The following is a 56,863-nucleotide window of genomic DNA, read 5'->3' on the forward strand; positions in this document are numbered from 1 at the left end:
ATGAATCACTTCGAGATCCGCTTCTCGGGAAAAAGTAGCAAGAATTTCTTGCCAAATATGAGACTTGGCCAAAGCATTGAACCGTTTATAAACAGTTTGCCAGGGGCCAAATTCCTCTGGGAGATCACGCCATGGGGCACCGGTACGGAGAACCCACACGATGCCGTTGAACATAAGTCGGGCATCTTTGGGTGGTCTACCTCGCCGTTCTTGGCGAGGTGGGCAAAGAAAAGGCTGGAAGCGCTGCCATAGATCGTCTGAAATGTTGTGGCGACTCATCTGGATACAATGCTATAACCAATCTCAATGTCTAGGATTTTATTTAGAAACACGCCCTAGGACAATCATAAAACGATGATGAAGGAGTTTCTTTATGCAGCCTGAAGGGTTCAGCGAACTCGGAGAGCGAATTCCGTTTTACAAGCTCCAAGGGTGCGGCAATGATTTTGTCATTATCGACAATCGCGAATTAGCCGTTGCACCGGATATTATGCCGACATGGGCGAAGCGTATTTGCCGAAAGGCGTTCGGTGTCGGAGCGGATGGACTCATTTTTCTCGATCATGCTCCTCAAGGGAGTGGTGTCGACTATATGTGGCACTTTTTCAATTCGGATGGTTCCCGCGCCGAAATGTGCGGTAACGGTTCCCGTTGTGCCACTCGTCTCGCATATCTTCTTGGTATTGCCCCGGCCGAGCATTCGTTTCTCAGTGATGCCGGCCCCATCAAGGCTGTTGTCTATCCCGGTACGAACCAGGTGAAAGTGCAGCTGACCCCGCCGCAAAAACAGCAGCTCAATATCGATATCGTTGTTGACGGCAAACCGATGACCGTCCATTTTGTCGATACCGGAGTGCCGCATACTGTTGTTGTAGAAAACAATCTGCAGGAACTCGACATCAAGCCTTCGGGAAGTGCCATCCGGTTCCATGAACGTTTTGCTCCGGCTGGAACAAACGTGAATTTTATTCGCGTTGAAGACAGTACGCATGTTTCATTGCGCACCTACGAACGAGGTGTTGAAGATGAAACCTATGCGTGTGGTACTGGTGCATGCGCAAGCGTTATCGTGGCTCATGCCCTGGGACTGACAGACAATGCCGCTATTGTTACGACGTCGGGTGGAGAAAAGCTCGAAGTTTCCTTATGGGATGGCAATGTCTTTCTCAAAGGTTCGGCTGAACTTGTCTTCTCCGGTCATCTCTATCTGCAAAGTCTTGGTATGTAGAACGAAATTCAAAAAGGAGGCGTCCATGGGTCCTTTTACCGGCGTCAACCATCTGGCCATGGTAACCCCGAATATGGACACCACCATTCGATTTTGGCGTGATCTGCTCGGCTGCCCTCTGGTAGCCGGGCTTGGTCATCCAGGGTATCGTCACTACTTTTTTTCCTTGTCTCCGCATGACATGATTGCCTTTTTCGAATGGCCTGATGTCGAACCTATCCCCGAACGCGATCATGGTGCTCCCATTACAGGGCCCATAGCATTTGATCATGTTTCCCTGAGCGTCGCCCAGCGCGACGATCTGTACGATATCAAAGCAAAACTTGAAGCTGCCGGTTTTTGGGCTTCCGAAGTTATTGATCATGGCTTCATTTTGTCTCTGTACGCGTTCGATCCCCACAATATTCCCATTGAGTTCAGTTATCCCGTTCCTGGTCAAGACCCTCGTTCATGTCCTGGAACCGCCGATACCAACCCAAGTGCACTTGCTCAAGAGGGAGCCAATCCTATTCCGCATGTCTGGCCAAAGCCTGAACCCTTTCCCGAGGAGGACAAACTTGTTTTTCCGGGAGAAGGTCTCGAATTGGCAGCCTGTCGAGGAGAGGACAAATAATAAAGAAAAAAGTCGGCTTTGGGGATAGACCCCATGATTGTGTTCTCGCAGTTATATCAACACGCGTACGAGGAGACATATGGAAATCGCATCGGTTGCAACAGTATTTTTTTCGCCAACTGGCTCAACACAGCGGCTTCTTTCGGCCATAGCTGAAGGAATGGGAGCGGATCATATTCAGGCTATCGACTTGACTCCCTTTGCCATGGAACGTGACGAGCCGTTACATCTCGATACGGATGTGTGCGTGATTGGGGTGCCTGTGTATGGCGGCCGTGTCCCCGCGCCTGCCGTGCGTCGGCTTGCCCGTCTTAGGGCAGCGGGACTCCCCGCGGTTTTGGTTGTCACGTATGGAAACCGCGCTTTTGAAGACGCTCTTGTCGAGCTGGAAGATCTTGTTGCCGAGCTGGATATGCCCGTTGTGGCAGCCGCCGCTTTTATCGGCGAACATTCCTACTCCACAAAAGCGACCCCGGTCGCCGAGGGACGACCTGGCATTGATGACTTTGTGGCTGCAAGAGACTTTGGAGCACTCATTAGTGATGCATTGCGTTCTGTCGATAACGCGGCCGAACTTGATCCAGTCGCTATTCCCGGGAATCGTCCGTATAAAGACATTACGGTCTTGGATCCGATTTGTCCGGAACTTGATACCACGCTGTGCTCGTTGTGCGGTGACTGTGTCGTAATGTGTCCAACCGGAGCCATTACCATTGGGGAGAGTGTTGAGACCAATGCGGAAAAGTGCATCGCGTGCTGTGCTTGTGTGAAGAAGTGTCCGACTCAGGCCCGCAAGATGACCGCTCCCCGAGTGGAAAAAGTTCGCGCATGGCTCGTGAAGAATTTTAGTGAACCGAAAAAACCACAAATTTTCTTCTGATACACGATTATTTTTCTCCGAGAGCGGCGGGGTGCCATATGGTGTGTACGTTCCCCTCGGTCCCGCTTCTTTCTGGAGAATATCTACTCCTCTTTTTGAGGTGGGGAAGAACGCGATGCGTGAGTTGTGTTTTTAGAAGAAGCTTTGCAATGCAGCCCAGCCAATAAGACTTGTCACGATCACTTGCCCCACAACGCCCAGCCAGTACGCAATAGGATCACTGTTGCGGTGATAGACGTGGGTACGCATACGAACTTTGCCCGTGATCAAAGCATCGTATGCACCATATCCAAAAAGAAACAGTGATATCCCGAGAAAAACCATTTGTGTGATGAAGTGAGGGAATGTGACTCCTACGAAGAGGAGGACGGCCCATATTATCCATATTCGATACCACTGGCGAAAGAAGAAGCTGTCATTGTGAGATGGATGCTCAAGTCGTTCTTCATGTGTCTCACGGGACTGCATGCGTGTCTCCTTTTGTGGCGAACGGCGAACGGAATGAAAGACTCATCCGCCGCTTTCATTTGTAAGTGTGTCGCGTCAAAAGAAGATCATGTGTTGGTGACAAGCCGTCGACCAAGATTATAGGCGTGTTGACAGTCTTGAGGGAAAACGTCTTCATGGCGTTTGGCTTTGGCGTCTTTGTCGAACATGCCATATTCGTATGTATCATAATTCGTGTGTTGCAGCGTGTCTGTCGACAGCAACATCTCGCATGATCCAAAAACATGCGCGAGATACGTACGGGTTTTCTCGAATTGCGGACCGTAACCCAACTCGGCGAACCGGCTTTCCGGAATGTTCATGGTATAGATCATGCCCGTGGGAATGGATCGGGGGAAATAGGTTTTACCCCGATCATCAAAGTTCATGAAAGGATACATCAATCGTTCCAGAAATGCGCGAGTGGACGCCGTTTCCGTTCCAAAATACACCGGAGAGCCGATGACAAGCGCATCAATATTGTGAATACGGTCGAGGAGTGGTGTCAGCTCATCTTGAACAGCACACACGCCGTTTTGCTTGCGATTTCTTCGTTTGCAGGAAAAACAACTGATACACCCGGAGAAGTTGAGGTCGTAGAGCTGGATACACTCGGCCTGCGCTCCAGCGGATTGAGCGCCGGCAACGACGTGCTCCAGGAGCGTGGCCGTATTCCATTTTTTCTTGCGAGGGCTCCCGTTGAAGGCGAGAAGCTGCATGACTTATCTCCTTTGTCGTGGTGATCATACGTTCGGTCGTATGTTGTTTTGTGAAGGGCCCGATAACCGGTGGTACTGCTGCACTGTATACCATGATCGGACATGAAGAAAAACCAGGGGGGCCGCGGTAAGAAGAACGCGGTGCATATTCTACGAAATTCTTCGTGTGAGCTGTGTAGACAAGATCATTTCGGAAAATATTGCGAAAATTTACGTTGTGTATGGAGCGTTTTTTGCAAAAGATTGGTCGATTTTGGCGATATCGGGGAGCAAGGCCGGCCTCGATATTCGACACGTGGCCAGGAACTCCGCTATGCGAACCATTCGAATAAAGATCATTGTCTTCTTGCTGGCATTCCTCAGTTTTATGGCGTTCAATTCTGCGATGTACTGGTGGAATATTGTAAGTTTTCGGGATAGACTTGTTGTTTTGGATGAATTTCATGATGTTCTTTCAGATATTCTTGAGATTCGTCGTTATGAAAAGAATTTCATTTTTTATCCTGAACCTGACAGTATTAAAGAAGCTTTGAATTATCTTGAGCAAACAGAAAATACGATACAAATACTTTATGATACAATGGTTGATATTGAAGGGCAAAAGTCCGTTAACCGCTTTATGGGAGAGATGAAAGAGTATAAGTCACACTTGAGTACTTTAGCGCATGGTGAGGAAACGGATCTTACGCGTACAAGAAATCTTGGAGCATCACTTGTCTCGTTCGCGCAGCAACTTCTTGTTGAAAAAAAAGTTCGCATTGATAAAGCTCTTTCTCACATTCTCTATATGCCCATTGGGGTCATGATATGTCTCTCACTCCTCATTGTGGGCGTATTTAGTTGGCAAGCGAAACAGGTTATGGATCGGCTCGCATATGTTCAGCGGGCAGCCGAAGGGGTGGCGAAGGGAGAATATGACGCCATTCAGCAAATTAAAAAGGACGATAATATCTCAGAGCTTATGCGGTCGGCATTTACAAAGATGGCCGACGAGATCGAGTCGCGTCAGGAGGAGCTTATCGAGTCACGTAAGCTGGTGTCGATTGGGACATTGACCTCAGGTATTGCACATGAACTCAATAACCCCTTGAATAATGTCTCATTGACAGCCGACACACTTCTTGAAGAATATAATAATTTGACCGAGGCCGAAGCAAAAGAGATGCTGTTGGATATTATCAATGAAACCAGCCGAGCCAGTGAGGTGGTACGGAATCTTCTTGATTTTTCCCGAGAAGAACACCATCCCATGCGTCCTTTGATTGCTTCGGAATTGATTGAAAAGACATTGAAGCTTGTTCGTAATCAGCTCATGCTCGATGGGGTTCAAATCGTCGTTGACTTTGCGAAGAATCTTCCGTTGATTAATGGTGATTTGCATTACTTAGAGCAGGTTTTTATCAATCTTTTTATGAACGCAACGCAAGCCATGCCCGAAGGCGGAACCATTACGATAACGGGCAGGGCGGATAGTCGAGGATATGTACATATTGACGTCGCCGATACCGGAACAGGCATGAGTACGGAATCGTTGGAGCGTATTTTCGATCCGTTTTATACGACCAAACCGGTGGGCAGAGGCACAGGCCTTGGGTTGTCCATTGTGTACGGCATTATTAAAAAGCACGGCGGATATATCGAAGTGCACAGTGAAGTGGGCAAAGGAACGACCTTTTCTGTCTATTTGCTGACCACAGGCCAGGAGTGCGACAATGACCGAATTTCGAGCAGCCGTCATTGACGACGAAGCCCAGACCGCTAAACATGTCGTCAGAATATTAGAGAAAAGTGGGTTTGAGACGGAAGTGTTTGCGGCAGGACATCCCTTTCTTGCCCGTATGGTTGAAAAACCATTTGACTTCGTGTTGATCGACCTGAAGCTGCCAGACATGGATGGCATGGAAATTCTGGATTTTATTATGAAGGGGTTTGAAGATGTCGAGGCCGTCATCGTGACCGGCCACGGCACCATCCCTTCTGCGGTCAAGGCCACAAGCAAAGGTGCGGCGAACTATCTGGTGAAACCTTTTCGTCTTCAAGACGTTCGTTCGGTGGCGAATGAGGCTCGGGGAAAGCTTGAGCTCAAAGAAAAGAATCGTCACCTCCAGGCAGCGCTGGAGGAAGCGCCTCCGTTGAAAGACTTCATCGGAAACAGCCAGTCCATGCTTGATGTGTTTGCCATGATTCGTAAAATCGCCCAGGTAAATTGCAACGTTTTGTTGCAGGCAGATACTGGAACAGGCAAAGAGCGGGCCGCTCGAGCTATTCACGAACTGAGTCCCAGGCGCAATAAAACATTTGTTTCGTTCAACTGCGGTGGGTTTGCCGAGGAACTCATCTCTAGTGAATTGTTCGGCCATGAAAAAGGAGCATTTACCGGTGCGTCGGCGACAAAGATAGGCTTGCTTGAGTCTGCTGACGGCGGAACGGTGTTTCTCGATGAAATAGGAGAAATGCCGCTCAACATGCAGGTGAAGCTCCTGCATGTCCTTCAGGAACGTCAGATATTGCGCGTTGGCGGAACCCGACCCATTACCCTGGATATCCGTGTTATTGCAGCGACGAACCGTGATTTGCAACAAGCCATGGCAGATGGAGAGTTTCGAGAAGATCTCTATTATCGACTCAACGTCGTGAAATTGTATTTACCCCGTTTGGCAGAGCGGAGAGAAGATATTCCACTGCTTGCGATGCATTTTCTGAAGTGTTTCAATACGCGTTTCGGCAAGTTCGTCTACGATATTTCTCCGCAGGCCATGGAAGTGCTCAAGCATTATAATTATCCGGGAAATGTCCGGGAGCTTGAGAATATTATTCAGCGGGCCGTGGCATTAGCTGAAGGAGATACGCTCGGCCTCAAGGAATTGCCACCCGATTTGTTGAATCTTGCGTTTAGTCCGTTTGGTGGGGCAGGGATGCTTCCTCTGGAAGAAGTGGAGCGCCGTCACATACAACGCGTGCTTGAAGCCACAGACTTCAATAAACATTTAGCCTGCCATATTTTGGGAGTGCCACGAACGACGCTTTGGCGTCGCATTAAGAAGTACGATCTTGAACCCGAAGACTGATTTTCACAATGCATTATCTTTCCTTACGGTTTTTTGTCGTTTGCCCATTCTTTTCCTCATTTGATTTCTGGTTTTCTTGCTGAACGCATTTTATAGGGACAATTTTTATAGGAAAATTGTCCCTTTTTATGTGCTTTTATTCACATGTTCATCTTGAAACAGAGCACTCTTCATTTGGCTTTGTAGGCACTGATTAACCTCTTTGCTCATGTTTCAATATGAACACCATGTTTGAAAGATGAAGAACGTGTTGTGACGTTGTATCTTCCTCTTCGAACAGTCTTCTTCGTGTATTTACTCAATATAAAAGAATTATAGGGATTATTTCTTATTTAAAATTGATCCATGGACCAATGTGATGCTCCGTGGAAGCAAAGGGAGTTTTCGTTTCATATTGAAACTCATTTTTGGACAAAAAACTGAAGGGAGTATTCTGTATTTGAATGAAATTCATGAAAAACAATAAGTTATATTTGTAACAAGCGCTTTCCCCTTGGCATTGGCTTTGCTTTGCGAGCTGCAAAGGAAAGTTCTGGATGAATAACGTACTTATCGCCATCGATACTTCAGAGTCCAGTTTGTGGCTGGCCTACTATGCTATGGGCTTGGCGCGTCGCACCAAAGCCAATGTGTCGTTACTTATGGTTATGGATGAAACAGCGCCGTTTTGTTGTCCGGACAGTGACGAATGGATCGGATTGCCGGAAAAAAGATTGGAATCTCTCCTTGCCGAAGACCATTCGGAAAGGGCGCATGTCAACTATTACGTGGCGCGTGGAGTATTCGACGCGGAAGTCATTCGATTTATCCAGGAAAACGCCATTACCACGCTCTTTATCGGTCAACCACCGGGCGGTGATCCGAGAAGAACGAGGTGGTTCATGGATCTGCTGGAGCGCATTAGCACGCAAACTCGTTGTCATATTGAGGTTGTGCAAAAAGTCTCGATCCAGGGCGAATCGCGATAGCTCCTCCGAGCTTCGATGGATTGCGGGGGGAGCAGATGGGTTCGGTTCCATTGCCCCGCATGCGTGCAACTTGCATCATCGGCGATCAGTGTCGGTAATGTGGTGGAAAAGGAACCAGGCGCGATCTCCAACCAGAAAAGGAGTATTTCGATGTGGCATATGTATCTTCCCATTGCCGGGAATAGCGTGAATGTCGTCCTCATCTTAGCCCTGGGCGGATTTGTGGGCTTGCTTTCAGGGATTTTCGGCGTGGGCGGAGGATTTCTCATGACTCCGCTGCTGATCATGTTCGGCATTCCGCCAACTGTGGCTGCTGCTTCCGACTCAAACCAGATCGTTGGAGCTTCCACGTCGGGGTGTTTGGCTCACTATCGTTTGGGTAACGTTGATTTCAAAATGGGATTGCTCTTGCTGGTGGGCGGTATCGTTGGTGGTGGCGTGGGGGTTCAAGCAATTAAGGTACTCCGCGCAATGGGCAATGCCGACTTTTTGATCAATGTAACATATGTGCTCATGCTTGGTTTTGTCGGGGCATATATGTTTATTGAAAGCATTCAGGGCATGCGTAAAAAGCCAGTCTCGGAAGAGAAATCGAAACCGGTCAAGAAATCGCGGTATGCCGCTATGCTTGAAGCCCTTCCTTTTCAAACAAATTTTGAGAAATCCGGGGTCCGACTCTCGCTGCTGATGCCTCTGGTCCTCGGTATTTTTGTTGGTATCCTGGCTGCGATCATGGGAGTCGGTGGGGGATTCATCATGGTTCCGGTTATGGTGTATTTGCTGCGTATGCCCATGCACGTTGTTGTTGGCACGAGCTTATTTCAGATTCTGTTTACCTGTATCAATGTCACAATTCTGCAATCCTACACGAACCACACGGTTGATTTTGTCCTTGCGTTGCTGCTCTTGCTGGGCTCGACCATTGGTGCGCAGTTTGGCACACGTATTAGTAAACACCTCAAAGGTGAACAATTGAAAGTGCTTTTGGCCACTCTTGTTTTGGCGGTCATGGTCAAGATGCTGCTGAGCCTCTTGTTGACGCCAGACGTTTTACTTGCCTACGCCGGAGGACATTAATCATGAAGGGAAAGAATCTGATATACAGCGCTGTATTTTTCACCCTTATCTTGTGGAGTGCGAGCGCCTTTTCTGCTGATGTGACCGACTTTATTGTACGTCCCAACCAAATCACCATCGGGACTGGCTACAATGGTACAACAGTGACGATTTCAGGAACAATTCCTGAGGACAGTATCGCTGTTATTCGTCTGCTGGGAGAACGCGAAGACAAAACATTCAAAAAAAAAGGCAAAGCCTTTGGCGTTTTGTGGATGAATATGTCGTCCATTACGTTGCACAACGTTCCTGGTGTTTTTTTGCTTGCCCTTGATGCTGATACATATGCTGACGGCGGCGAAGCATGGAAAGCGCTTGGTTTGGGGTTTCAATCATTTCAAGGAAAAACCGACTCGCTCATTTACGACGAGTTTGTCAAACTCAAGGAGCGAGAAGGACTCTATGAAATTCAGGAGGGCGGCATCACCTACGGTCAGGCCAAGGACGGTCTGAAAACGTTCAGCGCAGAGTTGAGCGTACCGTCGGCGTTGCGGAAAGGAATTTATGACGCACAGGTTTTTGCGGTTCGCAATGGAGCTGTGGTCGCGAAGGCCGATCATGAAGTCCACGCCGTTCTGGATGGTTTCCCGGCATTGCTTTCGACCATGGCATACGACCATAGTCTGTTCTACGGAATTGCCGCGACCATTGTCGCTATTCTGGCCGGTTTACTCATGACGGTGGTGTTTAAAGACAAAGGTGGAGCGCACTAGCTCGGGAGGTCATGTTATGACGCGGAAGGGCAGTTTTTTCGGCAAATGGTTATCACCCTGGGGTTCACAGGATAAACGGTCCTATTCCGAACTGTTCAGCAACTTCCGCGTCATTCTCAAGTTGAATAATCGCATTCTCACAGCGATATCGTCCATGAATAATAAATTGGGCGGGAGCTATGTTTTCGACCAACAATATTTACGGTCGTCATGTGAAGAACTCGTTGGCCTTGTCCGTCACCTCATCGATTCTCTGGATGCGCTGGCACCGGGAAAATACGATCAATTGCGCAATACCTATCGAGCCATTTGCGCGGAGATAGACGAAGAACTCTCCGGCCGTCCGGTATTTCCGAATACCGACATGATTTTGGCCTTTTCGGATATTGGCACCGACGATCTCGAAGCAGTTGGCGGAAAATGTGCTCACCTTGCCGAAATAGGCAATGCGATGGATGTCAAGATTCCATCGGGAATTGCTGTCACCACGGCAGCATTTCAAGCTTTTCTGGTCCATAACAACCTTGTCGACTTCATTATCGAGACGGAAGAAGACTGGTTAAAAGGCAAAGTCAGTGTTGACGATGCGTCATCTCGGATTCAGGAGCGCATCCGTGCCGGGAGATTACCATCGCGTTTACGAAAAGCTTTATGCAAAGCCGTGGAAAACCTTGTGCAATCAACGGGTGAGACCAAAGTTGGTCTGGCGGTACGCAGTAGCGCCTGGGGTGAAGATGGCGAACATTCATTTGCTGGGCAATATGTCAGTCTGCTGAATCAACGGCCAGAGCGTGTGCGTGATGCCTACCGCGAAGTTTTGGCCGGGGCCTATTCTTCCTCGGCGATGAGTTATCGCCAGGACACGGGGTATCAGGAGAGCGAAGTTGCCATGGCGGCCTCGGTGCAGACCATGATCGATGCCAAGGTCAGCGGCGTGGTCTACAGTCTTTCTCCACAGGAACCATCACGGAAAGCCGTGCTTATTGCAGCAACCTGGGGCTTGGGGGCACCGGTTGTTTCTGGGGAAGCTGCTGCCGACCGATTTACCGTCTCTCGGAAACCGCCGTATGAACATCTTTCACTCAATATTGTGCGCAAGGAATATGCGTTGCGATTGGCTGAAGGCGGTGGAGTTCGTTCGGAAGTCGTGCCGGAAGAGATTCAGACCAAGGCATGTCTGGATACAAAGGAAATTACGGCGTTGACGCGTCTCGCACTCCAGGTGGAGCGTCATTTCAGGAAACCACAGGATATCGAGTTTGCCTTTGATCATCAGGGGCGATTGTTTCTGCTGCAAGCAAGACCGTTGCGGGTCCAGATTGAGTCGAGTTGTACCGAAGAACTCTGTGATAGCCTTCGTCAGTATCCAGTTATCCTCTCCGGCACAGGCGATGTGGCACAGCTCGGTATTGCTGCCGGTCCGGTCTATCACGCCCGAGAGGGCGGACGATTCGAAGATTTTCCTATTGGAGCGATTCTCGTCGCTCGACATTCGTCGCCGTCGTTTGCCCCGTTGTTGCGTCGGGCTGCCGGGGTCATCACCGATATTGGATCGACTGTCGGTCATATGGCCACGATTGCCCGTGAATTTCGTGTTCCGGCGCTACTCAATGCAGGAGATGCCAGCGAGACCTTGGTCGAAGGAGAGGTGGTCACGTTGGATGCAGAGCAAAAGACCGTCTATCGAGGTAGGGTGGAAGAGCTTTGTCTGCATGAGTTAACGAGTGATCCCATTGAGGACAGTTACGAATATCGTTTACTGCGACGATTGCTCAAGCGCATAGAACCACTCAATCTGATTGATCCGACGGATCGTAATTTTACTCCGGAAGGCTGCCGCAGCCTGCACGATATTACCCGCTTTGTGCATGAAAAGGCCGTGGAGACGCTCATCCACATCAACCATGTGCGTCGTTTCGATGCAACAAGTACAAGCGGACGTCTTGAGATGACAGTCCCCCTTGATCTCATCGTGTTGGATATCGGGGGAGGGCTTGCTCTGGACCCTCATGACCGAGAGCATCGGCTTTCCGGAAGAAGTTCGCGTATCAAGCTGGAACAGGTTTTGTCCGCTCCTATGAATGCATTTATCGAAGGGGTGAGTGCTCCTGGAATCTGGCAATCATCACCCGTTCCTGTTGATTTCTCGAGTTTTATGTCCAGCTTGACGCGAACTTTTTCCACCGAGTTATCGAGTCCCAAAGATGTCGGTCAGAATCTCGCGGTCATTTCAAACCATTATGTTCATCTCAGTCTTCGGCTTGGATATCATTTTACGATGATCGACGCCTATGCCAGCGAGAATCCAGCCGATAATTATGCGTATTTTCGGTTTACCGGTGGGGTTACCGGCGAAGATCGTCGTGAACGACGGGCACGGTTTTTAGCCGACATTCTTGAGCAAAACGATTTTTCGACCACCCTTCAGGGCGATCTCGTGGTGGCCAGGATCAAAAAGCTCGACGCGCCCGGGATTTTGCGGCGTATGCGTATCCTTGGCCTTTTGGTAGCCTACACCAGACAACTGGACGTCTCCATGCGTGATGATGGCCATATTTCCAGTCATATCGACGCGTTTCAAGCCATCACCGCGGCGATTGTCTGACAACATTTAATGAAGGGGTGGATCATGACAGCCCAAAGCAAGACCAGCATTCTCATTTTGGACGATGAACCTATCGTCAGCAAGCGTCTTCAGCCCGCTTTGGAAAAGAAGGGATACGAAGTGGAGAGCTTTTATCGCAGTGCCGACGCATTACTGCGGATACGAGAACGCGATTTCAACATTGTTATCACCGACCTCAAAATGGAAGGTGTCGATGGCATGCAATTTTTGAGTGAGGTCAAAGAACGCTCTCCGGCAACTGAGGTTATTGTCATCACCGGTTTCGCGACCATGGAAACAGCGAAGGAATCGTTACGCAAGGGGGTGTTCGATTTCTTGGCAAAGCCCTTCAAACTTGGCGAGATTCAAGACGTCATTGCGAAAGCTGAAGCGTCTTTTCGTCAGGCTTCGGGCGCGTGATGAGTGACGCATACTGAATATGCAAACGAGGTGTTTCCTATGCTTAAGGCTTTAATTCCTGTAGAGTTGAATTTGGCATCAAATATAGCCCTGCGGTATGCCTGCCAAAAGGCTGCTTTGTTGGATATGGGGTTGCAGCCCATTCATGTGGAGGAACCGGATGGCAAATCCCATTCGGCGCAATCCGGATGGATCCGACGGACGTGGGAAGCTGGCCTGGAAGAGGCTGGACGTGAAGAAGTAGAGCGTATTCTCCATAGCGAACAATTAGATGATTGTGTTGTGATGCCCCAACCCATTGTTGCTGTTGGCGATAGAGAAGACGAAATTTTGGAAGAATTACGTCGTGGTCGTTATGATCTCTATATAGAAGGGGCCGTCTCGAATTTTAATCTCGGGACATTTCGCCAACTCTTACGGTCCAAGCTCTACAAACATATGCCGTGCCCGGTGCTGTTGGTCAAAAATTTGATTGCATCCGATCGTGTCGTGTTGCTTCTTGGCCAAACGACTGACCCAGTACAAGCCGCCAAGGCATTGGCCAGTTTCATCAAGCCGGAGACCGTGTTTGATCTGTGTGTTCATGTCACAGACGATTATACCGGGGATCCCGATGCATTACTGACCGCAGCCCGGCAAGAGCTCTCCGCACAGGGAAGGATGCCCGACAACGCACAGGTTATGCGCGGGCAACCTGAAGCCGTTGCGGAGAAATTTCGCGAATATGGATTGCTCGTTTCGACCTTGAACAGATCATCCAGTCGAAAATCAGCGTTGACCGACATCTTTGGTCGAGTTTCGTGTCCGCTGTTATTATGCTGGTAAACCTCATCGTTGGAGCTCAACATGAATATCCTCGTTGCCGTTGATGAACATCCATACAGCTCGTATGCCATAGGTGAAGTGAGCCGTTTAGCGGGCAATACGTGGCCGGATGTGACGTTACTCGGTGTCGCTCCCGAGATATCTCCCGATGAAAACAATCCCATGCTTCGCATGCTGCGCAATTATCGGCGAGATTTGCTGGCTGGCATGGGATCGACCGCCGAGATTTATGGCACAGTGAGCGACACTGGTGAATTTCGTCTGGTGGAGAAAAATGTTCTTGAAGAATCCGCAAGCGGACGCAAGACATTTCGACTCCGTTTGCGATCGGACGATCCGGCCAAATCGATTTTAACTGAAGCCAAACACGCATCGAGCGATCTGATCATTCTCGGGTGCAGCCAGGGAGAAAGTGATTGGAGCAATGATACTACCGTCTCCGGGAAAGTGGCCGAGGGCGCGGAGTGTTCAGTTTTTGTCGTTAAGGAAACAAAATTTCCTGCCAAAGTCACATGTTGTTTAGACCATGCGCATGTAAGCCAAGCGTCTTTGGAAATGATCAATCAAATCGTGACGTTGTACGGGGTAGACCTGGAGATAGTCGGTGTTCAGAAGCATGGATCATTGAAGAAAGATCAGGAACAGGTCATGGGGAACGTGTTGGATTACTATCTTGAACGCAATGTGCGGGCACTCCTTCGGCTCGTCGATGATGATGCGTTGGAATCGTTTTTTTCCATGGGAGCACGCACCGATCTCATGGCCTTGTGGGTTGGTCCAACCTCGCCGTTTCAGCGTTTTTTTCCGCGACACCGTGTGAGCGAGTTGGTCAATTCGTCTCTGTCGTCGATACTCTTGTTGCGATAATTTGTGCCCTACGCCATGTCGAGATAAGGGCGTTATCTATTTCACATTGTAGAGATGTGAAAATGCAAAGGGATTGGTGAAAACGCCAATCCCTTTGCATTTTTGAGGATTTGTTTCGATTAGAGTTGGCGTTGGACGAAAATGACGGCCATACCGATCAGCATGGCAAGAATGACATTACGTGTTTTGAGTGCCACGGCAGCTGTCAATGCGGCGGCCACAATCCCCCAGATACCTTCATGTGCGACAGAGGGAAGGACCAGGGAAAAAAGCAGGGCGCCGGGGAGGGCGTCCATACCACGGCGGAGCCTCCCGGTGCGAGGCAAACGAGTGGCAAGCAAAAGGCCGCCAAGGCGCAGGCCATATGTAACGAATGCGGCGCAGGCAATGGCCCAAAAGGCGTTGGGGTTACTGAGTTCAAGCATGAGGCTGCTCGTCGGTTGATGCGGTGTGAGCGGTCTCGTCCCGGTCGGGAATACACATCGCAGTTATTGCTCCTCCAAGGCCGCCGATAACGATATACCATTTGCCGGGGAGAACATGTTCTGCCAGAACGGCGAGAAGGCCAGCAACAAGCCAGGGCAACACGTCCTGTTTTCCCCGCCATAAACTCACGGCAAGCGCGGTGAATACCGCACAAAAGGCAAAGTCCAAGGCATACCGTTCCGGATGCGCTATGGCTGCGCCACCCAATACGCCGGCGAGTGTTCCGGCGCTCCAACAGAGATAAATACACACCCCGCCGCCAAAGAGAAACCACGTTGTCGTAGTTGGTCGTTTATGGCATTCCACCATGGTGGATGCCCAGTTTTCATCGGCGACGAGGTGCATCATTGCGATTTTTCGTCCGAGACTCGTCGTGGCAAACATAGAAGCGAGAGACGCTCCGATAAGCAGATACCGAAGGTTAATGACGAGGACGGCCAAGGTCATTTCGAGCACAGGGAGATGAGTCCCCCACATATCGACCATGACAAATTGTGCTGACCCCGCAAAAACGGCGGTGTTCATGAAGGCGATGTCGACCCACCCCAAGCCTTTTTGTGCGGCAAGGATGCCGAGAACACTTCCATAGGCGCCAGCGCTCAGGCCAAAGGGTAGATTGGCTCTGATGCCGCGCAGAAAATCAGGATGCATGGATTTCTCCGATTTGAGACATATATTCATCAGTCGCGAAAGGAGGAAACCATGCGCGTTCATCGTATGTTTGTCTAGTATTCAACAGGGAGGTAAGACTATTTGGAGATCCTCTCCCCCTCACACAGATTTATAAACAAGGTCTTCTGATCTCTTCCGTGAATTGAAGACGAAGAATTATGTTTCCAATGAATTGAAAAGAGTCTTCAATTGTTGTGTGTCGTGACGCAAAGAAAACGCTTTGGCTTTGAATGTACGGAGTTCGTCACTGAAGAGTTTGGAGAGTCGCATATATCCCGATTTTTCCAAACGAGCGGAAAGTTGTACTTCGAGTTTTGCGGCCATGTTCTGGTGTTCTTCCTGATGACTATTGTCCAGATATGATTGAATAATGAGTTTTCGAATATCGATATAGAGCTGTTTTTCCAAAGATGCTGTCGGATCAATGCGCAATGTGGCTTTCTTTGGAGGAGATGCTTTTCGTTCTTTTTTTTCGAGTTCCCATTGTCGTATCTTTGCCTCTGCCATGATATCGAAAACACTCATGATCGACTCCTTGAACGCGTGCTACGTACAGATATGGTTTGGAATGAAAAGGTATGAACTTATCGATTTATCCACTGCAGAAGGGCATTGATACCGGCGATATGATATGTCGTGCTGGCTTCAAAAGCCTGCACTATTGTTGATTCATCTTCAAAACGTTCCAGGATGGATACGATGCCGTGTGTTGTATCCGTGAGTATCTTTTCTACCATAAAGGAAAAAAGCGGAGAGTTTCGTATTTTGGGAAATTGTTCATAGGCTTGTTGTAATGTTTGTGTTGTCATGGTTTCAATGTATTCACGAGAGAAATCCTCATACGGAGAGCCTTCTGAGCGTGAAAGCAGAATGATAACTTTCAAACGATTGTGAATCCAAAAACGAAGTAATGCCGAAGCTGCATCTGATGAAAGAGATTGATCGACGACGAGACCGTTTGGTTGCGTGAATGCGGAAATTCTTTTTTGTGTAACATTATGGAATTCTTTGAGAAAAGTTGGCGGTATGACGGAAAGAAAGAGGGCTTCTTTGTTCGGATAGTAGGTGTAAATGGTGCCTGTCGCAACGCTTGCTTCCCGAGCAATGGCACTCATTGTCGTTTTTTTGAAACCTGTCTTTGCAAAAACGGCTTCTGCTGCCTGGAAAATAGTGTTGCGGACGCTTTCTTTCAGGACTTGAACCATGTGCATTCTCCTTTTGATCAAAAATGAATTTAATATTCATTTTTAAGAGAAAAAACACAGGTGATCGGAGGCTGTCAACGGAAGAGCACACAAAAAAGATTGGCAAAGCGTCAGAAAACGTTGAGGTGAAAATACTATGCGCGGATGGATTGAATTTGAAACAGCCCGTTTGGTTTTGCGGCAATGGAAAGAGACAGACAAGAAAACATTTGCCGTACTGAATGCCGATCCTCGCGTCATGGAATTCTTTCCGGCTCCACTGACGAGAAAAGAAAGTGATGCCGTCGCAGATAAATGCCAGTTGTTTATTGAAGAGCACGGCTGGGGGTTCTGGGCCGTCGAAGAGAAGAGAACGCATGATTTTTTAGGATTTGTCGGATTGTATATTCCGCGCGCCGATCTCCCGTTTTCACCATGCGTTGAAATCGGCTGGCGGCTAGCATTTCCATATTGGGGCAAGGGGGTTGCCAGCGAAGCTGCCAAAGGGGCTCTTGCGATTGGGTTTTGCGTGCTCAACCTGAAGGAAATCGTTTCATTCACTGCATTCCACAATGTGCGATCGCAAGCTGTTATGCGTCGTATTGGTATGCATCGAGTGCCTGGCTCTTTTGCGCATCCCGGTGTTGCTGTTTCAAGTCCGTTGCGTGAGCATCTTCTTTATCGGTTGGCCGATCGTTCGTGGCGCCAGCAGGAAAACGAAATTCAATTGCCGGTGCACACCTTCGTTTCATTTGTATAGTTTCATGTTCTTGTGTTGATAATTAGAGTGAGAATGAGGTGTTTTATACTCTCTGTATTATTCTCCAAGTGTCACTTTGGCATGTTATGTTTTTTGCTTATGCATAAAATACATAATATTACAGGATGTTGTTTCTATTTTGATTTTATACCTCTGCCGTGCGTTTCGCTATCATGGGTATGACCATCTTGACGCCTTGAATCCATTAAGAATATCTTCTCCCCAAATATGCCTGTACAAGCGTCTGGTGGTTCCTATTTTACATTTTCAAAAAGGGGTTAGATTCTTGAATCAATTTTCGATACACTCAAAAGTTCTCATGCTATTTATTCTTTCAGTTGTTGCAACTTCAGCAATATTTGGAATTGGAGTTTATGCATCTTTTCATTTGATGGATATAGGAGTGGGAGAAGCGCAGCAGGTATTACTTCAAGGGGAGAAAAACAAAATAAAAGTTGCAACGGACTCCTTGGCTGTCGCATTATCCAAAGCTCTTCACGACATCCCATCAGAAGATGCGAAGGTGGCATTCCTCAGGCAATCAATTCATGATATTTTCTTTGAAAACGACAAGTCAGGGTACTATTTTATATATCAAGGAACGACTAATGTTGCCCATCCTGTAAAAGCAACGTTGCAGGGGAAAGATTTATATAATCTCAAAGGGAAAGACGGAGTCTATTCCGTTCGAGAACTTGCCGATGCTGCGGCCTCTGGTGGAGGATTTGTGTCTTTTTCTTGGGATAAACCTGGGAAGGATGCTCCTGTTCCGAAGCTTGGATACGCCACCATGATTTCAGGCTCTCCATATTGGATTGGAACTGGAGTGTATATCGATAATGTCTCCGAAAAAGCTGATGCTATTGCAACACTTATGCGTGAGCAGAGCAATATGTCCATCATTGAACAAGCTGTTTTATTTGTGGTACTTTTTATTTTTCTATTGCTCCCAACAAGTTTTTTTATTGCACGCAGTATTGTGCGTCCGATCCAAGAAACAACTGAAGCTGCCAAAACCATTGCCGCTGGAAATCTGGATGTACACCTTGATCAAACCGGTGGTGTTGAAGCGAGAAACCTTAAAGATGCATTAGCGACGATGGCGGCCTCGTTGCGAAAAATGATCGATTCGTTAAGTTCTAAGGAGCGCGAAGCCTTGAGTAAGGCTCAAGAGGCCGAAGATGCCAGTCGTGAAGCCCATGAAGCCGTGGCGTTGGCCGAAGCCCGAGCCAATGAAATGGAACGGGCGGCGGATAAGCTCGCTCATGTTGTCGAAATTGTTACTTCGGCTGCTGAGGAATTATCCGTGCAGATCGATCAATCATATCGAGGAGCGGAAGAACAAGCCAACCGCGTTGACGAAACGGCACAGGCGATGGATCGCATGAACAGCATGGTTCTTGAAGTTGCTCGGAATGCAGCCGATGCTGCAAATGCTTCGGATCAGGCGAGAAGCAAGGCTGAAGTCGGCTCTGAAATTGTCGCCCGAGCTGTAAAGAGCATTGATGAAATTTGCCAACAGTCGCATACTATCAAAAACGATATGGGAACGCTGGGCAAACAGGCCGAAGGCATCGGACAAATTTTGGATGTTATTTCCGATATCGCCGATCAAACCAATTTGCTGGCACTCAATGCTGCCATTGAAGCTGCACGGGCTGGCGAAGCCGGACGAGGATTTGCCGTTGTTGCCGACGAAGTGCGTAAACTCGCCGAAAAAACCATGACGGCCACGAGTGAAGTTGGGAAAGCAATCCGTGGTATTCAGGACGGGACGCAAAAGAACATCACACAGGTCGAACAATCGGTGCATACCATTGAACAAGCCACGGAACTAGCTAATAACTCGGGAAATTCGTTGCGGGAAATCGTTGATCTGGTCAGCGCGGCGACATCACAAGTGCAATCTATTGCTTCGGCGGCAAACGATCAATCGACATCAAGTGAATCCATCAGCAACAGTATTACCGATATCAACCAAATTTCCACAGAGACGTCGGGCGCGATGCGCGAATCGCATAGTGCGATTCTCGAATTGTCACGCCAGGTCCAAGAATTGCAAAAACTTATTGAAGATATGAAATGCGGTAGCGCTTACGCCGCATTGTCAGCATAGAATCGATCGCGTATCGCTACACACAGGCGTGTGGGTATCGTGTCTGCCCTCGCGCCTGTGCCCACCAAGGCACGAATTATCCAGTCTGTCGAGTCCTGAAGTCTGTGCTGACAAAACGCGCGCAACGGTATAAAATATTGCGAATCTCCCTCTCGACGGGATCACGTTTGAAATAATATTTCGTCGGATGGGAAATCCCTCAGGGGAATGGAGTACATCACTATGGGTATTGTTTTTGGAACAACTGTTGCGGCGGGATTGATTGGGCGATTTGTCTACAAGAAGACCAAACAAAAAAAAGCGGCACAGCAAACCTTGACTGAAGAAAAAATTGAACAGCAAGAAAATAAGGATGAAAAATCCTCCGTTTCTAAGGATCAACCCGTATGACACCGACGCTTGTCGTGCATATTGCTGCGTGCTCACTTGGGTATCTGCTCTTTGGCTTCGCCTTTTGTGTCGGCTGTGTGTATCGATATCGCGACCACATTATCAAACATAAAAAACTGAAGTTGACCGACCGATTTCCGTTCAGCTTGCAACAGTTGGATCGGATTTTATTCACAAGCATTTGTCTTGGGCTGGGATTTCTGACGATTGGTATTCCGACAGGGGTGATGGTGTTGAAAGCACAAAATGGTGTGTTGAACCTCGCGTCCGGTCGTCTCTTGCTTCCGGTTTCCATATGGTTGTTTTATATGCTTGTGCTCTACCTGCGTTATATTAAAGGCGTTCGGGGGAAAAATCCGGCACGTCTTGCCGCAATCGGTTTTACGTGTGCTTTGCTTTCGTTTTTGCTCGAATTGTTTTTGCTCTAACACAAACCGCGCTTTGACATACCTGACACCCTCGTTTGGAGAGGAGAGAGCACCGCCAAGTGCTCTCCTCGTGGTTGGTCACGCAGAGAAGCTCGTTTCCCCATCCTTGAGACATTATGCATATTTCCCGTCGAGTGATTTCTTTCGATTTGCAAGCACCCCGTTTTGCGGTATGTGGAGCATCTTCTTGTTGTGTTAATAATAGCATAGTTTACGTCGGGTTCATTTTTGCCTTCCTTCGTCAAACGAATCGGCGAGAAATGGTCTGACGTATGGAGATGGCTTTGTATTCAACCTTTTTCAACACATGGAGAACGCACCGATGACCTACAAAGAAATGCAAGATGTACTGATGAAAGAGCTGCGGTTGTACCACTATCCGATAGCGGTCAAGTTTTTCTATGACAACGACGAACTTGAAGCATTCCAAAATGCTGCACCGGAAATTCACACCCCGGTGAAACCGATGACGTTTTGTCAGTGGGAGATTGCAGCCCGCATGAAAGGGCAAATCGTGTATTCCGACTTGAAAGGTCTGGGGTGCGGCAATGCACAATACAGCTTTGGTTGGAAAGAATTGGATGAGGGAGAGATCAAAGGACACGCCAAATATACACGCGACCTTGATCAGGCAGAGCGGTTTGTGAAGTCGAAAGCGAGACTTGATGAAGGCCTGCTGGGGATTGCTGTGGCACCACTTGGTGCCATTGATGGCCTGTACGAACCGGATACGGTGCATTTCTACTGTGACAATATGCAGGCCTATCACTTGGCTGTCGATTACATGGCTGCCACGGATACGCATCCGTTGCGTCCGAGCATTACCATGAATTCTTCGGCTTGTGGTGGTAATGTCTATACCTTCCGTGAACAAGAATTCAATATGCTCCCAGCGTGCTCCGGAAGTTATAATGCGGGGAAGACCGAACGTGGCGAGATCAACGTCATTATTCCGGGCAAAAAGTTTCGTGCGACCTTCGATCGGCTGATGGAGCGCATCAATGCCTCCAGTAGTGCCATAACACGTCCCGGCGATGGATTCCCCGGAGCCGATATCTGTAAGAATTGTCCGCTTATTGTCTTCAAGAAAAAATAAATGAAGTGATGTCATTTCGCCGCTGGTTGCCCACGTGCAGCCAGCGGCTCAGCGTCCACAGAAGAGGAAACCTACCGGTTCAACGTAATTTCCTGCTTGAGAAAGTCGATGAAGTGATGGAAATAGGCGGGAAATTGTCGGGCTTTCAGCGTTGCGACAAAATGATCACGTTTCAATCCAGTGGAACCTATCCGTACTTTTTTCAGACCTCCGGTTTTCAAATACGGCTCCAAGGCCCAGTGCGCCATGACAAAGACTCCCATCTCCGCGCGGACCATTTCGATGGCTGCTTCGGTTAAAGGAAGAATCGTCGTGCGTGCCGGTGTTACATTGGCAGGCGCGAGAACGAACTGGTAAACGGAAACCGTTTCTAAAGGTAGTGAATGAATGATGAGGTTTTCGGCTGCAAAATCCTGGGCGGTCACATAGGGTTTGTCCGCCCATGGATGGTTTTTAGCAACAACCGCATACATTTCGTCACGAAATAACGGCGTATAGCGTATCGGCATATTCCGGATCGGATCGCTGGTGATAGCAATATCCAAGTCGCCGGAAAGCAGCTTTTCGAGCGGCTGGTGCGTCGCCTCCATAACGATGCGGAGCGTAACGTTCGGGTAGAGCGTTTGAAACTGACGCATAAGGGCGGGCAGCCAGTGATAGCTCGTATAGCACTCTGTGCTGATACGAATTTCACCTTCTTCACCATGGATGAGCTTGCGAATGCGGCGTTCGGTATCTTCGATTTTATCGAGGATGTCATCGGCGAGCTGAAGAAGTTGTTCCCCGGCTTCTGTGAGGACAAGCTTTTTATTCACCCGCAAAAAAATTTTGGTACCGAGTTGGTACTCGGCTTCCTGTAATTGTCGGCTCAGCGCGGATTGCGTCAAATGAAGTCGCGTCGTGGCCTTAGTGAGGCTTCCTTCCTCGGTGATCGCTTGAATAAGGCGCAAATGCCGTATTTCCATGACGGTATTGTTTCCTGGTGGGCATGACTGCTTGCGAGGGCATCATGAAAAGAATGCATCATGTTCATTCCATCTTTTCGTTATTCTTCTTTGCCTGCTGGCGGTACGGTTTTGTCGCATGCACAACACAACCGCGACGTAAGGAGAACCGTCATTATGGAAGAACAAATTCGATTTTATGAGGCAAAACTCGCGTATGAGATGGATTCTGCCGATCTCGTTGAAATATTGAAAGGAAAAGACTCCGTTGTTGTGATCGATACGCGGCAGGGCGAGGCGTATCATACGGAACATATTCCCGGATCGATCAGCTTTCCTCACCGAACCATGGATGCAATATCGACTCAAAATCTGGATCGAAACTGCGTGTACGTCACCTATTGTGATGGTATCGGATGCAATGCGTCGACCAAAGGAGCTCTCAAGCTAGCTCGCCTCGGTTTCAGGGTCAAGGAACTGATCGGCGGCTTGGATTGGTGGAAACGAGACGGATATACGACCGACGGAACACATTCCACGAAAGAGGGAGAGGACAGGCGTTGCGCGTGTTGAAGTCGTCTCGGGGCGGACATGCGCCCGCCCCGAGAACATGCATTTATTTTGAAGAAAAGGTATCAATGGGATTTTGTGCAGCTTCAGACCCCATTGACCATTCGTACCATCCGGAATCAAAATTGCTTATGGTATCCCAGCCGAGCATATACGCGTAGAGAAACGCCATGCTCGATCGCCAACCGGTTCCGCAATAGAAGGCGGTATGGCGATCACCACGAATTCCCTGTTCCTTCCACATGGCTTCAACCTCTTGAGGCGTTTTGAAGACCCCGTCTTTATCGACATAATATTCCATGGTCCATGGACCTTTTCCCGATTTTCCCCAAACGGCATTATGAACGCGGCCTTTGGTGGGGATATACGAGTACGGTGCGGTTTTTCCGTCGAATTCATCACGCGTACGGATGTCCATAAGAACAAAATCCGGTGCGTTACTTTTTATTTTCTGGCGGACAAACGGGACATCCACGAGATATTCAGGGTGCAAGGCTGTTTTGGCCCCAAAGTTGGCAACGGGATTGCGAGTCACAGATTCCGTGGAGACATCGAATCCGGCGGTTTTCCATGCATGCAACCCTCCATTGAGCAGAAACACATGTTCCACACCGGCATAGAGGAGTGTCCAGGCCAGACGCGCCGCCGCTGTCGGATCCTTGCCATACAGGACAACCGTACTGTTCACGTCGATTCCCATAAATGCGAGTGCAGGAAGCAAAAGGGTGTCCGGGTAGATGTTCCACCAGTTTCTTGGCAGCGTGGAATCGGGAGAAAGTCCCTTGGCCTGATCTTCTTCAATCGTTGTGCTACGTCCGAGTTTATCGGCTGGGGTGGATGAACGAGCGTTGAATTCATCATATTCGATTTCGTCCGTATTAATATGGATTGCCCCCGGAACATGCCCGGCGTCATAGTCTTTCGGGCCGCCCCATGAGACTTCCGCAATAATTAAACCGGTTTTTTTTTCGGTGATCCATTGGTGCAGTTGTTGTGGTGTGATGAGGATTGAATGCGGGTGGTGCAGCGGCGCTGCGCATACCGTTGAAGCGAAGAGGATGCAGACAATACTGAGGAATACAGGCATGTGGAATCGCATGGAAATCTCCTTTGAGTGAATACCGTCGTCGAGTATTAATACTGAAAGATATGATGGCGGATGATTATTTTCCGTTTGGGGTTAATCCGGCAGAAATTGGCGATACAACCGGGAGCGTACTTTCAACACTCGGTGTCTCGCTGAGAAGAGGCATTCGTGAGAGCGTGCAACGGATTTGTTTGAAAACGGGCTGCCGAATGATGTTCGGCAAGCCCGTGGTCGCTTATTGCGTTGTTGTTTGGGTGGATGAGGATGTCGTCGTGATTCTTTCAATATGGATTGCATCAACGGGGCATACAGGTTTGCAGGCTCCGCAGTTTGTGCAGTTCTGTTCATGCGGTCGTGTTTCAAGGTCGCAATGTCGGTTACACTTGCCGCAGTCCGTACAGGATGCATTCATGCTGTAGCCGTAGAAGCTGAATTTTCGAAAAGGCTCCAGAAGGGCTCCTGTAGGGCACAGGTAACGGCACCAGAAATGTGGAATGAGGATACCCAAAGCCAGTGCGCCAACGACAAAAAATGTTCGAACGAACCATAAGGGAAACGCATGTTCGAACGTGAGTGTTGTGGACGGGAAAAATTCGCCGGTACGAATTGGTACTGCCCAGCGGGGATTATGCATAATCCACACAAGATACACAGACGCGGCGAGCATGCCGTATTTAATATACGACAGCTTCTTGTCCAATGTTTTTCGTATTTTTCCTTTGAGCAGAGCAACACGGCTCAACAATTCCGCAACCATGCCACCAGGGCAGGCGTGGGAACAGAAGGCACGGCCGAAGATCAAAGCTGAGAGAAGGATGCCTATCCAGGTGATGAGCCAGAGTTTGCGGCCGGGACACTGGACGACGGGACAGTTTTCACAACTGACATAGGGAACGGCGAACGGACAGCGAAAAATTCCATAGTAGGAGAATGTTCCTAAGAAATAGAGGGAACCGGCCTGGATAAGACGTCTTGTCCACTGGATATTAGCCATTGATCACTCCGTACTTCTTCGCGAGCCGTTGTCCTTCGTCGGAAATTGCCGGAATGAAACCCGCTCGTTCAAAACATGCCTGACCTTTCTCGGAACAAATGAATTGGACAAATTCTTCGGCCATTGTCTTGTCCTTGGCCCATTTCATGACGCCGATGGTAAAAGGGATTGGCGGTGGCGGGAAAAACGCTTCTGGAATGTCAATGATTTCAAATTGATCTTTATAGCGTGGTAAACGCGTAATACGTAATTCCACCACTGACGCATCACACGTACCATTGGCCACATCGGCAATATCGTGTTGTACACAAGAACCAAGCCAGGCGGCATTGGCTTTGGCTTCCGGCAATGTTCCGCTCTTTTTGAGGAGTCCCATAACAGCCGCACCGCCGGGAGGAGAAGAATCCGGGGAAAATAACGTTTTGACACCGGGACGTTTTAAATCCTCAATGGACGCAATGTCGGCAGGATTGCCGATAGGCGTCACGATGACGTACTTTGTGAAACACAGCGGCCTATATGAAAGCATTTTCCCTTGTGCTTTGAGCTTTTTGGCAAGCTCCAAGACCCGTGGGGCAAATACTTCTGTTTGGGCGCTTCCTAAAAGTGATTTTCCCAACGCGCCGGCAAACGCACCAGTGTAGGCGATGGATATACCGGTCTTCTGCTCCCACGCCTGATTGGCAGGCATGAAGGCTTCGGCCAATCCACCACACGACCAGACTTGCAACGATTGGGCTGCTTTTTCCGACGATGCAGCATGAGCGGCAGTCGGTACGGCCAGTGTAGCCAAGGCCGCGCCACCACCTTTGAGAAATGCTCGGCGGTTCATTCCTGGTTTGACATCATGCACAATACTGTTCCTTTACGGGCTGGGTGGTGATGTCGTCAGCGACAGGGGCGAAGAACATCACACAGACCCGAGTTTACGCATGGAAGACATGCCATGTTGGGGGGGACAGAACAGCGCTGTTTCCGGAAAGAGGAAACAATGCATCCACAATAACGCAATCCATGCAAAGGATGCATGGTATCTGCTGAAGCTGGAGATCGTCAGAGGGAGACGGATCGGGGAAGAGTGATTGAAAAACGAGATTCCGATGTGGCAGCATACCTGGGGGGGAGATGTGACACGCCGCGCCGCATGATGCGGAAATTATACCGGTGGAATACGGCGATATACCCTTGGAGGAAGCTGAGGGGTGAAACATACGGGCGTCTTTCAATCTTATGGTGTCACGATGAGAGAGTGCATCGTGACCGCAAATAATGCCCGATTGGTAATTTTCTGTCTAATCGTTAATTCATATCGTTGAATAATGTATTTATTGGATTTTCCAATGCAGTCTGGAGCCTGATGACATTTGTTCACCATGAGCTTCGTGCAACAAGGGAAGCAAGAATGCGAGAGGAACAGGGGCAAGAGCCATTAGGCACTCTTTGACTGCCACAGAAACGCGCTCGATTGTTTCTCTAATATAGTCATCGTATATTGCCTTCAATGAGGTTGTCTGGGATCTTTTCAGAAAGACCGTGATGTTTACATCTGCAAATGGGAGGATTCTGTAGGCATTCTTCTCATACTGAATTTTCCAGGAGCAAGGCACCACTGCGTTGACCCGCCATGATGATCTTCGTTCCTCCGTTGCTGGCGATAACAGATTTGATTCAAATGACAATTATCGACGACGATTGACAAAAAGTATCTTGATTGACTACGTTCAGGCATAAGCGTCATTCATTAAGCGCTGATACCTTTCGAGGATTCAGCTATGCTGACGTGTTCGACGTTGGAGTGTCCATACGCTTCAGAAAACGACTACGTACAAGCCCACAGCCCAGGAGATTCTAGCAGAAAGAATTCTTGAGCCTCGTAAGAGGCGTTTGGTCATCTCATGCAACCATCCAGGCTCATTTTCATCTCTTCTGCGAATATACATCATAATTCATTTGGGGCGAGCCTCCATTCTCCGACATGAATACCGTCCTTGTCGCCTTTAAGACGGTTAGCACCAAGAGCTGGGCTAACGCCAGCGTATACAATGTCATTGAGGTAGTCTGATGCACCCTACCGCAGTCCCCGCCCTTCCTCGGAGCAAATCGAACATCGCGCCCACCGCCTGTTTGGCTACGACTGCATCCGGGCACGAGCCGAATGCGAAAGAGCAACGTGAGGTCAAGATCGAAGTGAAAAACTTGACGAAACGTTTTGGGGATCTCCTCGTGCTCGATAACATCTCCTTTGACGTGGCTGAAGGAGAGTTTGTGGCCATCGTCGGCCCAACGGGATGCGGCAAAACGACGTTTTTAAACGTCCTCTCCCGCCTCATACCCGTCACCAGTGGCCACATCCTCATCAGTGGCCAAAACGCTGATCCTAAGCGGCACAATATTTCTTTTGTTTTCCAGGAGCCCACCTGTTTGCCCTGGAGTACGGTGCGTGACAACGTCGCCTTCGGCATGGACATCAAAAGAGTGTCCCGTGCCGAGAGAGACAGCCGTCTGGAATACATTCTCAATCTTATGGGCCTTGCCCAATGCGCTCACCTTTACCCGAATCAAGTCTCAGCGAGCATGCTTCAGCGTATCGCCGTGTCCCGTGCCTTTGCCGTGGACCCCGACCTGCTCCTCATGGACGAGCCATACGGTCAACTCGACGTTAACCTCCGGTTTCATTTGGAGGATGAGCTGCTTAAGCTTTGGCGTAACCTGAAAAGCACCGTGCTTTTTATCACCCACAATATTGAGGAGGCGGTCTACTTGGCAGAGCGCATTCTGGTGCTCTCCAACAAGCCTACGACCATCAAAGCCAGTATTAAGGTGGAGTTGCCGCGTCCACGTGATTTTATGGACCCGGAGTTTATCCGCATCCGAAAAGAAGTCACGGAACTCATTCGCTGGTGGTGATTTCCAAAATCTACGGAATGAACTGTTGAGGCATACGCCCCTGAACAAAACAGGAAACACACAAGCAGCAACGTGAGGAGTCATTATGCGTGGTTTAAAATATTGGATGGTAACCAGCGTCATGATCGTGACACTTTTTATAGCTTTCGTATTTGCCGTCGCAGCCCAGGAAATACACCAGGAACTCGACACTGCCTGGATGGATGAAAATGAAACTTTTATCCCTTGGTACGCCACGCAACATGGCTGGGACAAGGCTGAAGGCATTGAACTCAATATGCTCATGTTTGACACCGGTATGGCCCAAATGGAGACCTTACCCGCCAAAGAGTGGGTGCTGGGCGGCACCGGCGGTGTGCCTATGATGTTTGGCGCGCTACGACACAACGCGTATCTGATCGCCATTGGCAATGATGAGTCCATGACCAACGCTGTCCTCGTGCGGCCCGATAGCCCTATCCTTAACGTCAAAGGCGCCAATCCAGCGTATCCTGATGTCTACGGTTCGGCCGACACCGTCAGAGGGAAGACCATCCTTGTTACCACCATATCCTCCGGACATTACGCCATGAGCTTGTGGCTTAAGGCCTTGGGGCTTACCGACAAGGACGTTGTCATCAAGAACATGGACCCAGCCCAGTGTGTGGCCGCCTTTGAAAGAGGCATCGGCGACGCCGTTGTTCTATGGGCACCCCAGATGTACAACGGCTTGAAAAAAGGTTGGAAAGTCGCTTCGGATGTGAAAAAGGCCGGAGGCTTCATTCTTATTGTTTTGGCTGGTGACAAAGAGTTTTGCGACAACAATCCTGAAGTTGTAGCCAAGTTTCTCAAGGTCTATTTCCGTGGCATCGACCTCGTGCGTAAGGACGGCGTAAAGCTGGCTCCGGACTACGTCGAGTTTCTCAGGTGGGCAGGGCTCAATATGAGCGATGAAGCGGCCAAAATGGATCTGGAGATGCATCCAGTATATACCCTGGATGAACAACTCAAACTCTTCGACGCTTCACAAGGCGAAAGTCAAGTTCAGGCCTGGCAGAAGCAGCTGGTGCAATTTTTTACCTCCCTGGGCAAGCTCAAGCAGGAGGAAGGCTCTCAGCTTGAAACCGGCTATTACATCACCGACAAGTTCTTAAAACTCGTCCCGACGGTAAAATAGTTGGATACGTTCTGGCGGCTGACTCCGTACCCCTGTTCACCGATCAGAGGCATCCGTCTACCGGCGTTGTTGGAGAATCCATGACGACCCATCGGGAAATGAAAATCCATACTCCTCTGGCGCTCAAGGTGTTGCCAGTGGTGAGCGTGGTCGTTTTTTTCCTTTTATGGGAGGGGGTGGTTTGTTTCGGCTTCGTGCCGGAAACCATGCTTGCGACCCCGAGCAGTGTGTTCAAGCTGCTTCTCGTCAAACTGCGGGAGAGTGACCCCGATGGGGCATTGCTCCAGCAACACATCTGGATCAGCATTCAGGAGGCTTTCAGTGGGTATTTTTTGTCTTTACTGATAGGCCTGCCTTTGGGATTGGCTATGGGTTGGTTTACTGTAGCCGAAGGGTTGGGGCGGCCTCTCTTCGAGATAATCCGGCCTATTCCGCCTGTGGCCTGGATCCCTTTAACTATCTTCTGGTTTGGCATCGGCCTGTCAGGGAAGATTTTTATTATATGGCTTGGTGGCCTTGTGCCCTGTGTCATCAACGCCTATGCGGGCGTGAAGATGACCAATCCTACGCTTATTCAAATGGCTCGCACATATGGTGCAAGTGACTGGCAGATCTTCACTCGGCTCTGCATCCCATCGGCTCTCCCCATGGTCTTTGGGGCGCTCCAAATCGCGTTGGCCTGCTGTTGGACGAACCTTGTCGGCGCTGAATTGCTTGCTGCGGATGCTGGACTTGGATTTCTCATTACTATGGGACGACGGCTGGCTTTGCCGGAAATGGTGGTTCTCGGTATGGTTATGGTGGGGTTTACAGGCGCGATTATTGGCGTAGCCATTGACCTTGTGGAAAGACGGCTTTTGACCAGTATCAGGAGGTAATCCATGCCAACGACCACGACTAGGGATGCTGTTGTGGCTCATGAGACAGTGGAGACCCACGTGGATCGTACGCCTTTGACTCTGAAACACGTGCTGCACAACCGTTGGCTACTTTACATTCTTTCGCTTACCGCCTTTTTCGCGGTCTGGGAACTCATGGCTCGGACTGGAAGTAAGGGGGGAGCCAGCACGTTGGCCAGCCCATTGGAAGTGATCAGGGAAATAGTCTTTCTCGCCAACAACAAGCTGGCACAAAAGACCCTTTGGGGCCATGCTTGGGACAGTACTCGACGTGTATTCATCGGATTTTCCATTGCCTCGGTTATTGCTGTACCGCTTGGGCTTTTTATGGCTCTTAACCGCTATGTTAACGCTGTGGTCAAACCCCTCTTCGATCTGTTTAAGCCTATGCCCCCCATCGCCTGGACCTCCCTCTCCATTCTTTGGTTTGGCATTGGAGAAGGTTCCAAAGTCTTTATTATTGTCATCGGTACCTTTGTGCCTTGCCTGCTCAACGCGTACAATGGTGTGCGTTTGGTTGACCCCGAACTCTACGATGTGATCCGGACCCTCGGCGGGAGTCGGCGCGACGAGATTTTGCATGTGTGTTTTCCAGCCGCGTTTCCGGCTATTTTCGCGGGACTGCAGATATCACTTTCCATCGCATGGAGTTGTGTGCTGGCTGCCGAGTTGATCAGCTCCCGTTCAGGATTGGGGTTTATCATCGTGCGCGGCATGAAGCTGTCACAGCCTGAAATCGTCATTGGCGGCATGATTGTTATTGCTGTGGCGGCCTGGGGTACCACTTTGCTCGTCATGGCTTTGGAGAGCGTGTTGTGTCCATGGAAACGTAAAATTGCTGGACAATAACTCCGGTCCTGGGAAGTCAGGTCTCGTCATGATGTCTTCTCCCGATGTGTCTCCTGTGGCTATTTCCTGTGACGATGTGAGTAAAACTTTCATTCAGAAAGGCCATCAGTTGGTACCTGTGCTGGAACGGGTAAACCTTGCCGTTCACGAAAACGAATTTCTCGTCATCCTCGGCCCGGGGCAGTGTGGTAAGAGTACGCTTTTACGTATTATTGCAGGATTGGAGAAACCCACTTCAGGCAATGTGATCGTCAAGGGGCAGCCTGTAACTGGCCCCGGAAGGGAGCGTGGTCTGGTTTTCCAAAATTACATGCTCTTTCCCTGGAAGACTGTGCTCGGCAACGTGAGCATAGGGCCCAAACTGCGCGGCGCATCCAAAGCTGAGCAACACGAAATTGCACGTCATTATATTCATCTCCTCGGTCTTTCCGGTTTCGAGAAGCACTATCCGCATCAGCTTTCTGGCGGCATGAAGCAGCGAGTGGGTATCGCTCGGGCTTACGCCAATAATCCTGAGATTATGCTTCTTGACGAACCTTTTGGTCAGCTTGACGCTCAGACTCGGATTTTCATGGAGCAGGAGATCGAACGTATCTGGCAGCGAGAAAAGCGCACAGTGTTGTTCGTGACGAACAACATCGACGAGGCGCTTTACCTTGGCGATCGTGTCGTGGCTATGGAAGGTAAACTTCCAGGGCGGGTGCAGTGTGCCTATACTGTGAACTTCCCTCGTCCGCGGGACGTAACGAGTATGGATTTTCTTCAGATGCGCAAGAAAATCATCAACTCTTCGGAGCTCACGCTTTAGTCCACTTACCGTAAGAATGTCTGTGATATTATAATTCAGTATCTTGAATGACGTATGACGCAAGCTGTTGCGCCAAGTCCAGAAGCTGTGTGCTGTTCTCCAACCCCTCGATAAAACGCGCCGGGATACCGTCCAGGCCGACGTGGGCACCGGTAAGGGCTCCGGTCAAGATGGCACGGGCTTGATTTTGCCCACCGCCATTCACGGCGTGGAGTACTGCCGATTCGAAGTCGTCGTGGAATCGGGCGGTCAGATAATAGGCCGCCGGTAACATATGATAGATAGCACAGGGCATGCCATAGACAAGGCTGACCTTCCACGCGGGTTCAATACGGATGCCGGTATCGGATGCCGCCATGGCCATATAGCTTGGCGTGAGCAGAGCATCTGGAGAAGCAAAGCGGCCGGCACGCGGTGGATCGGGATCACCCGGACGCGGCGCCTGCATACCTTCGCGGGTGACGGCATGAAACGGGAGTTCACCGTGCTTGACGAGATCCATCAGCTTCATGGAAAGCGTGGAATCCAATGTATGTCCTTGAACGATCATGGCCAGAACAGCACCGTAGGCGACGGTCATGGAAACAACGACGTCGTCGGTTTGCGTGAGAAGAGTATTTTCGCTGATGGCTTGGGCGAGTGTCGTGGGGTGTAGCGCATACCGAATGGCAATGGCGAGGGTGCGTTCGATAGCTTCTGTCGTGTCGGCATGCCCACCAGTTTTCCCCCATGGCAACCCTTGTTCAACGCGACAACGCCATGCCTCGCGAATGGATTGACTGGTATATCCGCCCGGGCCATTGGCCGGTTGACCATTGAGCAACGGAAAAATGTCCTCATCCATGCGACGACAAAAATCGGTGTGATTATACCCGCCATTTTCCACAAGAGATTCCACGGTCAGCTTCAGGAGAATGCCGGCTTGCGATAATTGGCCGGCGCGCAGTCCGTCATGATAGCGGCCCGGCTTGGGGGCGGTGTATCCATCAATCCAATCGCCGTAATCGCGACGTAATGCGTCCAAATCGTAATACCAATGCGGCCCCATCCCGAGTGCGTCGCCGATCCAGGCACCCATGAGGGCTCCCATGGCTCGATTGTGGGGATCGGGTTGCGTCATGTCGTCAGCTCCTTCTTGGAGAGTTGATTGTCTCGAATACGATACTATCTCGACGTGTAGCATACCAATGACCTTCTGTCACATCTTTGTGCAGAATGATGGGAGGAGAGGCAGGATGATAACGGGGTGAGAGGGATATCGACCACACGAGCCTCCAGGGAGAAGGCGACTATCTGGAGGCTCGTGAAGATGTCCGACTGGGGGGATGTAGAGAGGAATGCTGTCGTTTTATCCCTTTGAGATAATGGCCGTTCCATGCAAATCAGACAGGGGGACTACGAAGACGTTTTCTTCTTCGCAAAATTGTCGGACTGCCTGTTTGGCGCCTGAGAATCGGGAGTTGTTGTAGTCGTGAATGATCAGACAGCCGCCTCGGGAAAGCCGTGGGTAGAAAAATTTCAGCCCCTTGTACAAGGGTTTGTATAAGTCCGCATCCAGACTCACGATGGCAAAATGGTCATCAATACCGGCGGCTGTTTCGGGGAAATATCCGGCTTTGAAGATGGCCTGCTCCGGAAACGGCAAGCGTTGACGCACCATCTCAATGGTGGTGTCGGTAAAATTTTCTGTCGTAGCGCGGGAGAATCGTTGTTCTTGCTCAATGTCCACGTCGCGTTGATCGAAGCCGGAAAAAGTATCAAACAGATAGAGTTTCCGATCCGGAAACAGGCGGTTCATTTCCGCAGCAAAAGCACCTTGATACACCCCGAGTTCAGCGAGCGCTCCATCAATGGATCGATCTTTGACTTCCTGAGCGAGCATTTTCAGGGCGGAAAGTCGCAAGTCAAAGGTGTCGCGTAAATCGACAGCCGTGATGACAGGAGCTTCGATCCCCATGTTCTGCAATTGCTGCTTTGCGCTTGCGCAAGCATCTTTGTTCAGCATGGAAATAAAAACGATATCGGGAGCATAGGAGGCGATGTCATCAGGAGAAATAATGGGAATTGAATCGACTGCAGTTCCCCACTTGGCTTCATTGATGTCGCAATATGCAGCAATGTTGATATCGCTGTTCAACAAGTTCCCCACCATTTTTCCGCCTTGACCAGCGCCCCAAATGATAACGGTTTTCATAATGTCCTTTTTTATTGTATGTCGAATTTGTAGGGATGAGCGTTGCCCTGTACGAGGCGGGTTCGTCAAAATCATCGCCCAACACCGTGGGTATTATCCCTCAGAGGCAGACACGCCATGCCGTGCAATACATCAGCCTTGGGAGATAAGCAAAGAATGGGAACGTATTGGATTCTTTAAACGTTCCGCATCTTTTCTCTGTGTCGAGCGAACATGATGTCCAAAACAATATGCAGAAGATACAAAAATATCACAGCGAAAAGAGAAAAAAGATGTGTATGGGAAAAGTATTCAACTCACACGGTAGAGGCTACGGCGAATGAGTTTGTGACGTGTGTAAATGAGCGGCTATCAGAGACAGTTTGCTCAATATGATATCAGAAATATGTCACCTTTTGTCGTTATTTCATGTCTATATGATTTATTATGAGCTTTTTGGGGGCGAGTATGAGACGAAGAGAATATTCGTTGTATGAAACATATTTGTTATTTTAAGGACAACGTGCGGACATATCAATGTATCAATGGTATTGACGGAGGGAATATGATTTCAGTTTCAGAAGTCTGGCTTATATGACCTCAACACGAAGGGGTTTTCCTGGACAGGTTATACCCTAAAACGCAAAGTCTTATAGACAATGCATGGCAATATATGACAATATATGTTGAGGTTTAATTCAAGAGAAAAATAGATTTCGCTTCATAATAGGAGGACGGCAAGATATGGGGAGTGAATCTCTGCAACGATATTCGACCATGGTGCAAGATAAAAAAAAGTTTTTAAATGATTTCGATCCGTTTTTTTCCATGTTTGGTAACAGCGCTTGTCGCGTGCCAATATATATTGAAGGTATTTCAAGTGAGACTACATAAATCGATTGTTTGGTGTCGTCTTAGACCGGGCAAGATGAAAATGTAACAACAGGCCTTTCACTGCAAATCTCGGAGTATTGAAATGCTTAGTACTCAATTGAGCCGGTTGAATGTCAGACTCATTTCCAGCTACACTGTGATAATTCTTTCCCTTTTAATCATTGGTGGGACAGGTTGTTACGCCGCCCTCAGTATTCAAAGTGCCCTCCAAGATATTTTTAGACGGTATCTTCCGAGTATCGATTATTTGGTTGAGGCTGACCGCGACCTTCAGCAGCTTCTTGTGGCCGAGCGATCGATGATCTTTGCAGAAGTTCAGTCGGAGACTTTTGAAACACTACTTGAGGATTACAAGACGAACATGGTGCAAGCGCAAGAGCGTATCGACAAGTATAAAGCAATTGCGAAGACCGAAGTAGAGCATGCACTGATTCAACAGTTTGAAACGGCCTTTTCCGATTGGAAAACTGTTTCAATGAAAGTGGTCGAAGTAAGAGAAAGTAACACCAGTGAAGGGCGTCAGATTGCCATGAATCTCACGCTCGGGGACGCTCTTCAAAAATTTGAGACGATGCGTGAGATTATTAACCAGCTTACTGAACTCAATCTCAAATATTCCGAGGAGAAAGAGCAGTCCTCAACACGGGTTGCCTCGAGATCCATAGGCTTTATCATTGGGCTCACTGTGGTGATGATTCTTTTTGGCGCGATCATGGCATGGATTATTGTTCGTGCAGTCATGAATCAGTTGGGCAAGGACCCCAGCGTCATCGCGAATATTGCGCAACAAATCGTCGTCGGCGATCTCACATTTGAATTCTCTGAGAATCAGGTGCGCGGGGTCTATGGGGACATGAGGCGAATGGCCCAACAGCTCACAATGATCGTCAATGATGTTCAGGCTGGATCCCATAGTGTGGCCTCAGGGAGTCAGGAACTGGCCTCCTCTTCGGTGAGCCTTTCGCATGGAGCTGCGCAACAAGCTAGCAGCGTAGAAGAAATTTCTTCGGCAATGAATCAAATGGGCGTGAATATTAAGAATAACGCAGATAATGCCATTCAGACGCAGGGTATTGCTCTTGAAGCCGCACACGATGCTCAAGAGGGAGGCGAAGCGTTCAAGCGGACTCTTGACGCAATGAAAGCTATCGCAGAGAAAACATTCATTATTGAGGATATTGCTCGGCAAACCAACTTATTGGCGTTGAACGCCGCCATTGAATCTGCTCGAGCAGGTGAGCACGGCAAGGGATTTGCGGTTGTTTCGGCTGAAGTCCGCAAACTCGCGGAACGAAGCGGGGCTGCTGCAGCTGAGATTAGCAAGCTGTGCGGCTCAAGTGTGCAGTTGGCGGAAGAGGCAGGTGATATACTGAATTTGATGGTTCCGAAAATTCAGAAAACAGCTGAGTTTGTACAAGAAATTGCTGCTTCAAGCTCTGAGCAAAATGCCGGAGCAGAGTTGATCAACAAAGCTCTCCAGCAACTTGATCACGTTGTGCAACAAAATTCTGCAGCATCCGAGGAGATGGCGTCTACTGCAGAGGAACTCTCCAGCCAAGCTGAGCAGCTCATGTCCACAATGGGCTTTTTCCGAATCAGCTCCGATATGATGCTGTAAATATGATGAAGTTGATTTGAATGTTGTATTGCAGGCATCATTCATAGTGGAATCGTAAAACTCTCTCGACGGCAGAGCTGATCGTGGTCCTGTATACCGGAAGTCTGCTTCTCTTCCGGTATACGGGAAAACGTGAGGTAATGCCAAAACCAATCAGTGAACGTTCTTTTGGCTCAGGGTGTTACCGTATTGACTCACAATGCGTTCCAGTCGTTCAAGAGCGCAGGCGGTCATCTCGGTCTGGTCCTTTGGAAAGGCAACCGCGTACCGAACGGGTGGCAGAGCCAGAAAGACCAGCCCACCGCCATACGGAGACAGTGTGATCGTTGCTTTGTTGCCGGACAGTGTGATGTTCAGACCAGCCAGGTCCAAGCGTTGCAAGGTGGTTATGAGAACACTGTCCGCGTGCAATTGTTTGATAAGGCGCTGTACGGTCGTGTTGTTGCTCTTAGAGGAAAAACACCCACTTCGGAAACGCAACAGGCAATGCTCTGTCTGACCAATGTGTCGTGTCAGGCACAGATTGACGGACATGCTTCCACCCATAAGCTGGCGCTGCCATGACTGTGTTGCTGTCAGTCCATGCAGGGTGTGCGGAAGGCCAGCAAAATGCACATCGCCGTTGTCGCTCAGTTTCGCTTCTCCCCACAATTCGGCAAAGAGACTCGAAGTTTTCAAGATCGCTTCATTGGCTGCATTGCGTCGTTTTATTCGTGATTGAAACATCGTTGCGTTCCTTTTTCTCAGCAGGTGAAATTTACTCGATAGGGGCGTTCAGTGGTGTTGGAGTGTGGGCTGCACCGCAGTTTGGGCCGCAGCCCGGGTTGATGACAAACGTAGCCGGAATGCCGTTCGTGTACAGTTCCTTTTCCACCAAGCCCCATTCTTCTTGTGCTGCACGGATGCCCATGGGGCGGAACATGGAGCCTTTGACAACAAAGCGGAGCCAGAAAATCACATAGAGAAGCGTTCCCGCGACCATAATTCCGGCAAGACGGAAAATGGTGCCCTCCATTTCCGGGACAGGGGCGATGTTGATAATGGCGTATCCCATGCCCAAAGTGCCAAGAACCTGCGGGATAGGGTACAGTGGGGATTTATACGGGCGCTTATAATACGGGTAACGACGGCGCAGGATGATAACATCAATATGTGCGATGATATACGCGAACAGCCATGAACAGCAGGCTGCCAGAATGTACACGATAAGATTCGGTGCTTCGCAGATGCCACCGAAGAAAAATGTGCTGATACTGAAGGCCATGAAGAGAATGCCGATCCACGGTGTATGGAACCTCGGGTGAATGGATCGAAATGCGGTCGGCAATTCACGGCTGACAGCCATACCATAGAGCATGCGTGGGACCACTCCGATGACCGTGTTGATGGTGCTTGCGCTGGCAAAGATGGATACGATGGCGATCCAGATCATTCCAGGACGACCGAGCATGGCCAAGGCCATATCAACATGGGGATGGTTGGAGTCTGCCAGTTGGTTGGCCGGCACGTATTTCAATGAAGCGTATCCGTATACGAGGTTTACAAAAAATATTGCCAGCAGACCGTACAGCATGGCCCGAGGAATATTTTTTTCAGGCTCTTTGGTTTCCTGAGCCATAGGGGTAACGAATTCGATGCCGATGTAGAGCCAGATGGCCAGGGCTGTCAGACCGAAAACGCCCATTCCCATGGGATTGAAAGGCATGTCCGGAATGTTCGGTGGGGGAAGAGTACCAAGGCCGGTCAGTCCCATGATACCGAGCAGCGCCATGGAGATCATCATGGACAGGGTGAAGGTGATTTGCAGCTTGGCAAAAATGTCCACACCGATGACGTTGGTTACCGTCAGAACGGCGAGGAGGAGCCCCCCCCAGAAGACAGGCGGGATACCGGGGACAAATGTTTCGCTTATGACCTGACCGGCTACGGCTAACTCTGCCGGCGCGGCGAACAGGTTGGGAATGATGTACGCCAAGATAACGGCTGTCATTGCCGGGAGTGATCCCATAGCGACCTTGGTATAGGAGCGAATGCCTCCGGCATGCGGCATCATACACGACAGTTCCGCGTAACTTTGGGCGGAAAAGAGCTGGAGAATCCAGGCCGTGCCCATAGCTATGACAAAGCCACCGCCAGCCAGGCCCATACCCTGACCGAGAGATACCAGCGTGCTGGACGCGACCACCAATCCGACGGCCACGGAAAAGCAGGAAAAAAATCCGAGGGTTTTTCGTAATTCTGTCTTCATGTGCAACTCCGAAAATGCAGACCCCATCGGGAATGCAATGCTGTAGATGGCCTTGTGGCCGGTTTGCATAGCCTTTGGAATCATTGAATTGCCAAAATTGTACCATTTGGTTTGAGTACGGCGAATTTGTGCTTATCTATTTGAAAATAAAGGGGAGTTCCATTAGGCAGCATGATGTCCTTATAAGGTGAATGCATGCAGTTGACAAAAATGTCCCTTGAATTTCAGGGAAATCCTTGTATTTCAGGAGAAACAAATGTCACACATCGTGTGTTGACATTTTTGAAAAAACAATGCGTTTTTTGCATTTGCTTTCATGCTCAATGGGTTGAATGGAGAAGGACGGCCTTCTCCTCATTACTCTTGTTGGGGGGGAGGAAGATCTCTCATGTTATATTCCGGGGATATGCTGACCATCCTTTTGTACTGGCTCAGCAGCTTCGACGATATCTTGTTCAAAAAGGTTCTCTCTGGTGAGTTCGACAAGTCCAGGTGGGCAGTTACGGCCACTGACGAGTTTGCCAATCTCCTCTATGTGAATAATTCGTTTTGTACGCTCGTCGGGTATTCCCGTGATGAGTTGTTGCAAAAGAACGCCTTTAGCGTTTTGACTCATGATGCCTACACTCGTTTACGAGGCCATTTTGAAAATTTTTTGCTCACAAAGAGTAAATTTCGGTGCGATATTCTTAAACTCACATATATCCACAGAGAAGGGACGTTGCATCAGGTGGAGGAGATCGGCCGCTCCATGACCGTTGACGGCAAGCATTATGTGTTGAGTTTGATTTATATTCCCGATCCTCAGGGAAAGCAGGATCAGGAGCTCGCGCACTATCTGGATCATCTGGAAAAAGAATTTTCACGACTGAGTTCCGAGAATATTTTGCTTCGACGTGAACTCGCCAACAAACATAAGCACGGTCCCATGATCGGTCGAAGTCAGGCGTTCATGGAGACCATGTCCGTAGTCGAGCGTGTGGCCACAACGGATGCCACGGTGCTGATTCTCGGCGAGACCGGAACGGGCAAAGAACTGTTGGCTCGGCGCATTCATGACATAAGCAAGCGCCATGACCACCCGCTGATCAAGGTCAACTGTGCGGCCCTGCCTCATGCTCTTATGGAGTCAGAATTGTTCGGTCATGCCCGTGGTGCGTTCACTAGCGCCGTAGAAACGCAAGTCGGACGATTTGAGAGCGCTCAACATGGAACGATTTTTCTGGATGAAATTGGTGAACTTCCTTTGGAATTGCAGGCCAAATTGCTCCGCGTACTGCAGGAAAAGGAAATGAACCGAATTGGTGATAACCGGACGATCAAAGTTGATGTGCGCATCATCGCTGCCACCAACCGTGATCTGCAACAGGAAGTACTCAAGGCGACGTTTCGTAGTGATCTCTATTACCGGCTCAATGTTTTGCCGATCACCAGCCCCCCCCTACGGGATCGGAGCGGAGATATCCCGCTTCTCGTGCAGCATTTTCTCGACCGGGCCAATCGTAAGTTTGGCAAGCAAGTGGAAATCATCCCCAAGGCGACGATGAACAAATTGTGCGCGTACTCGTGGCCGGGAAATATTCGAGAACTGGAAAATCTGATTGAACGGGCCGTTATCCTGTCCACGGATCGGATTTTGGAATTGGGTGACACGCAGTCCATTTCCTCCAGCCCGACCGAAGGCGTGGAACGACTTATGACGTTGCAGGAAATCGAAAAGGATTATGTCGTCAAGATTCTGAAAAAAACGGGCTGGCGGGTGAGCGGAGAGCGGGGTGCCGCGAAAATCTTGGGACTCAATCCCAAAACCCTGGAGTCCCGAATGAAAAAAATGGGGATTTGCAGGCCAGATTTATCGGGGGAAAAGTCTTTGGAGTGAACAAGAAGCGATCTTTTGCTACCGGAAGACCGCTTCTTGTTTTCTGGAAATCGTTTTAGATTTTGGCTTTGAATCGATCGTATCGGAATGCCGCGATATCAAGAAGCGGTTCCTCTTTGGCCGCTATTTGCGCCAGAAGCGTGCCGACGGCTGGTGCAATACCGAATCCGTGTCCGGAAAATCCACAGGCCAGAATCAGTCCCGGCACCTCGTCCACTGTACTCAGAACCGGTACGTGATCCGCACAGACATCAACCCACCCGGCCCAGGTTCGTACAATTTTGGCATCGGAAAGGCATGGGAAATACCCCATAATGCCGCGGCAGCAGCATGACGCGGTCAGACTACTGGTCACGGGAGTGCCATTGTCTTTATTCACGCTTTCCAGTCCGGATATTCCACCGAAGACGAAGGAGCCGTGTGTACTTTGGTGTCCGTAGAAGTCTGCAGCGGCAGTCCCAAGCATTTGATAGAACATCGGGGGCTGGGCTTCGGTGACGAGCACTTCCAGAAGTGCTCTCGTCATGGGAACATCGATACCAACGCTTGCGGCGATGGGACGGCTTTCAAAACCGGCGGCCAGAATAATGGTGTCTGCCTCGTAGGTGGCATTTTGTGTGACGACCTGTCTGGCTCGTCCACGAATTTTACGAATGGTGGTCACGTCCTCCCCGGTGATGAAACGCACGCCGAGACGTCGCGCCTGTCGGTAATACGCCAACGTGGCGAGCATGGGGTTGGCGTGTCCGTCCGTGGGGCACCAGCTTGCACCAATGACCTCGTCGGAGAGATAAGGACATATCTCTCGTGCTTCGTCGCCGTCGATCATGCGCACATCAAGTCCCGTGGCCTGGGCTGTCTCGGCCAAGCTGTTCAGAATGTTCATGTGCGCGTCGGTTTTCCCGAGACGCAGATTTCCAGCTTGGTAGTATTCAACATCCATGTCCAGTTCGTCGGAGAGCGTCGGCCACAGGTTTTGCACGGCATGCATGGCGAGTGGTAGTTCACGCTTATCGCGGCCGGATTGGCGTACACCACCGCCGTTGCGGCTGGAACCGCCGTTTCCGATGTGCGGACTTTTTTCTAGGACGATAACCGATAACCCCTTTTGAGCGAGATAGTAGGCCGTGGAGTTGCCGGTGATGCCGCTGCCGATGATGATGACATCCGCGTGGTTGTTCATTTGTCATCTCCGATAATTTCGTTGGCCATGATGTGCATTTCCACGGGACGCATAGGGGCGCGGGACACGCCTGGTTCAAGATCCTGAGGGGAAATGTTGAGTTCACGGGCAACGATACCTTTGATGAGCTTGCCGCAGGTTTGTCCCTGGCACAGCCCCATGCCCGTACGCAAGTAGCGCCGGATTTCCGTCAGGGTAAACATGCCGTCATGGACGGCCTTGCGGATTTCGCCCTTGGTCACTTCTTCGCAACGGCAAATGATCAGGTCATCATCGGGCAAAGATGTCAAAGGGCCAATGTCAAGAGATCTGTCGTTGAGATTGTTCATGATTTTACTCCTGGGAACGAAAAAAACGGGCCGTCATAGCCATGTCGGCCGGGACGCGCATGGTCACGAGGTGAGTATGGTCAAAGGCTTTGATGCTTTTGACGTCTACGATTTCCGCATCACACACTGGGCTGCCGCTTCGATCCAACCCCTTGCCGTGCGTACCGGGAGCGGGCAATGGAAGAAATTCATACGGGACGGTCACTGTCGCGGAGCCGTCTTCCATTGATTCATCGACGAGAAAAATAGCCTGTCCGGAACATGAGGCTACACACATACCGCATCCTGTGCACGGGTGGTTTTCATCGATAGCGGGAAGCGCCGTGATTTTTTCGCCAATGGTGATGCAGTGTTTTTTACACGCGTCTTGGCATGGGTTGCAGGGGATATTTTGCGTACATTCGATGACGGGACGCACCCCACTGTGCCGGGGGGGAGTGGCTCCTGGGAATCTCTTCAATTCATCTTCCAGCAGATAGCCCTTGGTCAACAGGGAATTCGAAACGGGGATGCCTTCACTCGTCGCCTGAATGGCCTTGCCGCGATTTTCCGGAGCGAACATACCTTCACGCAGGCAGCCAAGTGCTTTTTCGAAATCCTCGATACTGTGTTCGAGCGCTTCTTCATCGATGAAACCGAGGTATGCCGCAGCAGCAACACCGGCAATGCGTCCTTCGATCATGGCTGAACTGGCTTCCTCAATACCGGAAACGTCGCCAGCAGCAAAAATACCAGGCACACTCGTTGAACCATTGGCGTCGACTTCCGGAACGTAGCCCAGTGGTGTGTCTTTCATGTCGCAACCGGCCATCTTCAGAAGTTGGCACATGGGCGATAACCCCACGGCCAGGCAAATGGTGTCCACGTCAAAATACTTTTCCGTTCCGGGGATTGGTTTCCAGTCCGACCCAATTTGAGCGACAGTCACGCCGGTCACGCAATCCGTGCCATGCGCTTTGACGATGGTGTGCGATTGGAGAAAGGGAACACCACAACGGGCGACTTTGGCCGCGTGAACGCCGTAGCCACCAATGCGCGGCGCCGCATCCACGACAGCCACGAGTTCACACCCGGCTTGAAGGAGCTGGAAGCTAACCACTAACCCGACGTTCCCCGAGCCGAGCATGAGCATGCGGTTGCCGGGTTTGATGTTGTGCAGGTTCATCATGGTTTGCGCTGCGCCAGCACCGATGACACCAGGGAGCGTCCAGCCTTCGAAGGGGATCATGTTCTCAGACGCACCGGTTGCCACGATAATGGCGTCACCTTTGTAATGCTCTATATGGTCGTTGATTTGGACGGTGACTTCACGGTCCAGATATAGGCCTGTAACGATGGCCCCGAGTACGACTCGGACACCGGCTTCTTTGGCTTCCCGCAAAAGATCTTCACCAATCTTGAAACCGCGGACTTTGGCCTTGTGTTCTTTGGAACCGAAGAACTTGTGAATCTGTTTAAAAAGCTGACCGCCGGGTTTGGCATTTTCGTCGAACACCACGACGTCCAGCCCTCTTCGTGCGGCTTCGATTGCCGCGGAGAGACCAGCTGGCCCCGCACCGACGATGATCACGTCATGTCTGATCATACCTCGTTCTCCTTCTCCATAGCCGTGACGCCGTTCTGTGTCTGGACGTTCATGCCTGCCACCAACGGGGTGACGCAGGTGCGTATATTCGGCTTGCCGTCAACGATCATGACGCAGTCCGAACAGCGGCCTATGGCGCAGAACATGCCACGTGGTTCATGGCGTCGTGAGGTGTAACGATGCACGCGGAGTCCTGCCGCGAAGAGTGCCGAGGCGATAGGCTCACCTTCGATGCCGATGATTTCTTTCCCGTCGCAGGTGAACGTAACCTGTTTACCTTTCGGTGTTTCACCGAGAATGGGATGCTGTTCAATGCGCATAGTATTGCTCCTGCTTGGCGAAAATCAGACCAGGGATGGCTTGTCCCAAAGATTGAGTTTGGTGCCGATGCCTTTGGCCAAGGCGTTGCGGTACACAATAGTACCCCAGGCGACGTCTTCGACGGGCAGGCCACCGACGGAATAGATAACGATTTCGTTGTCATTTTTTCGAGCTGGGAGCTTGCCGGTAAGGACATCGCCAAGATCTTCAAGTTGTTCGCGTTGCATACGGCCGTCGGCCATGAGATCCATGCAATGCACGGCCGGAATGGGGATGGTATGATAGGCCGGGTAGGGCATTTCTTCAGCCCAGGCTTCGTATAACCCCACGTAGTCGGCCACATTGCGAGCCCGATTGAGGATGAAATCGTCGTCAAATCGTGCTGCGGCCGGACAGCAGATAGTCGCGCCGGGTTTGATCCAGTCTTCCTTGATGTAGGGATATTCGTTGATGTCACCGGTGGGCGAGGACGTGGCCACGCAGACGATGTCGGCATCGCGTACAGCATTTTTGATGTCCTCTACGACTTCGATATCGCGGACGGCGGGATATTTATCTTTCACATAGGTGATGAAGTTTTGGATGGATTTTTGACTTCTGCCTTTGATTTTGATGCGCTTGATGCCGGGACGTACTGCCATAAATGCGTCGAGAGCTGTTTTGCTCATAACACCAGGACCGACGATACCGACGACTTCGCTGTCTTTCTTGGCAAAGTAGCGTGCTCCCACACCGGGCACTGCGCCGGTGCGGTATGCGCTCAAAATGTTGGCGGACATGTACGCCAGAGGTGCGCCAGTGTCTTTATCGTTGAGCGTCAGCATCAAGATTGAGCGTGGCAGATCTTTTTGTTTATTGGCGGTGTTGGATCCGTACCATTTCATACCGACCATATCGAATTCGCCCCCGAGGTAGGCGGGCATAGCCATGAAACGGCGGTCCGGACCGTTGACCGGCATATTGGGAAAAGGAGATTCGTCGGGAAAGACCATCATAACGCCGTGAGAATTACTGTTTGGGCCGCCCATACGAAAATCGCCGATTTTGAGGAGGCGAAACATTTCTTCCATGGCATCTACGCAGGCACCCATGTTGGTCACGCCTGCTTTGATCATGTCTTCCTCGCTCAAATACAGAAAATCGATGATTGGGTATGTCATTGTCGAGGCTCCTTAAAGTTCAGAGAGAATTTAGATGAGTTCACAGCCGATGACCGCTTCGAGTTCGATTTCTACGAACTGGGTCGGACGATTCAGCTTCGGTGTCTCCACCATGGTGAACAGCGGGCGAACTGCCTTGAAAAATTCGCTGTAAGCTGCTGCCACGTCCTTGGCATAGGCCATGTCCGTGACATAGGCTTTGACCTTGATAACGTCTGAGGTTGTGGCGCCTGCCTGGCTCAGAAGATCGACAAATTTGGTGAAAATATATGTGGCTTGTGCCTGGGGAGTGTCTCCGGCCACGGTGCCGTCGGGCTGTACGGCGGTAGTGCCGCCGATGCAAACCCGGTTGCCGACTTTCACCATGCGGGAGTATCCAGCGATTTCTTCCAGCGGAGCTCCCGACGAGTAGTTGATGCGTTGCATGATGCTGCCTTGCCTCCTTGCATACTGTGATGAACTGTCGCCTTAAAGATCACCGAAAAACAAAGTGCGAATATTGTAAAAATCGGAACTGTTTGTTGGATGCTATGGAAAGAGAGGTTGAGAGACGAGATTTTTGTGGGTGAAATGTTTTTTATTTTAGATATGTTATTGGAAATTGAAAGACGGATAGGTGCATTGGGAGAAACTTTGCAAAATTGTAGGAAATGAAGTAACTTTTTTGAAGAGCGCGGCTCAAGAATTCATTATGCGCTGTTTTTTTTGTTATCAAGACACGTGGCTCATCGCGTGTCGATATTTTCTCATCATTATTTTGAGTGGTTACGAAAAAATATGAAAGCAAGAAAAAAGTGGTCTCGTGTGGCACTGCTATTGCAAATCATCTGCCAATATTGAGGAGGCAGATTATGATGTCTGAGCGGTCGTACGTCCCTGAACAGCCCTTCTTCGAGCTGTCCACTGAAAACTATATCTCCCGGTTTGGTGCGTCCTCCGGAGTGATGGCGCAATATTATAGTTTCCTTGTTGCTCCAGACGTAGAGCTGGCGATTGTCGCGGTTCCGGATGGAGCCGTGGACATTCTTTTCCATTGCTCCGGCAACCGGCCTGAAGCGCAAGTCTGCGGGTCGGTGAAAAAAGGGACGTTGGTCGAATTTGAGCGAGGCTGCCTGTACTTCGGCGTACGCTTTTTTCCCGGAACAGCGGAAGCATTGCTACAGTGTCCACTCAATCAGTTTACGGAAAAGCAGATTCACCTTGGCGATGTCCAGGGAAGTGCCAGCGAGTTGGAAGAGAAGATCAGTGCGGCTTCCTCATTCGCAGAGCGTATCGCCTTGTTCGAACAATTTCATGCTGGCTGTGCACGGCAGAACACGGGCGTTTCGTCTCTCGTGTCCTTTTTGCTTGATACAATTAATAGCTCTATAGGCGAAATCCGCATTAGCGATCTGGCAACGAAGACCGGCTATTCAACCCGCCACATCAGCGGTCTATTCACCCGCGCTATTGGTATTTCTCCCAAACTCTATGCCCGCATCGTTCGCTTTCAACGCTGTTTCGGTCGCTTGCGGGAATATCAGAAATCATCGTTTGCCAACCTGGCTCAAGACAGCGGCTATTACGACCAAGCCCACCTCATCAACGAATTTCGCGAATTCTCTCTCTGTACACCGACGCAGGTTCTGGGGGCTTGTGTGTAGAGAGGGATGCTTCGGTACCTATGAAGAAGGGGACGCGATGCCTACAGGTCATAAAGACAACGTTGGACGATCGCTATTCAATTTTTCTTTGAATGTATTCTGCTGGGGATGCGTTTTAATTTGTCTTGAGAAAAGCCGCTGAGTAGTCCAAGCCAACGGAGGACGTCTAGGATTCATCCTGCTTTACAATTTCATTGCCGTATGAATTGTCTATAGCGCATTGCCAGATTCCGTCGGAACTTTTGCAGAAGACATACGCGGCCTTTCGCTCCGTTACGGGCAAATTCGGTGCTGAAATGACTGTGTTGGCATGGACCAAAGCGATATTTCCTGATTCAAGAATTTCCATTCCTTTTTGTTTTACGTTGAGTCCATTCTTAAAATAGACGGCAATAGCTTCAAAAGCCTTGCGAATTGCGTCCTTCCCCTGAGCAGTACGTCCTGGTTCAACAACCAGTACCGCATCATCGGTGTAAATATCCATCAACGTGTCGAAATCTTCAGCGATAATGGCCTTGTCTGCTTTTTCAATTTGCAGTTCTACGGGATGCTTTTTCATATTTGTCTCCCAACTCTTCATGAAGTGCTGAGTAATGCGTAATGCTTTACCCCCAAAATACAAGTGTTGAACAATCAGAGACAATGTTTTTTCATTTTCAATGAAGTCCTTTGCGGGAATGCTTCCTCTTATGAGGCGACAGCAGGAAATATTGAAATATATCCTTCCTGCTGTGTGAGAAGTTTCATCTCTGGCTGATTTTAACCTCATTGTTGTATCTGTCAAATGGCGGCGCTATCGGCTTATGGGAAACGGATCTCAAGGTTGTTGCACCTCAGTACGTTGTACTGAGGTGCAACAAAGATGAGCGTGATGAATCTCAGCCGAGTCTGAATTCATAAAGAGGGATGGGATTTCACCGCGTTGGAGCCGTGGGGGTGGTGCTTACGATAAGATAGCCCGTGTAATGTACTGCGTTCCTGCGCAATGGCTACGATTAAAGGACGGAATGTGCTTTATCCAGTCCGCATCATTGTACTCAAGGCTATAATTGTTTCCATTCTCAATGATTTTGCCAATTTTAAATTTGGGATCTGACAGCAAGAAGCAAGGATAAATGTCGTCTTCGGGGGTTATGTATATAAAATGTCCCCGTTCATTTTTTCCGGCGAGACAGAACCTGCTCTGTTTTGCAGCTCGTTTGGAGACATTGTCTCCATGGGGATTAGGTCCAAAATTCGCCTGAAAATCAAACTCTATGCGCTCGTATTTAGGGTTCTCACTGAGCAGTTTCCACGTATCCCAAAATTTGTTGATGTATTGCATATCAAGCAATTCATTCTTCTTACTTTTAGATCTCCCCAAGTAGATCAAATTCATAAATTGAATTTCATCCACTTCCATGTCGGCGAGCTCGTCGCATACCTCCACGATATGAGGTAAGGTCTCGGTGGTTACGACATAGTTTACAATCGTTCGAAAGCCATGCTCTTTTGAAAGTTGAATGGCTCTGAGCGATTTTTCTCGGTCTCGTCCGGTCATTTCTTCGTGAATACCTTTGGGGAACAATGTGTGTCGAATGTCAGAGATTTCATATTCACGAAGAAGAGGAAAAAACTCTTGGTGTCTGCTGAGAAGAATCAAACCATTGGTCGTGATTTCATTCCACTGGCACTTTTTCATCAGTTCCAGGAAATTCCAGAATTCAGGCAGCCATTCATTGATAAGTGGTTGAACATGATATCCATCATCGAGCAATAAAGACGTCACTTTGTCTGCTTTTTCATAAGACCATGACGCATTGTTTGCTTCGGGATCTCCATCTTGATAACAATATTTGCATCGCGAGTTGCATTTTCGTGACATCCATACCATTGCGTACTTATAAAAGATTTCTCCAGATTCATTCTCATCGCCAAGGACTTCATGTACCGTGTTGCGGAAATTTTTTCTAGATCCGAGATTCTCAATGTTCTTTTGCATGACTGTATCTCCATGAAGAGCAGGACGGAATCCTATGTATCCGTTCTACAAAGTTAGGCATTGTGTGGGCTGCATTGAGCAACCCTGGTACACTGCATGTCGGCATCAGCAAAAATATGTTCAATGAGAGGCTTCTCTGGGCGAGATGGTTCCAGTATGTCGGCGTGGTTGATTCCTCTGTACATGATGAATGAGTCTGCTGTTGACTTGTCAGAATTCCACATCAACAGTTTGATTCCTTCAGTGACTGCGATAGATCCTGCTATGGATATAACCGGAGCAAGATATGCATAATTTGCATCGGTCGCATCTATTTTATCCGTATCTGTGTCGTCGATGTATGCTTTTCTCATCATGCATTCAAAGCATACCTGGCTGTTATTCGGATCATACGTATACACAAAAGCCTTGAATCCGAGTGAGCCCATGTGTACAGCAGGGATCTTATTCCTTATGCAAAATTCATTGATGAGGTAGTGCATGTTCCATTTGTCGATGGAAACATATATGAGGATGTTTTTGTACCTGCTGTATACATCCTCAAGAATTTCTGTGCTTACCTTTTCCGGGATGACCTCGATATCAATGCCAGGATTGGCTTTTTCAAGATAGGCTTTGGCCGAGTCAACTTTCTTCATCCCAACTGTTTGGTCGGTATGCACGAATTGTCTGCCCAAGTTGGAATACTCTACGATATCATGATCGCACAGTATTATGCGTCCCACATTGGACAGAGCAAATTGATGCGCCCCGGCGGAACCTCCTCCTCCCAGTCCTAAAATGAGTACCGTAGCGTCAAAGAGCTTTTGCATGCCTTCGTCTCCAATATGGGGGACGAGAGCTTGCTTGTGGAACCGTTCCAAATCAACAGTGTCCCTTTTCATGCAGACATCTCCTTTGAGAATGACGATTCTTGGATAGATAAAAATGAAGGTTCAAGGAGGTACTTCATTCCCTTCTGTTCAACGTATGATGATACATTCGCCATACAGTCGGCTAATGGAGCACCCCAAATGATGACTGGTCCAATTTCTCCTTTTATGCATTCACCGATGCGTTGGTATCCAAGTTTTGGAAGAAACGAAATTGATATAGAGTTATCTATTCTGCAGTCGACAGCGATATATTGAACGCGGTATGCATAGAATAGTTTGTACATGAAAATGTGCATGAGGATATTGGCGAATGACCTTCTGTGGACCCGAAGCACAGCCGCCCGCGACCAGAAAGCGATTTTACCGTGTTGAGCGTAATATGGTGAGAGATCGAAGTATTTATCAATGTCGAGATCTCCATATCGTTCGCTAATATTGGTGGTTATAGTTCCAATGGGAAAATATTTGTTATAACAAAGTATGTATTGTTCATTCGGCATTCTGTTTAACTGTAAACAACTTTCCGTGTAACTTTGTTCCGCTCCAAACACCTCTTTTCGAACACAATAGATTTTGTTAAATTCTTCTTCACTTTCAGCTAGCTTGACCTGAATATCCTTTTGAAGGCTATTTAACATTGTCATTGTTTCGTCTCCATCGAGGTTTGCAAATATTATTCGAGGGATTCGACGCGTTCATGAATAGCTGTGCTGGAAAGAGACAGAGCACACATTCCAGCAAGAAGACAGAACGCTAATGTAGAGTACCATATATTTTCCCACTGATCTTGTTGTGTAATATGGCCGGCAACTGTCACTCCTGCAGCAGTGCCTACATACATGAACGAATTGCTCCATGAAATTGATCTGGCCTTTAAGTCAGCAGCAATGAGCGTAAGGAGTGTTTGTTGTGTGGCAATGAAAGCGCCACTGCTAAAGAACCAGACAAGAAGGCAAAATAACGTGAGACTTATGAAGTGTGTATGCGTTAAGCCAATGATGGAAGTACACAGCAACGTGATCCAGACGATTTGCAAGAGTCCTTCTTTTAGATCCTTGCTGCGCCAAAAATCGACAATTCTGCCCGCAATCAAACCGCCGGCGAGACTTCCCACACCAACCAATCCAGTGACTAAGCCGAGATTCGTTGTTGAGAGATCATAACGAGCTTTCAACAACGCGCCGAGATAGGTGAATGACCCAAAATTGGCTCCTGCCCAGAAGAAGCATGTGAGGAGAGCCAGCCATATTTCCTTATTTTGAAAGACATAAAAGCTTGATATGATAGGGTTTCCAGTTTGTTTTGTTTTTCGAACAGGGTAAAGATAGACCTGTCGAATGAGCACTGGGGCGAGAACCAACGTCATAATACCGATCACACGAAAGGCCCATTTCCAACCTATTGAGCCTGAAATATAGCTGCCGATGGGAACCCCGAGGAATTGACCGAGTGCAAACGATGCCATGACCCACCCCATAACCTTGCCTCGAATGGAGGGATGGGTGGTATCACCAATAAAGGCCCACATGGACGGTCCCGCCATCGCTGCTCCAATAGCGGTGAGGAGCCTGGCCAAGAGGAGGCCGGCCAACGTAGAAGCATAGGATGCGGCAATATTGCCCAAAATGAAGAGTACCGAACCAACGCTGATCAGCCGCTGTCGGCCAATGAGATCGGAGAATGTCCCGAGGAAGGGAGCAAACATCGCATAGAATATCATATACAATGATACGGTTTGTGCCGCCGCCGCTATCGGGACATTCAAATCCGACGCTATGGTGGGGAGTATGGGTGAAATGAGGAAATTCTCTGTTCCTATAAGGAACATGAGTGTGAAGATCGTTGATAAGGTTGCAGCATTAACGCGTTGAAGTTCCATATTTGCGTGACCTCAATACTGTAGAAATGCTTTGTCTATTTAAGATGGGAAGTGCTCCAGCCATCGAGAGACAGACCGGCGCACGCACTGAAAGAGCTTTGCGAACTGAGAACACAGTTCTCAGTCCACAACGTCATCAAGTGGTTGAAATAGGGCATTGCCCATTCTGTGCTTTATGATCTGTCCGAGTATCCTCGGCATCGACCTCAATGACTTTCGGTGGGTGCCGTGTGAGCCATGAAATGCCCTGGATCGGACGCTTCGAATTGTAAAAACGCGACAGAAGAGAGTGGCGTGGCGGAACTGGGGAGATCGCCGAAGAGTTGCTTGAAATCCTTAATGAAGTGTGACTGGTCGGTGTATCCGCTATCGTAGGCGATGTCGGTGAGACGTCCATACGACCCCATTCGCAATTTTTCGACAGCTTTTTGGAGCCGGATCATGCGGATAAAGGCTTTGGGCGGAATTCCCACTTCGTCTTTGAAAAGCCGTTCTAATGTTCGGCAGCTCATCCCACTGTCGGAAGCAAGTTCATCCACCCGAATTTGACCTTGGAAAGACAAGACGTGTTCCGCTAGTCGCTGGAATCTATTGCGCGGAACAGTCGATTCCAGCCCGACCTTGCGGAAGATATTTTCAATAAACTGTTGTTTGGAATCAAAGTTGGCCAAAACGTAGAGATGTTCGCACAAAAAGCACGTTTCGATGCCGAGCAATTCGGAGAGGTAAATGCCGTTGTTGACGAGCTCCGCCGAGCGAATGCAGGTTGCGAGCTGCGGAACCCGCCCAGGGTGGAATCTGATACAGAAATACTCGTGTGAGTTGCGAATGGGTAAGAAAACTTTTCGGGTAAACGGACCGAGGAAAAGGAGTCGGCAAAATGTTTCGCCGAGTATAAAGATCAGATCAAAACTGCCATCCGGGATAATTTCAAAAGCACGCTGATCTGTTCCTTCGTGTCGTGGAACATACCAGTATTTATCGATGAGATGACTGAATTCGCCACTCGCCCGACGTTCTATAATCTCTTTTGCCCGCGTTCTCACGTGCAATGAACCGGGCTCCGTGGTTCTCATGACACATTGTTCGATACAGGTTTGACACGTTGTACAGAGGCAAAACAGGGAATCGGTCTTGTCGAGTTTGACCATCATTGAGCATTCTCGCGTTCAGAGTTTGTTGCTCTCCTGGAAAGTGAGTCCCCTGACTGGGAAGCTGGGAATCCACCGCCATCTTGGAAATGATCTTTACGTCAGAGAGCGTTCAGAGCGACCTTGGCTTTGAATGTATCCGAATATATGAATCTATTTTACCGTTTAGTATTGCAAATACCTGATGTGAGACGAAGGAAAGAGGTGAAGCGGTATTCGTATGGTCAATGACTCCTGTTGTTTCTCTTGAGAAGAGCCAATGGAACTGCACGAGTTTGAAATAAACGTTTATAGAGTGCTCTGTTTTGCTGGCAAAATTTGTTTATAGATAAAAATGGTTTATTTTGTGACTTGTTGTGTTATTGATGTCGCTTGGTAACACAATCTTTCACGTTGAATGTCTATTCTATGATAATAAAAATGTGTCAACCCTTCATTTGGCGCAATATTTCCGTTTAGTTGGGCTCACGTAATCCCATGTCCAGCCCCTTGAGTATAGGGTAGAGGAAGTGTTCAATAACTCGCCGTTTCCCGACATTGATTTCAGCGGTAACCGTCATGCCTGGAATGCATAAAAAACCGGGAGGGAGTTTTTGGAGTTCAGCCGTGGGATGGACAGGGAGTTCAATGCGGGCAAGGAAGACCAACGTATCGCCAACCGCCGTTTGTTTGTGAAAGATATCTTTGCTTATCGTTTTGATTTTTCCGCTAATGATGCCGTGTTTTTGAAACGGTAAGGTGTCGAGTTTGACTCGCGTATCGGCTCCACTTCGAACATACCCGATTTCGTTCGGTATAAAAGACAAGAAGGACTAGATTTTGTTTGAAAAATATGACCTTCAGATGAAGAAGAGTTGGATAAATGATTCACGAAGGACAAACACTACGAATTTGAGGGTATCTTGAAAGTATTTCACGCTATAAAAGACAAAAGAACAGCAAAAGCTCTACGCGTCGGAGTGATATGGTTACTTTTAGAGATAATCATTCATTGTTGGCTTCTATATGACTCTTGGCATGGCGCTATAGTATTCTTATGCTATATCCGTGCCTTTGTTTTAGTTGGAATGATTTTGTTTTGCTTTTTATCATGTATAAAGTCACTCTTTCAACGAGCATTACCTGCAGCAATTCTTTATCTATGTTTTGTTTTTTTTGTCATTCCCAAAGTGGAACAAGTTATATTTCCTCTTGAAATGAACATGATGGCATATTGGTTCTACTATTATCCTGAGACATGTCCTTTGGGACATTCCTCTGATCAAACGAGTTATATTTGTTATAGATATCTTGAAAACATAGAAGAAGGACGCAATGTGCAGATTGTCTTCAACCCTGGTGGAGAAATGTCACGTCCTCTTAGCCAATGGCCGCAAGAGATAAAAAATATATTTGGATATCAGTATAGAATCGAACCATTATCAGATGATAATTGCCTTTTGAGGAATACAAAACAAGTGATTGGCTCTGTCTTTTTGGTTGTATATGATTGCTATCCTGGCAAAGAGTCTCATCTTGACATAAAGCCTTTTGCTCCTTCTAAATAAAATTTGCCTCTATTTAATTGACACAATCCAAAGGAGATATGGAGAATATTGAACCGGATTGAGTTTTGTTAGGAAGAAAATTGTACTTGAAGAATGATGGACAAAATGACCGCTCAAACAAAAGGGTTGCGAAGATGGACTTCGCAACCCTTTGAAATTTATGGTGACCCCGGCAAGAATCGAACTTGCGACACCAGGATTAGGAATCCTGTGCTCTATCCTACTGAGCTACGGGGCCGTAAGAGATGATGAAATACACGGGGCGAGGGCGGGCGTCAACTGGGTTTCGAAGGGTATGCGGTAGGAATAGCTGTTGAATATGCTTGACGTGCGAGCAATTGGAATTATTGTTGCTGGATGTCGGCGAGGTGACCGACATGTTGATTGACGCCGACAGCTAGCTGGGTGCCATTTGTATAACTATACATTCCCCGCCTGTCCGGTTTACAACATATGGGAAACGGTATAGGTCGATCGTGGCGAGTGGTTGCACTTCTTCATCAGCACTTCACACGATGATGGTTGCAGTCTGAAAAAAAGTCCTGTTTCAGACGGTTCGTTCTGCATCGGCATGCATACCAGGCACGTTTTAGCTCCCCGGAACCTCCATCCGGAGAGGGGCTTTGCCCGAATGAATCCACTTGCGAGGAGATTTGACTATGAGATTGAAATTGCAAACACTGATTGTTTCATTTTTCGTGCTTGCCTTCTTTGCCTCTACGGCCAGCGCCGCGTCCAAATTGCCCGAATTTACCGAGCTTGTTGACAAAGCTGGACCCGCTGTTGTCAACATTAGTACGGTTAAAACGATCGACGCCAAAGAGCGCATGCGGAATATGTTCCGTACACCTGGAAATCAAGGAGCTCCTTTCGAAGACTTTTTTGATCAGTTTGAAAAATTCTTCAACGCTCCCGGTCAGGGACAAAAGCGTACGGAAAAACGCCGCTCTTTGGGATCGGGATTTTTGATTTCATCTGACGGTTATATTGTTACGAACAACCACGTGATTGCCGATGCCGACGAAGTGCATGTGCAACTCGCCGACTCGGATAAGTCTCTTGATGCCAAGGTTATCGGTCGCGATCCGGAAATGGACCTCGCGTTGATTAAAATCGAGAATGGCAAAGATTTGCCGTACCTTGAATTCGGAAATTCCGACGGCATTCAAATCGGTGAATGGGTTGTCGCCATCGGAAACCCATTTGGTCTGCAAAGCACCGTTACAGCCGGGATTATTTCAGCGGTGGGTCGCGTCATTGGAGCTGGACCATTCGATAATTTTATTCAGACCGATGCATCCATTAATCCGGGGAATTCGGGTGGCCCGTTGCTCGATATGGATGGTAAAATTATTGGTATCAACACCGCCATTGTCGCGAGTGGACAGGGGATTGGTTTTGCCATTCCTTCCAATATGGCCAAAGACATCATCGAGCAGTTGCGAACAAACAAGAAGGTTCAGCGCGGCTGGCTTGGCGTGACCATTCAAAATATCGATCAGAACACAGCCAAAGCGCTTGGCATGTCCAATACGCATGGTGCGTTGATCACGTCTGTTCTTGAAGGTGAGCCGGCAGCAAAGGCGGGCATCAAGTCTGGTGACGTGATTACCAAGGTGGATGGTAAAGCGGTTGAAGATACGAATGAACTGTTACGCCGCGTCGCATCCATCCGTCCCGGACAGGCTGCTGAGATTACCATCCTGCGTAAAGGAAACGAACTTAATCTTGAGGTTGTCTTAGGACAGCGCGATGTGAGCAAGGCCGGTGTGGGTGAAGATGGACCCGCTGCTCCGAGTGAAGGCGAAAAAATTAAGCTTGGACTGACATTGCGGACAATCACATCCAAAGAAGCCGATGCACTTGGTCTTGATAAGGCTAAAGGTTTGCTCGTAACGGAAGTTGAGCCGGGATCGCCTGCCGAAGAATCCGATATCCGCCCCGGGGATGTCGTGATTGAAGCGAACCAACAGGCTGTCAATTCTATTGATGACTTCAAAGATGTGTTGAAAAATGACGCCAAGAAAAAGGGTGTCGTCATGCTGTTACTCAAACGTCAGCGTCAGAACATTTTCCGAACCATTCCGTTGCCTGAATAGGCCGGAAAACTTTATGTCATACAAAAGCGGGCCGACTTCGGCCCGCTTTTTTTCGGGGCAAATGATGGGAGAACGGTCATGCATGAAGCAATCCGCCTGAAAGCAGGGTGCAAAATTAATTTGTGGCTTGTTATAAAAGGTGTGTTAGAGAATGGGTATCATGAGCTGGAAACAGTGTTCTATCCACTTTCTGATCCACATGACACGCTTGTTGTCACACCACGAGAAGGGCAGGGGATAGTCTTTACGTGTTCCGACTCGGCTCTTGATGGTCAGGACAACCTGGTGGTTCGTGCCTATACCACGTACGCTGAAGCAACCGGCTTTGCGCCGGGGATTGATGTGTATTTGGAAAAGGTCGTCCCGACTGGTGCCGGTCTCGGCGGCGGTTCCTCCGATGCTGCGGCAATGCTACGCTATCTCGATCAATCCGCACGTCAGAGT

At 49.0% G+C, this 56,863-nt stretch carries 58 protein-coding genes, 1 tRNA gene and 1 pseudogene (1 of these 60 cut by a window edge); 30 read left to right on the forward strand and 30 right to left on the reverse strand.

The features are described 5' to 3' along the window. Positions 1–279 (reverse strand): transposase (locus G451_RS33725; protein WP_027182666.1); only part of this gene is annotated, 279 nt, incomplete at its 3' end. A gap of 94 nt (positions 280–373) precedes the next feature. On the opposite strand from G451_RS33725, the gene dapF reads away from it, so the two are divergent. The 3 genes from dapF to G451_RS0115990 all read left to right on the forward strand — a co-directional run bounded on the left by dapF (position 374) and on the right by G451_RS0115990 (position 2,721). Continuing rightward, a complete protein-coding gene (gene dapF, locus G451_RS0115980) occupies positions 374–1,228 on the forward strand; it encodes a diaminopimelate epimerase (RefSeq protein ID WP_027185050.1) in 855 nt (284 codons plus the stop codon). 25 nt (positions 1,229–1,253) lie between these two features. Beyond that, on the forward strand, positions 1,254–1,841 hold the full coding sequence (locus tag G451_RS0115985) for a VOC family protein (protein ID WP_027185051.1): 588 nt from the start codon (positions 1,254–1,256) through the stop codon (positions 1,839–1,841). A 79-nt stretch (positions 1,842–1,920) separates the two neighbouring features. Next, positions 1,921–2,721 (forward strand): 4Fe-4S binding protein, encoded by an 801-nt coding sequence (locus G451_RS0115990; RefSeq protein ID WP_027185052.1) that lies wholly within the window; start codon positions 1,921–1,923, stop codon positions 2,719–2,721. A 132-nt stretch (positions 2,722–2,853) separates the two neighbouring features. On the opposite strand, the gene G451_RS0115995 is transcribed toward G451_RS0115990, so the two are convergent. Together G451_RS0115995 and G451_RS0116000 are read right to left on the reverse strand one after the other, a co-directional pair. Next, positions 2,854–3,189: a hypothetical protein gene (locus tag G451_RS0115995; protein ID WP_027185053.1), complete on the reverse strand. Its 336-nt coding sequence runs from the start codon at positions 3,187–3,189 to the stop codon at positions 2,854–2,856. Between the two features lie 86 nt (positions 3,190–3,275). After that, positions 3,276–3,926, reverse strand: a complete 651-nt coding sequence (locus tag G451_RS0116000) for a flavodoxin family protein (protein ID WP_027185054.1) — start codon at positions 3,924–3,926, stop codon at positions 3,276–3,278. 313 nt (positions 3,927–4,239) lie between these two features. On the opposite strand from G451_RS0116000, the gene G451_RS29825 reads away from it, so the two are divergent. The 9 genes from G451_RS29825 (at position 4,240) to G451_RS0116050 (ending at position 14,508) form a co-directional block, all read left to right on the forward strand. Next, positions 4,240–5,667, forward strand: coding sequence for an ATP-binding protein (locus G451_RS29825; RefSeq protein WP_051261591.1), 1,428 nt, complete (start codon positions 4,240–4,242; stop codon positions 5,665–5,667). After that, positions 5,639–6,994, forward strand: coding sequence for a sigma-54-dependent transcriptional regulator (locus G451_RS0116010; protein WP_027185055.1), 1,356 nt, complete (start codon positions 5,639–5,641; stop codon positions 6,992–6,994). Before G451_RS29825 ends, G451_RS0116010 begins: the two co-directional genes overlap by 29 nt. A 536-nt stretch (positions 6,995–7,530) precedes the next feature. Beyond that, on the forward strand, positions 7,531–7,962 hold the full coding sequence (locus G451_RS0116020; RefSeq protein ID WP_027185056.1) for a universal stress protein: 432 nt from the start codon (positions 7,531–7,533) through the stop codon (positions 7,960–7,962). A 150-nt stretch (positions 7,963–8,112) separates the two neighbouring features. Then, on the forward strand, positions 8,113–9,039 hold the full coding sequence (locus G451_RS0116025) for a sulfite exporter TauE/SafE family protein (RefSeq protein WP_027185057.1): 927 nt from the start codon (positions 8,113–8,115) through the stop codon (positions 9,037–9,039). A gap of 2 nt (positions 9,040–9,041) precedes the next feature. Beyond that, complete coding sequence (locus G451_RS0116030) at positions 9,042–9,791, forward strand: TIGR02186 family protein (RefSeq protein ID WP_034642520.1); 750 nt, start codon at positions 9,042–9,044, stop codon at positions 9,789–9,791. Between the two features lie 16 nt (positions 9,792–9,807). Further along, complete coding sequence (locus tag G451_RS29830; protein ID WP_051261575.1) at positions 9,808–12,396, forward strand: PEP/pyruvate-binding domain-containing protein; 2,589 nt, start codon at positions 9,808–9,810, stop codon at positions 12,394–12,396. Between the two features lie 24 nt (positions 12,397–12,420). Continuing rightward, the gene (locus tag G451_RS0116040; protein WP_027185059.1) at positions 12,421–12,816 is read left to right on the forward strand and encodes a response regulator; all 396 of its coding nucleotides are present in this window, start codon (positions 12,421–12,423) and stop codon (positions 12,814–12,816) included. Positions 12,817–12,855: 39 nt separating this feature from the next. Next, positions 12,856–13,641, forward strand: a complete 786-nt coding sequence (locus tag G451_RS0116045) for a universal stress protein (protein ID WP_034642522.1) — start codon at positions 12,856–12,858, stop codon at positions 13,639–13,641. A 21-nt stretch (positions 13,642–13,662) separates the two neighbouring features. Further along, positions 13,663–14,508 (forward strand): universal stress protein, encoded by an 846-nt coding sequence (locus G451_RS0116050; RefSeq protein WP_027185061.1) that lies wholly within the window; start codon positions 13,663–13,665, stop codon positions 14,506–14,508. A 119-nt stretch (positions 14,509–14,627) separates the two neighbouring features. Here the strand turns inward: G451_RS0116050 and G451_RS0116055 are convergent, their stop codons facing one another. The 4 genes from G451_RS0116055 to G451_RS32965 all read right to left on the reverse strand — a co-directional run bounded on the left by G451_RS0116055 (position 14,628) and on the right by G451_RS32965 (position 16,871). Continuing rightward, on the reverse strand, positions 14,628–14,933 hold the full coding sequence (locus G451_RS0116055; RefSeq protein ID WP_027185062.1) for an AzlD family protein: 306 nt from the start codon (positions 14,931–14,933) through the stop codon (positions 14,628–14,630). Beyond that, complete coding sequence (locus tag G451_RS29835) at positions 14,926–15,645, reverse strand: AzlC family ABC transporter permease (RefSeq protein ID WP_034642525.1); 720 nt, start codon at positions 15,643–15,645, stop codon at positions 14,926–14,928. Before G451_RS29835 ends, G451_RS0116055 begins: the two co-directional genes overlap by 8 nt. A 177-nt stretch (positions 15,646–15,822) precedes the next feature. Then, on the reverse strand, positions 15,823–16,191 hold the full coding sequence (locus G451_RS0116070; RefSeq protein ID WP_027185063.1) for a hypothetical protein: 369 nt from the start codon (positions 16,189–16,191) through the stop codon (positions 15,823–15,825). 59 nt (positions 16,192–16,250) lie between these two features. Further along, positions 16,251–16,871, reverse strand: a complete 621-nt coding sequence (locus G451_RS32965) for a TetR/AcrR family transcriptional regulator (RefSeq protein WP_027185064.1) — start codon at positions 16,869–16,871, stop codon at positions 16,251–16,253. Positions 16,872–17,007: 136 nt separating this feature from the next. On the opposite strand from G451_RS32965, the gene G451_RS29845 reads away from it, so the two are divergent. The 5 genes from G451_RS29845 to G451_RS0116100 all read left to right on the forward strand — a co-directional run bounded on the left by G451_RS29845 (position 17,008) and on the right by G451_RS0116100 (position 21,640). After that, positions 17,008–17,610, forward strand: coding sequence for a GNAT family N-acetyltransferase (locus tag G451_RS29845; protein WP_034642527.1), 603 nt, complete (start codon positions 17,008–17,010; stop codon positions 17,608–17,610). A 403-nt stretch (positions 17,611–18,013) separates the two neighbouring features. After that, entirely contained in the window at positions 18,014–19,726 is a 1,713-nt protein-coding gene (locus tag G451_RS0116085; RefSeq protein ID WP_245587831.1) for a methyl-accepting chemotaxis protein, read from the forward strand. A gap of 222 nt (positions 19,727–19,948) precedes the next feature. Continuing rightward, complete coding sequence (locus tag G451_RS34195; protein ID WP_156921678.1) at positions 19,949–20,116, forward strand: hypothetical protein; 168 nt, start codon at positions 19,949–19,951, stop codon at positions 20,114–20,116. Continuing rightward, the gene (gene ccsA, locus G451_RS0116095) at positions 20,113–20,544 is read left to right on the forward strand and encodes a cytochrome c biogenesis protein CcsA (RefSeq protein WP_027185066.1); all 432 of its coding nucleotides are present in this window, start codon (positions 20,113–20,115) and stop codon (positions 20,542–20,544) included. Before G451_RS34195 ends, ccsA begins: the two co-directional genes overlap by 4 nt. 322 nt (positions 20,545–20,866) lie before the next feature. Further along, positions 20,867–21,640, forward strand: a complete 774-nt coding sequence (locus tag G451_RS0116100; protein ID WP_027185067.1) for a DUF169 domain-containing protein — start codon at positions 20,867–20,869, stop codon at positions 21,638–21,640. Between the two features lie 71 nt (positions 21,641–21,711). On the opposite strand, the gene G451_RS0116105 is transcribed toward G451_RS0116100, so the two are convergent. After that, positions 21,712–22,605: a LysR family transcriptional regulator gene (locus G451_RS0116105; protein ID WP_027185068.1), complete on the reverse strand. Its 894-nt coding sequence runs from the start codon at positions 22,603–22,605 to the stop codon at positions 21,712–21,714. A 156-nt stretch (positions 22,606–22,761) separates the two neighbouring features. Here G451_RS0116105 and G451_RS0116110 point away from each other — a divergent pair, with 156 nt between their 5' ends. Continuing rightward, complete coding sequence (locus G451_RS0116110) at positions 22,762–23,157, forward strand: rhodanese-like domain-containing protein (protein WP_034642529.1); 396 nt, start codon at positions 22,762–22,764, stop codon at positions 23,155–23,157. A gap of 43 nt (positions 23,158–23,200) precedes the next feature. Here the strand turns inward: G451_RS0116110 and G451_RS29850 are convergent, their stop codons facing one another. The 3 genes from G451_RS29850 to G451_RS0116125 form a co-directional block, all read right to left on the reverse strand. Then, positions 23,201–24,253: a sulfurtransferase gene (locus G451_RS29850; RefSeq protein WP_051261576.1), complete on the reverse strand. Its 1,053-nt coding sequence runs from the start codon at positions 24,251–24,253 to the stop codon at positions 23,201–23,203. Positions 24,254–24,476: 223 nt separating this feature from the next. Next, the gene (locus G451_RS29855; RefSeq protein WP_051261577.1) at positions 24,477–25,235 is read right to left on the reverse strand and encodes a 4Fe-4S binding protein; all 759 of its coding nucleotides are present in this window, start codon (positions 25,233–25,235) and stop codon (positions 24,477–24,479) included. Continuing rightward, the gene (locus G451_RS0116125; RefSeq protein ID WP_027185070.1) at positions 25,228–26,088 is read right to left on the reverse strand and encodes a substrate-binding domain-containing protein; all 861 of its coding nucleotides are present in this window, start codon (positions 26,086–26,088) and stop codon (positions 25,228–25,230) included. Before G451_RS0116125 ends, G451_RS29855 begins: the two co-directional genes overlap by 8 nt. Before the next feature lie 1,208 nt (positions 26,089–27,296). On the opposite strand from G451_RS0116125, the gene G451_RS0116140 reads away from it, so the two are divergent. The 5 genes from G451_RS0116140 (at position 27,297) to G451_RS0116160 (ending at position 31,854) form a co-directional block, all read left to right on the forward strand. After that, positions 27,297–28,142, forward strand: a complete 846-nt coding sequence (locus tag G451_RS0116140) for an ABC transporter ATP-binding protein (RefSeq protein WP_084448619.1) — start codon at positions 27,297–27,299, stop codon at positions 28,140–28,142. Between the two features lie 85 nt (positions 28,143–28,227). Then, positions 28,228–29,298 (forward strand): ABC transporter substrate-binding protein, encoded by a 1,071-nt coding sequence (locus tag G451_RS0116145; protein ID WP_027185073.1) that lies wholly within the window; start codon positions 28,228–28,230, stop codon positions 29,296–29,298. Positions 29,299–29,378: 80 nt separating this feature from the next. Further along, positions 29,379–30,176, forward strand: a complete 798-nt coding sequence (locus G451_RS0116150; protein WP_027185074.1) for an ABC transporter permease — start codon at positions 29,379–29,381, stop codon at positions 30,174–30,176. A 3-nt stretch (positions 30,177–30,179) separates the two neighbouring features. Further along, positions 30,180–31,046, forward strand: a complete 867-nt coding sequence (locus tag G451_RS0116155; RefSeq protein WP_027185075.1) for an ABC transporter permease — start codon at positions 30,180–30,182, stop codon at positions 31,044–31,046. Positions 31,047–31,074: 28 nt separating this feature from the next. After that, complete coding sequence (locus G451_RS0116160) at positions 31,075–31,854, forward strand: ABC transporter ATP-binding protein (RefSeq protein WP_425387509.1); 780 nt, start codon at positions 31,075–31,077, stop codon at positions 31,852–31,854. A gap of 28 nt (positions 31,855–31,882) precedes the next feature. Here the strand turns inward: G451_RS0116160 and G451_RS0116165 are convergent, their stop codons facing one another. Together G451_RS0116165 and G451_RS0116170 are read right to left on the reverse strand one after the other, a co-directional pair. Then, the gene (locus G451_RS0116165; RefSeq protein WP_027185077.1) at positions 31,883–32,974 is read right to left on the reverse strand and encodes an ADP-ribosylglycohydrolase family protein; all 1,092 of its coding nucleotides are present in this window, start codon (positions 32,972–32,974) and stop codon (positions 31,883–31,885) included. A 228-nt stretch (positions 32,975–33,202) separates the two neighbouring features. Continuing rightward, the gene (locus G451_RS0116170; RefSeq protein ID WP_027185078.1) at positions 33,203–34,048 is read right to left on the reverse strand and encodes a TylF/MycF/NovP-related O-methyltransferase; all 846 of its coding nucleotides are present in this window, start codon (positions 34,046–34,048) and stop codon (positions 33,203–33,205) included. A gap of 955 nt (positions 34,049–35,003) precedes the next feature. Here G451_RS0116170 and G451_RS29860 point away from each other — a divergent pair. Further along, positions 35,004–36,539: a methyl-accepting chemotaxis protein gene (locus tag G451_RS29860; protein ID WP_051261578.1), complete on the forward strand. Its 1,536-nt coding sequence runs from the start codon at positions 35,004–35,006 to the stop codon at positions 36,537–36,539. Positions 36,540–36,692: 153 nt separating this feature from the next. Here the strand turns inward: G451_RS29860 and G451_RS0116185 are convergent, their stop codons facing one another. From G451_RS0116185 to G451_RS35030, 3 genes are all read right to left on the reverse strand, one after another. Then, on the reverse strand, positions 36,693–37,265 hold the full coding sequence (locus G451_RS0116185; RefSeq protein WP_027185079.1) for a DUF3156 family protein: 573 nt from the start codon (positions 37,263–37,265) through the stop codon (positions 36,693–36,695). Between the two features lie 31 nt (positions 37,266–37,296). Then, positions 37,297–38,787, reverse strand: coding sequence for an APC family permease (locus G451_RS29865; RefSeq protein ID WP_051261593.1), 1,491 nt, complete (start codon positions 38,785–38,787; stop codon positions 37,297–37,299). 391 nt (positions 38,788–39,178) lie between these two features. Continuing rightward, positions 39,179–39,403, reverse strand: coding sequence for a hypothetical protein (locus G451_RS35030; protein WP_245587832.1), 225 nt, complete (start codon positions 39,401–39,403; stop codon positions 39,179–39,181). On the opposite strand from G451_RS35030, the pseudogene G451_RS35375 reads away from it, so the two are divergent. Both G451_RS35375 and G451_RS29870 read left to right on the forward strand, forming a co-directional pair. After that, positions 39,323–39,511 (forward strand): annotated as a pseudogene (locus tag G451_RS35375) (hypothetical protein); the annotation flags it as partial. The gene G451_RS35030 and the pseudogene G451_RS35375 sit on opposite strands and share 81 nt — an antisense overlap. A 27-nt stretch (positions 39,512–39,538) precedes the next feature. Beyond that, positions 39,539–40,666, forward strand: coding sequence for a sigma-54 interaction domain-containing protein (locus G451_RS29870; RefSeq protein ID WP_245587833.1), 1,128 nt, complete (start codon positions 39,539–39,541; stop codon positions 40,664–40,666). Positions 40,667–40,721: 55 nt separating this feature from the next. Here G451_RS29870 and G451_RS0116200 read toward each other — a convergent pair whose 3' ends face one another. From G451_RS0116200 to G451_RS0116225, 6 genes are read right to left on the reverse strand one after another with little or no spacing between them, the layout of a single operon-like run. Next, positions 40,722–41,849, reverse strand: coding sequence for an NAD(P)/FAD-dependent oxidoreductase (locus G451_RS0116200; protein ID WP_027185080.1), 1,128 nt, complete (start codon positions 41,847–41,849; stop codon positions 40,722–40,724). Next, a complete protein-coding gene (locus tag G451_RS0116205; protein ID WP_027185081.1) occupies positions 41,846–42,178 on the reverse strand; it encodes a (2Fe-2S)-binding protein in 333 nt (110 codons plus the stop codon). Before G451_RS0116205 ends, G451_RS0116200 begins: the two co-directional genes overlap by 4 nt. A 4-nt stretch (positions 42,179–42,182) precedes the next feature. Continuing rightward, on the reverse strand, positions 42,183–43,763 hold the full coding sequence (locus G451_RS0116210; RefSeq protein ID WP_027185082.1) for an FAD-dependent oxidoreductase: 1,581 nt from the start codon (positions 43,761–43,763) through the stop codon (positions 42,183–42,185). Next, positions 43,760–44,083 carry a (2Fe-2S)-binding protein gene (locus G451_RS0116215; protein ID WP_027185083.1) on the reverse strand — a complete coding sequence of 108 codons (324 nt, stop codon included), beginning with the start codon at positions 44,081–44,083 and terminating at the stop codon, positions 43,760–43,762. Before G451_RS0116215 ends, G451_RS0116210 begins: the two co-directional genes overlap by 4 nt. Before the next feature lie 24 nt (positions 44,084–44,107). After that, entirely contained in the window at positions 44,108–45,244 is a 1,137-nt protein-coding gene (locus G451_RS0116220; RefSeq protein ID WP_027185084.1) for an ornithine cyclodeaminase family protein, read from the reverse strand. Positions 45,245–45,274: 30 nt separating this feature from the next. Then, on the reverse strand, positions 45,275–45,670 hold the full coding sequence (locus tag G451_RS0116225) for a Rid family hydrolase (RefSeq protein WP_027185085.1): 396 nt from the start codon (positions 45,668–45,670) through the stop codon (positions 45,275–45,277). A gap of 425 nt (positions 45,671–46,095) precedes the next feature. Between G451_RS0116225 and G451_RS0116235 the strand changes: the two genes are divergently transcribed. Next, positions 46,096–46,887 (forward strand): helix-turn-helix domain-containing protein, encoded by a 792-nt coding sequence (locus G451_RS0116235; protein ID WP_027185086.1) that lies wholly within the window; start codon positions 46,096–46,098, stop codon positions 46,885–46,887. A gap of 166 nt (positions 46,888–47,053) precedes the next feature. Here G451_RS0116235 and G451_RS0116240 read toward each other — a convergent pair whose 3' ends face one another. The 7 genes from G451_RS0116240 to G451_RS0116270 form a co-directional block, all read right to left on the reverse strand. Continuing rightward, entirely contained in the window at positions 47,054–47,446 is a 393-nt protein-coding gene (locus tag G451_RS0116240; protein WP_027185087.1) for a YybH family protein, read from the reverse strand. A 384-nt stretch (positions 47,447–47,830) separates the two neighbouring features. After that, entirely contained in the window at positions 47,831–48,868 is a 1,038-nt protein-coding gene (locus tag G451_RS29875) for a radical SAM protein (protein ID WP_051261580.1), read from the reverse strand. 53 nt (positions 48,869–48,921) lie between these two features. Further along, positions 48,922–49,752, reverse strand: coding sequence for a HesA/MoeB/ThiF family protein (locus tag G451_RS29880; RefSeq protein ID WP_051261581.1), 831 nt, complete (start codon positions 49,750–49,752; stop codon positions 48,922–48,924). Continuing rightward, a complete protein-coding gene (locus G451_RS0116255) occupies positions 49,749–50,387 on the reverse strand; it encodes a hypothetical protein (protein WP_027185088.1) in 639 nt (212 codons plus the stop codon). The genes G451_RS29880 and G451_RS0116255 overlap by 4 nt, the downstream gene beginning before the upstream one ends. A gap of 29 nt (positions 50,388–50,416) precedes the next feature. After that, positions 50,417–51,622: an MFS transporter gene (locus tag G451_RS0116260; RefSeq protein ID WP_027185089.1), complete on the reverse strand. Its 1,206-nt coding sequence runs from the start codon at positions 51,620–51,622 to the stop codon at positions 50,417–50,419. Between the two features lie 206 nt (positions 51,623–51,828). Beyond that, a complete protein-coding gene (locus tag G451_RS0116265) occupies positions 51,829–52,776 on the reverse strand; it encodes a helix-turn-helix transcriptional regulator (protein ID WP_027185090.1) in 948 nt (315 codons plus the stop codon). 452 nt (positions 52,777–53,228) lie between these two features. Further along, a complete protein-coding gene (locus G451_RS0116270) occupies positions 53,229–53,579 on the reverse strand; it encodes a beta-barrel domain-containing protein (protein WP_027185091.1) in 351 nt (116 codons plus the stop codon). Between the two features lie 96 nt (positions 53,580–53,675). Here G451_RS0116270 and G451_RS0116275 point away from each other — a divergent pair, with 96 nt between their 5' ends. Then, a complete protein-coding gene (locus G451_RS0116275) occupies positions 53,676–54,320 on the forward strand; it encodes a hypothetical protein (protein ID WP_156921679.1) in 645 nt (214 codons plus the stop codon). 161 nt (positions 54,321–54,481) lie between these two features. On the opposite strand, the gene G451_RS0116280 is transcribed toward G451_RS0116275, so the two are convergent. Then, positions 54,482–54,558, reverse strand: a tRNA-Arg gene (locus G451_RS0116280). 421 nt (positions 54,559–54,979) lie between these two features. On the opposite strand from G451_RS0116280, the gene G451_RS0116285 reads away from it, so the two are divergent. Together G451_RS0116285 and ispE are read left to right on the forward strand one after the other, a co-directional pair. Further along, complete coding sequence (locus G451_RS0116285) at positions 54,980–56,419, forward strand: DegQ family serine endoprotease (protein ID WP_027185093.1); 1,440 nt, start codon at positions 54,980–54,982, stop codon at positions 56,417–56,419. A 78-nt stretch (positions 56,420–56,497) separates the two neighbouring features. After that, positions 56,498–56,863, forward strand: partial view of a 4-(cytidine 5'-diphospho)-2-C-methyl-D-erythritol kinase gene (gene ispE, locus G451_RS0116290; protein ID WP_027185094.1) — the 5' end (the start) only. Its footprint extends 522 nt past the window's final position; the window shows 366 of its 888 coding nt (coding positions 1–366); it begins with the start codon at positions 56,498–56,500; the stop codon falls past the right edge of the window.

The organism is Desulfovibrio inopinatus DSM 10711, from assembly GCF_000429305.1.
Taxonomy (GTDB): Bacteria; Desulfobacterota; Desulfovibrionia; order Desulfovibrionales; family Desulfovibrionaceae; genus Alteridesulfovibrio; species Alteridesulfovibrio inopinatus.

Excerpts from the sequence above, each read along its gene's own strand:
- G451_RS0116185 (WP_027185079.1), bottom strand. The coding sequence starts at position 37,265 with ATGTTTCAATCACGAATAAAACGACGCAATGCAGCCAATGAAGCGATC.
- G451_RS0116260 (WP_027185089.1), bottom strand. The coding sequence starts at position 51,622 with ATGGAACTTCAACGCGTTAATGCTGCAACCTTATCAACGATCTTCACA.
- G451_RS29880 (WP_051261581.1), bottom strand. The coding sequence starts at position 49,752 with ATGAAAAGGGACACTGTTGATTTGGAACGGTTCCACAAGCAAGCTCTC.
- G451_RS0116150 (WP_027185074.1), top strand. The coding sequence starts at position 29,379 with ATGACGACCCATCGGGAAATGAAAATCCATACTCCTCTGGCGCTCAAG.
- G451_RS0116010 (WP_027185055.1), top strand. The coding sequence starts at position 5,639 with ATGACCGAATTTCGAGCAGCCGTCATTGACGACGAAGCCCAGACCGCT.
- G451_RS0116100 (WP_027185067.1), top strand. The coding sequence starts at position 20,867 with ATGACCTACAAAGAAATGCAAGATGTACTGATGAAAGAGCTGCGGTTG.
- G451_RS35030 (WP_245587832.1), bottom strand. The coding sequence starts at position 39,403 with ATGAGTCAAAACGCTAAAGGCGTTCTTTTGCAACAACTCATCACGGGA.
- G451_RS0116265 (WP_027185090.1), bottom strand. The coding sequence starts at position 52,776 with ATGATGGTCAAACTCGACAAGACCGATTCCCTGTTTTGCCTCTGTACA.
- G451_RS32965 (WP_027185064.1), bottom strand. The coding sequence starts at position 16,871 with ATGGTTCAAGTCCTGAAAGAAAGCGTCCGCAACACTATTTTCCAGGCA.
- dapF (WP_027185050.1), top strand. The coding sequence starts at position 374 with ATGCAGCCTGAAGGGTTCAGCGAACTCGGAGAGCGAATTCCGTTTTAC.
- G451_RS0116055 (WP_027185062.1), bottom strand. The coding sequence starts at position 14,933 with ATGCTTGAACTCAGTAACCCCAACGCCTTTTGGGCCATTGCCTGCGCC.
- G451_RS0116040 (WP_027185059.1), top strand. The coding sequence starts at position 12,421 with ATGACAGCCCAAAGCAAGACCAGCATTCTCATTTTGGACGATGAACCT.
- G451_RS0116255 (WP_027185088.1), bottom strand. The coding sequence starts at position 50,387 with ATGACAATGTTAAATAGCCTTCAAAAGGATATTCAGGTCAAGCTAGCT.
- G451_RS0116050 (WP_027185061.1), top strand. The coding sequence starts at position 13,663 with ATGAATATCCTCGTTGCCGTTGATGAACATCCATACAGCTCGTATGCC.
- G451_RS0116110 (WP_034642529.1), top strand. The coding sequence starts at position 22,762 with ATGGAAGAACAAATTCGATTTTATGAGGCAAAACTCGCGTATGAGATG.
- G451_RS0116170 (WP_027185078.1), bottom strand. The coding sequence starts at position 34,048 with ATGAAAACCGTTATCATTTGGGGCGCTGGTCAAGGCGGAAAAATGGTG.
- G451_RS29850 (WP_051261576.1), bottom strand. The coding sequence starts at position 24,253 with ATGCGATTCCACATGCCTGTATTCCTCAGTATTGTCTGCATCCTCTTC.
- G451_RS0116140 (WP_084448619.1), top strand. The coding sequence starts at position 27,297 with ATGCACCCTACCGCAGTCCCCGCCCTTCCTCGGAGCAAATCGAACATC.
- ccsA (WP_027185066.1), top strand. The coding sequence starts at position 20,113 with ATGACACCGACGCTTGTCGTGCATATTGCTGCGTGCTCACTTGGGTAT.
- G451_RS0116240 (WP_027185087.1), bottom strand. The coding sequence starts at position 47,446 with ATGAAAAAGCATCCCGTAGAACTGCAAATTGAAAAAGCAGACAAGGCC.
- G451_RS0116205 (WP_027185081.1), bottom strand. The coding sequence starts at position 42,178 with ATGAACAATCTCAACGACAGATCTCTTGACATTGGCCCTTTGACATCT.
- G451_RS0116155 (WP_027185075.1), top strand. The coding sequence starts at position 30,180 with ATGCCAACGACCACGACTAGGGATGCTGTTGTGGCTCATGAGACAGTG.
- G451_RS0116285 (WP_027185093.1), top strand. The coding sequence starts at position 54,980 with ATGAGATTGAAATTGCAAACACTGATTGTTTCATTTTTCGTGCTTGCC.
- G451_RS29835 (WP_034642525.1), bottom strand. The coding sequence starts at position 15,645 with ATGCATCCTGATTTTCTGCGCGGCATCAGAGCCAATCTACCCTTTGGC.
- G451_RS29865 (WP_051261593.1), bottom strand. The coding sequence starts at position 38,787 with ATGAAGACAGAATTACGAAAAACCCTCGGATTTTTTTCCTGCTTTTCC.
- G451_RS0116025 (WP_027185057.1), top strand. The coding sequence starts at position 8,113 with ATGTGGCATATGTATCTTCCCATTGCCGGGAATAGCGTGAATGTCGTC.
- G451_RS0115990 (WP_027185052.1), top strand. The coding sequence starts at position 1,921 with ATGGAAATCGCATCGGTTGCAACAGTATTTTTTTCGCCAACTGGCTCA.
- G451_RS29830 (WP_051261575.1), top strand. The coding sequence starts at position 9,808 with ATGACGCGGAAGGGCAGTTTTTTCGGCAAATGGTTATCACCCTGGGGT.
- G451_RS0116020 (WP_027185056.1), top strand. The coding sequence starts at position 7,531 with ATGAATAACGTACTTATCGCCATCGATACTTCAGAGTCCAGTTTGTGG.
- G451_RS0116145 (WP_027185073.1), top strand. The coding sequence starts at position 28,228 with ATGCGTGGTTTAAAATATTGGATGGTAACCAGCGTCATGATCGTGACA.
- G451_RS0115985 (WP_027185051.1), top strand. The coding sequence starts at position 1,254 with ATGGGTCCTTTTACCGGCGTCAACCATCTGGCCATGGTAACCCCGAAT.
- G451_RS0116225 (WP_027185085.1), bottom strand. The coding sequence starts at position 45,670 with ATGCAACGCATCAACTACTCGTCGGGAGCTCCGCTGGAAGAAATCGCT.
- G451_RS29825 (WP_051261591.1), top strand. The coding sequence starts at position 4,240 with ATGCGAACCATTCGAATAAAGATCATTGTCTTCTTGCTGGCATTCCTC.
- G451_RS0116000 (WP_027185054.1), bottom strand. The coding sequence starts at position 3,926 with ATGCAGCTTCTCGCCTTCAACGGGAGCCCTCGCAAGAAAAAATGGAAT.
- G451_RS29845 (WP_034642527.1), top strand. The coding sequence starts at position 17,008 with ATGCGCGGATGGATTGAATTTGAAACAGCCCGTTTGGTTTTGCGGCAA.
- G451_RS0116200 (WP_027185080.1), bottom strand. The coding sequence starts at position 41,849 with ATGAACAACCACGCGGATGTCATCATCATCGGCAGCGGCATCACCGGC.
- G451_RS0116160 (WP_425387509.1), top strand. The coding sequence starts at position 31,075 with ATGATGTCTTCTCCCGATGTGTCTCCTGTGGCTATTTCCTGTGACGAT.
- G451_RS0116210 (WP_027185082.1), bottom strand. The coding sequence starts at position 43,763 with ATGATCAGACATGACGTGATCATCGTCGGTGCGGGGCCAGCTGGTCTC.
- G451_RS0116235 (WP_027185086.1), top strand. The coding sequence starts at position 46,096 with ATGATGTCTGAGCGGTCGTACGTCCCTGAACAGCCCTTCTTCGAGCTG.
- G451_RS0115995 (WP_027185053.1), bottom strand. The coding sequence starts at position 3,189 with ATGCAGTCCCGTGAGACACATGAAGAACGACTTGAGCATCCATCTCAC.
- G451_RS0116165 (WP_027185077.1), bottom strand. The coding sequence starts at position 32,974 with ATGACGCAACCCGATCCCCACAATCGAGCCATGGGAGCCCTCATGGGT.
- G451_RS0116220 (WP_027185084.1), bottom strand. The coding sequence starts at position 45,244 with ATGACATACCCAATCATCGATTTTCTGTATTTGAGCGAGGAAGACATG.
- G451_RS0116215 (WP_027185083.1), bottom strand. The coding sequence starts at position 44,083 with ATGCGCATTGAACAGCATCCCATTCTCGGTGAAACACCGAAAGGTAAA.
- G451_RS0116030 (WP_034642520.1), top strand. The coding sequence starts at position 9,042 with ATGAAGGGAAAGAATCTGATATACAGCGCTGTATTTTTCACCCTTATC.
- G451_RS34195 (WP_156921678.1), top strand. The coding sequence starts at position 19,949 with ATGGGTATTGTTTTTGGAACAACTGTTGCGGCGGGATTGATTGGGCGA.
- G451_RS29855 (WP_051261577.1), bottom strand. The coding sequence starts at position 25,235 with ATGGCTAATATCCAGTGGACAAGACGTCTTATCCAGGCCGGTTCCCTC.
- G451_RS0116070 (WP_027185063.1), bottom strand. The coding sequence starts at position 16,191 with ATGAGTGTTTTCGATATCATGGCAGAGGCAAAGATACGACAATGGGAA.
- G451_RS29870 (WP_245587833.1), top strand. The coding sequence starts at position 39,539 with ATGACCGTTGACGGCAAGCATTATGTGTTGAGTTTGATTTATATTCCC.
- G451_RS29875 (WP_051261580.1), bottom strand. The coding sequence starts at position 48,868 with ATGCAAAAGAACATTGAGAATCTCGGATCTAGAAAAAATTTCCGCAAC.
- G451_RS29860 (WP_051261578.1), top strand. The coding sequence starts at position 35,004 with ATGCTTAGTACTCAATTGAGCCGGTTGAATGTCAGACTCATTTCCAGC.
- G451_RS0116045 (WP_034642522.1), top strand. The coding sequence starts at position 12,856 with ATGCTTAAGGCTTTAATTCCTGTAGAGTTGAATTTGGCATCAAATATA.
- G451_RS0116105 (WP_027185068.1), bottom strand. The coding sequence starts at position 22,605 with ATGGAAATACGGCATTTGCGCCTTATTCAAGCGATCACCGAGGAAGGA.